Here is a 57,671-nt window from a genome sequence, read left to right on the forward strand (position 1 = left end):
GGTGTTTCATTTCGTAGTACACTATCTAACCCTTCAACGGTCCAAGCACCATAACCTTTCTTTGAACGTATAGATTCCCTTAACGTAACAACCGACGAGTGCGGGCAAAGCACCACCACATATAGAGGGCGGCTTTCGATATAAGAAATAAAATCATACAACAAAGGTCCAATGACGACATCTTGAACGACAACCGTAAACCCTGCTTCGTGATACGTCTCCGCGGATTGTGCAGCCAACCGATATCGTAGGCGTAGCTGATCCATTTCTTCACTTCCCGCGTCTGGACGAACTTCTTTACGATTATGCACAATCATTCTTCGGAAAATATCTCCCCGCAAATGCACCGATTTCTCAAATCGTTCGGAGAGTAGCTGCGCCACTGTTGATTTTCCACTTGCCATTATCCCGGTAATTAAAATAATGCTGGGAGCTTCCGACAACATAGGAGCATCCTCCTTTTCTTTTTACCTGTATTGTACAGGAAGAAATAACTGATCAAAGGGCGAATTTCACCATAATTGATTTATTCCGCTCTTCTGCCCTTTACTTCAACAAATACGGCAGCTGATTCACTGAATCAGCTGCCGAATGGTTGTTCTGAACTCCCGTTAGAGCTGAACTCCTATGAGCCAGTAGACATGAAAGATAAGTGGAATTGCCCACTCTTTCATATTATCTTGAATAGTTTGTAGAGTTAATTTGATTCCAAAACCAAAAATGAGATCCTTGTGAAACAATTAGGCGCTCAAAGAACAGTTCGAAATTTAGTTTAATATCTTCACCTTCACTATCAATCGAATCATAAATTGAACGGTCAAATAAATAGTCTTCCCTACCCTCGTTTACACGATCTCCATTAACGAAAATAACGGTTTGACCATATTTAGCTATGGGATATAGATGCTCGGGTATATGATGTTTATTCAAATATCGTTCTAGCCAGCTGCTCCAGCACTCGGCAGCCTTTATGGTCTTATTGGGAACCCCTACCAGAAGATAGGGAGGCCCTAAAGAACATTAAGCTTGTTTGTCTGCTGGTTTAACCAAAGTTTCCATCAAGCGAACGATCATCGCAACTGACTCAGCACGAGTAGCATCACCTTGAGGATTGAACTGACCGTTACCAACTCCACCAACAACTCCTGCGTTAGCAAGGGCATTGATTTCGTTTACTGCCCAGCTGTTAGCCGAATCAGCGAACTGGTTAGTTTCTGGTTTAACAAAGTTAATCATACGAGCAAGAACTGCCGCCATCTCTTCGCGAGTTATCTCTTTCTCCGGTTGGAAAGTTCCGTCAGTGTAACCTTTCAGAATTCCTTTATTAACCAACGTTTGAATAGATTCAGCTGCCCAATGACCTTGAATGTCGTCGAAACTTTGACCTTGAGTAGGTGTGATTCCAAAAGCACGCATGATCATTGTTGAGAATTCTGCCCGAGTAACTTTGCCATTAGGGTCAAAGTGCTCCGCGTCCTTACCATCAACAATACCCATTTTAGCAGCCTTATCAACTACACTCGAACTCCAAGAAGTAGCAGGTACGTCTACGAAATTAGGAGCAGTACCTGTCGCAGCCTTAGTAAGAATGTTCATAATCAGAGTATTGCTGACAATATCTTGATTTGCAACAGGATGCACAAGAGTCGGAACTGTAGGTATAGTCGCCGTAGGTGGTGCCACAACCGGAGGTGGTGTTGTTACTACTGCCGAGTTCACAGTGACCACAGAAGTTGCCGTATGTCCACTGAATGAAACAGTAATGGTAGCTGTTCCATAATGAATCGCAGTAATCACACCTGCAGTAGATACCGTAGCAACCGATGTATTGCTGGACGAATACGTGGCTTGCGAAGTTACAGTAGCTGTAGTTGTGTCACTATAAGCTGCTGTTACTGCCAAAGAACGAGTACCTCCAACGGTTGCTGTTGTAGTAGCAGGGGAAACCGTAATGCCTGTTACAGTCGGAGCAACCGGAACTACAGTAAGAACTACAGAATCAGTTTGCCCACCGTATGTTACAGTAATTGTAGTTGTACCTACGCTCAGAGTATTAACGAATCCAGTGTTATCGATTGTAGCTACGCTCGCATCCGAAGAAGTCCAAGTAGCCAAGGAACCAAGGTTCGAAATAGAAGTCATATCAGACATAAGTGCAGATGCAATTACCGGACCACTAGTTCCAACCGGAACCGAATTGTTCTGGTAGTTACCTTGGATAGTTACACTTGTAGTTGTAACAGGAACCGCAGTAATAGCAATCGGAATATTTACTACCACCGAACCGATAGTACCAGTAATCGTAACTGGACCAAGGTTAGGTGCGATTGCGGTAATCAAACCTGTGGAGCTTACAGTTGCTCTAGTTGCATCCGAAGTAGTCCAAACAACTTGGCTAGTTACATCAGCTGTCGAAGCATCCGAGAACAAACCAGATACTGTCGATTGAGCTGTTTGTCCAACAACGAGAGTATGATATCCCGGAGTTGCAGTCATAGCCAACAGAGTTGGTTGTGGCATAATTGCGGCAACAGTTACGTTGATAGTAATAGGTGGAAGATTGTTATATATCACCGTAACAACACCTGTTATTCCAGGCATCATGGCTATCGACGAAATCACACCACTCGCACTTACCTGAATGAACGGATTGTTCGAACTATAAGTAGCTTGTGTTGGGGCAATGTCAATTTGAGAATCATCGCTGTAATTTGCCTTCAAAACAATCTGATGAGTCACTGCTTGAGTAATTGTTACGTTAGTAGAATCAATCCACAAACCTGTGAAAGTAGGTGGAGCCGCGGTTACTGTAACATCAACCGTACTAGTGAAAGCACCGTTTGTCACTGTAACAGTAGCCGAGCCTATGCCCACTGCAGTGATAAGTCCTGCGCTAGAAACTGTAGCAACATCTTCGTCAGAAGAAACATATGCAGACGAATTTGTAACATCTACAAAGCTAGGAAGACCTCCAGTCAAGTAATTCCCAGTAACAGTTAATTGTTGTGTTTGTCCAACGATCAAAGAAGGAGCGGAAGGACCCGCAGTAATCCCTTGAAGAACTGGTGAACCGGAATTAATTGTTACCATTACCGATGCTTGCACATCACCAACACTTACTGTAACGACCGGTGGTAAGAAATTTGTAGACAGAGCTGTCATTACACCCGCAGGACCTACCGAAAGAGAATTCGGGAAGTTGCTGACGAAAGTCGCTTGGGAAGTCAAATCAGCAGTAGAATTATCTGAATAGTGACCTGTAACAACAAGAGTTATCGAATCTCCAACAGCCATAGTTGTCGTGTTATCGGTGTTCAACGTTATGTAATTCAACGTAGGAGCCTGAACTGGATTAACGGTTACAGGAATGTCTACCGATACATTATTGTAGACAGCATTGATCGTAGCTGTTCCAACACTAATAGGCAAGAAAGTGCTTGCGCTATCAAAATCAACTACATCAGAATTAGATATTGTCCAATCAACCAAACCCGTCACATTGGTTGTAGTGTTGTTACTCCAATTTGCAGTAATGGTGATAGGTTGAGCCGTATCATCCATATGCAATGCTAAAGAGCTTGGAGTTGCGGTAAGACTTGTGATAATTGGAAGAGCTCCCGGAACTGTGATCTCAATCGTCGCAGAATAACCTCCGTATGCCCCTGTAATCGTAGCCGTACCGCCACTAACAGCGGTGACTTGACCGTTCACGTCGACAGTTGCAACACTAGTATCATCCGATGACCAGTCTGCCAATTGCGTTACGTCATCCGTAACAGAGCCTCCGTAGTACGCGGTCAAAGTGAACATTTCGGAAGTACCAACATCAATGGTTGACGTTTCCTTGTTCGTATAGACCGACACCAATACGGCGTTAGCATACGCGATGCTGCTAAGCATGGTAAAAATAAGTGCAAAAACCATAATGCTTGCTAAGTATTTCTTAGCTGTGTTCCTTGACAACATGCCTAAACCCCCAGATGATTTTATATATAAACGCCAATAGACGAATATATCCAATGTTACCGTCGGGAGTATTGCCGGTAACATTTACCTGCGCAACACTCCGGACAAAATGTAACTTACTTGAAGAAGGTGTTTATAAGAGAAATTAATGTTAGTTGTCATGTTGTCACCCTCCTTAGTCCAATAAATAACTCCTCTCTCAATGTTTACATGTGTCTATTATACCATTCTTAAGGCCCAAAAGAACTACATTAGAGGGCTGCCTATACGTAACCTTAAGCCCATATGTTTAAATCCGATACATTCAAATAGTTCCTTTGATAAGCTTCAATTAAATCGCCTGTTAAAATCATTTCTTTTCCTCCCCTCTCAGTTGAGCAAATCTGCTCCGTTAGCTTAACGCCCGCCGCCAGTCTAGGGGTTACGCATCGACAGGGATTGTTTAGCAACGAAATGATAAACAAACATATTATAAAAATAAAAAGTCGCAGTTTATGCGACTCCCGGCGGTATGTAGATGTTCTGGTTCTCGACGGACAGCTTACTCTGTTTCCGTGAGCGTGGGAAATTCCCACTTACAAGAAGTATTAAAGAACTTTATTTTCACAGAATGTTAGTTATTCCTTATCAGTTAAAGAACTTTATTTCTCATTAAACAACTTTATTTACAATTAAAGAACTTTATTTTCCCACACCAGCTCATTGTACCTGTGAAGGGGAACTACCTTACTTGTAACCTTCCTGTAATATTCCGCTCAGGTTCCTTTCATTATCGGCTACTATAATAAGAGACAAGACCCCCCTTTATATATTCTCTATTGTTGCCTGCGGCTGATTGCCGCAGGCTTTTTGTTTGCCTAGCAAGAAGCCCCCGCAGGACTATTCCCGCGGGGGCTGAGTACATTAAAGCTCCAACACCATAACGCCGTATGCCGGCATCGCTACATCGGTTTCCAGTGCTGTCCCTGTCAGGAGGTCCGTAACGCGCTTCTTCACTTGAACCGTTACCGTCTTATCCGAATAGTTCAGCAGGAAGGCGTATGAAGCATCCTTCGAAGCGCGAATTCCGATCTCGACTTCGGCCGGCGCGGAGATCCGGTCTGCGAGAGGCGAGCTTAAACCAAGCTCATCCAAAATTCCGTCGACTACCGTCTCGCTATAAGCAGCCCCTAAGTACCAGACTTGGCCTTCCCCAACGTTCCGGCGAGTTAGAGCCGGCTCCCCTTGATAATATTCGGTCGAGTAACGGGCGACAACTTCCGCTTCCGGATTCTGAACGCTAAGCACCTCGTTGAAGCCAACCGCCTTCGTTCCCGCGGACAATCGTCCTTCCCATTGCAGCTCCGCCGCGTTCACTTTACCTTTGACAAGCGTAAAGTCCTCAACCGTAATGCCGCATAGTCCGGCAACCGGACCCGGGAATGGACGCATGTAGCATTGTCCGTTCACATCCTTGTACCCCGTACGGGCACCCAGGAACAGCTTGCCGCCCTGCTCCACATAGCGGGTCAGAAGCTCGGCGGTCTCATCGGTCATAATCGCCGAATGCGGATAGACGATGACTTTGTACTTGGCCAAATCCTCGAGAGTTGTATTGGAACGCAAGAAAATGGAGTCTGCCGGAATATGCCGGTATTGCAGCTGCTTGAACCAGGAACGCATGCTCTGCCACTGCAGAGGGCCATGCCATACATCCATTTCCCCATCCCAGTTATTGTTGTAATCCTGCATAAAAGCTACTTCCGCTTGATAGGTTGTCCCTGCAATAAGAGATCCGATCTTCGCGAACTCGCCGCCTACTTGAGCCACTTCCCTGACTCTCCGGTTCGGCTGGTTGTGGTAGTCATTGATGCCATGCCAATAAATTTCGGTACCGAACGTTGCCGTGCGCCAGCGGAAATAGACAAGCAGATCGGTTCCGTGAAGCACCGATTGATATGACCATAAGCGGATTTGACCCGGTCTTGGCGTTCCCATCTCAATCCGGTCAACCCAGCCGCCGGGGCCGGACTGCTGCTCCATGACGCAGAAGTTCTGAGAGATGGACCTGACGTTGGTCAGGTTAATGCTCCATTGACGGTCGAGCAGCGGCTTGGTTTCATTCTCGTTATAGAAAACGCTGCTGAACTGCGGATACGAATCATACGAGAAGAAATCGAGCAGCTCATCCGTCATCTTATGATTATCGAGATGGCCGAACAGTCCGTTAGTCGTTACCCAATGCTGCGGCGCCAGCTCGCGGATAATATCAGCCTGCAGCTTGGCGAACGAAATGACGTTATCCGAAATGAATCTCTTCTCATCCAATGCCAAATGCGGGTTCGGCGTATCCGTCTGCGACAGGTGCAGCTGCTCCCAATCCGTATAAGTCTGGCTCCAGAATACCGTACCCCAAGCTTTATTGAGATTGTCCAACGTCCCATACTTTTCTTTAAGCCATACCCGGAATGCGGCATGGTCGGCTTCGGCATAAAACACGTTTTTCTCGCAGTTAAATTCGTTATCGATCTGCCACCCTATAACCGCAGGATGGTCTTTGTAAGCGTTCACCATATTGCGCACGATTCGCTGGGAAAGCTCCCGGTATTTCGCGCTGGAATAATTGTAATGGCGGCGCATGCCGTGTTTGATCAATACGCCTTCCTTCGTTGCATTCAGCACCTCGGGATATTTATGCGTCAGCCAAGCCGGCGGCGTTGCGGTAGGCGTACCCAGTATGACTCTCAGACCGAAACGGTGCGCCAGATCCATCACCCGCGTGAAAAAGCTGAAGTCAAACACCCCTTCCTGCGGCTCGAGCATCGCCCACGAAAATTCCGCCATCCGGATCACCGAGATATTCATCTCCCGCATACGCCGGAAATCATCCTCCCACAACCCCTCCGGCCAATGCTCCGGATAATAACAGACTCCTAATGTTAACTCGTCCATTTGGATCGATTTTGCCATTGCGACATCCTCCTTAGCGTATCTTGCTTCTACCTCCATTTTAGTGGACGCCCGGGCAGAAGGATATGACAAAAAGATGCGAACTATATTAAAATATTGTCATCTATTTTTTTGGTAATGACTGTTTTATCTTATTATTATACCTATCGTATAAAAATATTGCGTTATTCTGAGGTGATTAAAATGAAAGAACATATCTTCCTTCCCAAGCCGATTTTCCCCCGTCACACCTGCTTTCCCGACTTCATCGGCGGCTATAGCGACTTCCCAGAGCATGCCGTCAATCGTGAATTTGCCACAACCGAAAACAACCTGGACCGTTATTACAACTTGCACATTGTGCTGGCCGGCAAAGGTTATCTGCACACGGACAACATGACCTACGAGCTGACGCAAGGGCAAGGCTTCCTATACGGCCCCGGCGTTAGACAGACGTATCATTCGGATGTCCGGGAGCCCTGGAGTATCCGGTGGGTCCATTTTTTTGGCGTAAGGCCGGAGGAGTTTTTGGACGGAAAAGGTCTCGATGAGCCTTGGCTCTTTCATTTGCCCGATCTTGCTCCTGCTCAAGCCTTGATGGAGCGACTCCTTGAGCTTGGCAGAAGCTACGAAGTAGATGACGAATACGCGGCTGCTTCTACGCTGTACGAGCTGCTCAGCAGAATTCAGACTACCGCCAGCCAGCTTAACGTGTCCGTCCATCAAGCCGCGGACAAAATCCGGGCAGCTGCCAATTACGTGCGCGCCCATTGCAATCAGCCTTTCACCCTGGAGCAGGCGGCCGCGATTGCCGGGTACAGCGCCCATTATTTCAGCCGGAAATTTAATCAAACCTTTGGCAAGTCCTTCTCCGACTTTCTGACCGAAGCACGTATACTCCGGGCGAAGCAGCTTCTTGCCTCAACCGCCCTATCGGTGAAGCTTATTGCGCTCGAAACCGGCTTTTCGCAAACCAGCTATTTCAGCAAATGCTTTCGCGATCAGGAAGGCATGACCCCGCTTCAATTCAGGGAAAGGCATAAGGCGTAAAATTATTTCTAAATACCACTTGACTTGTCGGAATTATAGGGTTAATATCAATCCATAATCCTTCAACGTTCATTCTTTTAACGTTGAACTAATTTCATAAAGCCGATTGGATAACCAAAGGCCCAACTCACGTACCCGATCACGGGACGTCTGTTGCGGTCTTTTTTGTTTTCTTCGGATTATGCTTTCGAAGCAAGAATCATCACGAGTGGCCCTGTATCAGGCACTTTAGGTGAACATTCTTTTAGGAGGTAACGCGAGAACAACATGGAAGACTTCATAACCCAAATGGAAGAAAACGATTGGCTGTTCAGGAGAATGGTCCGCAGATTCGTTAAGGAACGCGACAAAATCTCCGTGGAGGACATTGCCCTGCCCGGCTTCCTAATTCTCCGGAGCATTCAGCTGGGCGGCGCGCAGAAGCTTGGAGACCTGGCGGAGCAGCTTGATCTGACCTCCGGTGCAATCACGGCTCTATGCGACAAGCTGGAAGCGAAAGGCTTCGCTGAGCGGCAGCGCCTGCAAGGCGACCGCAGGAACGTATGGCTGGACATTACGGAGGAAGGCCGGCAGTTGCTAAATCGGTACCCTGAGCTTGGCAAGCGGGGAGTAAGTCTCCTGTTCGGCAGCTTTAACGAAGAAGAGCTGGCCTGCCAGAAGGAAATTTTCGAGCGTATTTATGCCAATCTGGAAGGCTTCTCGGAGCGCTACATGGCGATGGTCAAGGAATACGAAGAGCAAAAGGCGGAAGAGAAAACGGAAGAAAAACCAAAAAATAAGCCGGCCGCCAAACCCAATCAAAATTATTTTTTGAATTATTAATTTAACCATCACAATTCATTTAAGGAGTGTTGAGCATGGGACATCCCACTATTTATCCAACCGGAGCAACGGTATATTTGCCCGAGAAAGCATGGAGCGGATATACGATTTTCCAGGCGGCCAACGTTGGCGCCCTGCTGATTGATATGAGCGGCAAAGAGGTTCACTTGTGGAAAGGCCTGCGAGGCTTCCCGAACAAAATTTTGCCGGGCGGTTACGTGGTAGGCAGCACGAAGGAACGCGATCCGAAATACGGCTTCCAGGATGAAGCCGATCTGGTGCAAGTGGATTGGAACGGCAATATCGTATGGAAATTCAACCGCCTCGAATACATAGAGGATCCGGGCTACGAGCCGGAGTGGATGGCGCGCGCGCATCATGATTACCAGCGCGAAGGCAATCCGGTTGGCTACTATGCTCCGGGACAGGAACCGCAGACAAACGGCGGACGCACCCTCATTCTTGCTCACCGCAACGTAACCAAGCCGGAGATCTCCGATAAACTGCTGCTTGACGACGTTATTCTCGAAGTGGACTGGGAAGGCAATATCCTGTGGCAATGGGCGGTAAGCGATCATTTCGAAGAGCTTGGCTTTGACGAAGCGGCGAAAAACGTGCTGTTCCGCGATCCTAACGGACGTCACTTCGGCGGCAATACGGGCGGCGACTGGATGCATATCAACTCCGCGTCGTGGGTAGGTCCGAACAAGTTTTACGATGCCGGCGACGAGCGCTTCCACCCGGACAACATTATCTGGGATGCGAGAGAATCCAATATTATCGCCATTACGGACCGCCAAACCGGCAAAATCGTCTGGCAGCTTGGCCCGGACTACTCGAAGCCGGAAGTGAAGCATTTGGGCTGGATTATCGGTCAGCATCATGCCCATATCATTCCGCAGGGCTTGCCTGGCGAAGGCAATCTGCTTGTATTCGATAACGGCGGCTGGGGCGGCTACGGTCTTCCGAACCCTGCATCTCCTTACGGCATCAAAAATGCCGTCCGCGATCATTCCCGTATTCTCGAGATCAATCCGGTCACTCTCGAGATTGAATGGCAATATACGCCAACGGAAGCCGGCTTTATGGCTCCGCTCGATTCCTATCGTTTCTACAGCCCGTACATCAGCTCCGCGCAGCGCCTGCCTAACGGCAATACGCTGATTACCGAAGGCGCCGACGGCCGGATTTTCGAGGTGACGAGCGAGCATGAACTGGTATGGGAGTACATCTCCCCTTACAAGAATAAAATTAACGCCAACATGGTTTACCGCGCTTACCGCGTCCCTTACGAGTGGGTGCCTCAGCTCGAGAAGCCTGTTGAAGAAGCGATTGTTCCGCTTGACGTTGCCGACTACCGGGTGCCGGGCGCAGCGGCAAAAGGAACCGATTCGGTTGTGGAGGTCGTAGGCACCGGAGAGTACGGCGAAGGCGCCTTCTGCGTCGCAACCGTCGAAGAAAACCCAAGCACGGCCGAATCCGGAGAAGAAAGCTGAGGCGAAGTTAGATGAAAAAGTTCGGTATTCTCGCAACGGTTCTGGCCGTTACCTTCACCCTTGCCGCATGCGGCGGCAAGGATAATAATAAGCCGGCAGCGGCTGAAGCGAATTCGGCGAACAGCCAGCAGGCTGAAGCAGCTGCTGACCCGATTAAGATTAAAATCGCGGACACCGCAACTAACCCCGTGCTCCGCGTGGCGAAGAGCAAAGGCTTCCTCGAGAAATACGGCATTGATGCCGACATCATTACCTTCGCTACGCCTGCGGAGGGTATTAATTCCTTGTTCATCAAGCAGGCGGATATCGGCTGGGGCGCAGACTTCCCGTCGCTGAACGCGGTAAGCAAAGGCGACTTCTCGATTATTGCCGCGACTGGTACGGATACCGAGGCATCCGCTGCCCAGTGGAAGCTGTTTGTCCGGGATGAAATCCAGTCCCCTGCCGATCTAAAGGGCAAAAAGCTAAGCACCCTTCGCGGCACGTTCCTCCCTTACTTGTGGGATGTTTATTTGAAGGATAACGGCGTAGCGGTAGCCGATACGAAGGAGATCGGGCAAGGCGGCTTCGACGAGGCTTACGTTGCGCTCAAAAAGGGCGAAATCGACGCCAGCTGGGTCATAGGCGCTACGCTGATCGATAAGTTCAAGGCGATTGAAGGCGTTCACGAGCTGACCGATATGTCCAAAACATCGGTACGGATCGGCGGTACCATTATCGCCCCTAACTCCTTGATCAAGGACCATCCGCAGGCGGTCGCCAACTTCCTGAAGGCCTTGGATGAGACCTCGAAGTATATTACGGCTAATCCGGACGAAACAGCCGACATCCTATTTGCGGAAACCAAGCAGCCGAAGGAAGCAACCATCCGGGATTTGGCTACGAACAACTGGAACGTTGGCTTTACTCAGCAATCCTTCGACAGCCTTACGAATCAGAAAAATTACATGGTGGGAGCCGGCATTATTAAGAACGACTTCAACCTCGCCGATAAGCTGAGTCTGGACAGCGTGCAGCAGGCGGTACCCGATCAGTTCACCTATAAGAAATAAGGAGAGATGACAAATGGTGTTGAATACGAGTCCATCTCCAAATACGATTACGATCGAACGGCTCAACAAGAGTTACTCGGAGGTTAAGCCAGGCTCGGGCGGCTCCGTTCATTACATCATCAAAGATATTGATCTGGTCGTGAAGGGCGGGGAATTCTTCGTTCTTCTGGGTCCAAGCGGCTGCGGCAAATCCACGCTGCTCAATATGATCGCGGGCTTTGTCTCCAAAACCGGAGGCAGCCTGCGCGTCGGGAACGATGAAGTCGACAAGCCCGGCAAGGAAAGAGCGGTTGTCTTCCAGCAGGCGGACTCCTCCCTCTTCCCTTGGCTGACGGTCCGGCAAAACGTTGAGTTCGGCCTGAAAATGAAAAAGATGCCAAAGGACCAGCGCAAGGAAATATCGGACCGCTATATCCGGCTTGTCGGGTTGTACGGCCATGAGAACAAATTCCCGCGCGAATTGTCCGGCGGCATGAAGCAGCGCGTTCAGCTTGCCCGCGTATTAGCCAATGATCCGGCGATTCTGCTGATGGATGAACCGTTTGGCGCCTTGGACGCGATGACAAGACGGATCATGCAGAAGGAATTAAGCCAGATTTGGCGGGAAACGGGCAAGACGGTGATTTTCGTCACCCACGATATTCAGGAAGCGCTGCTGCTGGGACAACGGATCGCCGTTATGTCTACCGGACCTAATGCCAAGATCTCCAGCATCTATCAGGTTCCGCTCGGCTATCCGCGCGATCCGGCCTCCCCGGAGCTGAACGAGCTTCAGCGCCATATCCAGTCTCACTTTGACGCCGAGCTGGAAGGAGGCATGTACCCGTGAAGGTTTTGCAAAAGAAATGGGTAACGATTCCGCTGCTGTGGGTCATCACCTTCATCGTTTGGCAGGTTGGCGCATGGATCTATGGTCCTGAGATTATTCCGAGTCCTGCCGCTACCTGGCAAGGAGCGCGGGAGCTGCTCAGTGACGGTTCATTAATGAAATATATCGGCATCAGCTTCTACCGGGTATTCGCCGGCTGGGCGCTTGGCAGCCTTCTTGCCATTCCGATTGGACTTACCATCGGCAAAGTAACCGCCATCCGCGTCTTTGCGGAGCCGTTCCTGAACTTTGTACGGTTTATCCCTCCTATCGCGTTTATTACGCTGTTCCTCGTATGGTTCGGCATTGGCGAGCAGTCGAAGATTGCCCTCATTATGTACGCGACCCTATTTATCGTCATTATTAATACGTTAACCGGCGTTCTCGCTATTGAAGAGGACCGGATCCGCTCGGCCCGCAGCATGGGCGCTTCCGAATGGCAGATTTTGCTCCATGTCGTCATTCCCGCCACCACGCCTTATATTTTCACCGGTATCCGGCTTGCTATGGGTACCTCGTACATGGCGATCATAGGAGCCGAGATGATTGCCGCGAACGAAGGCGTAGGCTTCCTCATCTGGAACTCCAGACTTTACTTCCGTACAGACTGGATCTTTGTCGGATTGATCAGCCTTGGCCTGATGGGCTTCCTGACCGACCGCATCGTCGGCTGGCTGGGCAGCAAGCTGCTGTTCCGGTACGGCGTCATTAACACGACGGCCCTTCGCCGCCGCTAAGAAAACCTCTATGGAAGCTCTCGAAGATATGCCGTAACAAAAGAGCTGTCTCCAGGCCGGTCGTGACCGAAACCTGGAGACAGCTCTTATTCATGATCCGGCGGCACCGCAGCTCTGCCGCACGATCAGCTCCGGCGCAACCATAACCGAGCTCGACTGCAGCTGGCCGTTCATCAGGTCATACAGCATTAGAGCCGCCAGTAAACCAATCTTTTCCTTATCCTGTCTTACGGTTGTCAGCGGAGGAGTGACGTATTGGCATGCCTCGATATCGTCGCAGCCGATAACGGCAACATCCCCCGGGACGTTCAGCCCCTTCTCCCTGATTGCCCGAATCGCCCCAATCGCAAGCAGATCGGAAGCCGCGAATACCGCGCGCGGAACTTGCCCCGCTTCAATCATCCCCAGCGTCGCCTCATAACCGGAATGCTCGAAAAAGTCGCTCCCGTTCCGGAAGAACGCCTCCGTGACAGGCAAGCCGTAACGCTGCAAGGCCTCCCTGTACGATTGCTCCCGGAACTGCGAGATCCGGCTTGTCCCCGAGCAGCCGATAAAGCCAAATTCCTTGTATCCCTGCAGGTAAAAGTGCTCCACGGCCCTGTTCGAAATATGGCTGTTGTCCGACATGACGTAACCGGACCGGTTGCCGGTCAGCTCAAGATCGATTCCGATGCACGGAATTTCGCTTTGATCGAGCTCTCCGATGCCCGAGTCAATCTCGTCGCCGGAAATAATAATGCATCCGTCCACCTGATAATGCCGGCAGCGGGACAAATAGTCCCCTTCCGAATCATCCAGTCTCTCATTCGAGAAGAAGAGCAGGTCGTACCCTAACAGACCGATTCTTTTCTTGAAGGCGTTGATTACATCCACAAAGAAAAGGTGATTGAACTCGGCATTTATTTTACCCGCGTACACAACGCCGACCAGCTGCGATTTGCGTTTCGGAGCCTTCGACGCATTGGAGGCCGCATACCCGTGCTCCTCCATAATCCGCAGCACGCGCTCTCTCGTTTCGGTGCCGACATCATCGTAGTTGTTTACGATTTTAGAGACGGTCGACACGGATACCCCCGCCAGCTCGGCGATTGTCTTAATCGTTATTTTCACCGTAATCTCTCACTTCCGTGGGCAGATCTGCCCTTCTTCTCTTCTTTTATCCATCCTATCATACCTGTCATTTTTCGGAAATACCATAGTTTTGTGTTTGTGATATTACGAAAACTTTCGTTAATAAATCAGGATCTAAGCCCTATTTTTGTAAAATTACCCACTTTCCTCTTTACAAATGAACGGATCGCGACCATAATCAAGATGCAATCACGAAAATTTTTCGAAAATCGCATCACCACACTCCTCTTTGTTTCGCTTCGCACACACATCAATCGCAATCACTTCCGTACTGCCCTCATCTTAGACATCTAAACACAGAATCTATCTCATGCTGTAAACGACAGAAGACGGTTCCGCAATCACTGGATTATGGAGAATTGGTCTTCTTTTTTTGTCGTCCTTAACCTACGAAGGGAGGTGATGCTGCCTGACCGGGGAGTCGGGTACGGATTCATGGCAGCGGTGAAGAATGCAGAACACACAGACCTTTTTTTGAGGAGGAGCTTGATGAAGAAGGATATGCAATGGACCAAATGGATGGTATTAACCGCATTATTTGCATTTACTATACTAGGCTCGTTTACTTCTCCGGCAGCGGCCGCCACGATCGCGGTAGGCGCGGGAAGCTATACGAACAGCCTGCCTGCAGGACAGACGGGACCTCCCGCAACGATCTACAAAACCTCTAATGTGACTGGGGCCATGCCAACCAATGACTGGTGGAGCTCCCTCGCCTGGAAGGCCTACTCGGACGTGATGTTCCCTCACCCGCTTGCCGTTCAGGCGAAAGCAGACGGGCTTGGCATCGGCTATCCGGTGCAATCCGGCAGTGCGGACGCCATGTTTGGCGCGTACGTCAACGATTTCACCCTTGGCCATTCCGCCCAGTCGAACTTCCCGGATGCCAAGGTAGACGCCTTTTCCGACTGGACGGTATCGATGCTGTTCAGCAGCGGTGGAACGATGCGGATTACAACCGGACACGGCCTGCCGTTTATCTACTGTACATACGCCGGCGGCCTGCCTAAGCTCACTTTCCCGTCCGCCCCAACCGTCTGGTCCGGCAGCGCTTCGAGCAGCGTTCTGGGCGTAACGATTAACGGCCATCACTACGGTTTATTTGGACCTACCGGCTCCACCTGGTCCGGCATTGGAACCACTACGCTTACCAACTCGTTGAACGGCAAAAGCTACTTCTCGGTCGCCGTTCTTCCGGACAATACGGCGGCTACTCTAAATGCCTATAAGCAATACGCCTACTCCTTCGTAACCAATACAACTTCGAACTACTCCTACAACTCTTCGACCAGCAAGGTGTCAACTACCTACTCTGTCACAACGCAAGCTATGGAAGGCACGCAGACCGGCACGATTATGGCGCTTTATCCCAGCCAGTGGAAAAACACATCAACCTCGCTGCTCCCGTACACCTACGACAGCGTCAGAGGAACGATGAAGACGGTAGCCGGGTCCTCTTTTACAACATCGCTTACTTATCAGGGCATTCTCCCTTACCTGCCTGCCGTTGGCAGCTATAACAACGCAACCTTGAACAACTATATCGAGTCCGTCCGGACCGAAGCCAACCATACTGTTGGGGCTACCGATACGTATTGGCTTGGCAAATATTTGGGCCGGATCGCCAACCTGCTCCCGATCGCCCAGCAGGCCGGCAACACGGCAGCCGTTGCGAATTTCGAGAACTATCTCGAGACAACGCTGAGCAGCAATTTGACTGCGGGGACAAAATCCAACAACCTGTTCTACTACAACAGCAATTGGGGTACCCTTATCGGCTACCCGGCCAGCTATGGTTCGAATGATTCCTTGAATGACCATCACTTCCATTACGGCTATTGGGTTCGCGCAGCGGCTGAAGTGGCCCGCAACAATCCAAGCTGGGCTTCAACCGCTAACTACGGCGGCATGGTGAATATGCTGATCAAAGATTTCGCCAACTGGGACCGCTCCGACACCAGCTTCCCTTACATGCGCAACTTCGATCCTTATGCCGGCCATTCCTGGGCGTCGGGCAACTCCGAATTTGCGGACGGCAATAACCAGGAATCGTCATCGGAGGCGATTAATGCTTGGTCCGCGATGATCCTGTGGGGGCAGGCTACGGGCAATACGGCTATCCGCGATGCGGGGATCTACCTGTACACGACCGAGGTCAACGCGGTAAACGAATATTGGTTTAATATCGATGGAACCAACTTCAAAAGCGGCTATAACCACAACTACTCCTCGATGATCTGGGGCGGCAAGTCCGTCTATGCAACCTGGTTCTCGGCGGACGTACAGGCGATCCGCGGCATTAATATTTTGCCGGTAACCGCAGCTTCCGCGTATCTTGGCTACAAGCCTTCCTATTCCGCAGCCTTCCTGGCGCAGACAGCCTCCGAACGCGGGGGCAATGCCTGGAACATGTGGCCGGATATATTCTGGGAGTACCAAGCTTTGTATGATGCGGACGGTGCGATCAGCCTGTTTAACGCGAATCCGAGCTACACGCCGGAGGACGGCGAGACCAAAGCGCACACGTACAGCTTCCTGTATAACATGCAGGCGCTTGGTCAGGTGGATACTTCCGTAACGGCTAACGTGCCGACCTACGGCGTATTCAAAAAAGGCTCTACCCGCAACTACGTCGCATACAATCCGGGAACTTCGGCCATTACGGTTACGTTCTCGGACGGAGCTACCTTGAGCGTGCCTGCCGGCTCGGTCGCTTCCTCGCTTGGAACGGTTGTTACGCCTAGCGGACCGTCAATTACCAGCTTGAGCCCCTCTTCGGGTTCAGCGGGAAGCACGGTTACCGTAACAGGCAGCGGATTCGGAGCTTCGCAGGGTACATCGTCTATTAAATTCGGCTCTGCGGCCGCTGCCGTAACAAGCTGGTCGAACACTTCCATTACGGCGACCGTTCCTTCAAGTCTTGCGGCAGGAAGCTATAATGTAACCGTAACGACATCTGCCGGAACCAGCAATGCAGCGAGTTACACCGTTGCGGGGGCATCCCTCTCAAGCAATGTGCTTTATGCGAGATCGGGTTCCAGCTTAAGCTTTACGGCAGGAACGGCGGCAGCAAGCGATACGATTGCTAGTGCGGGCGGAGCAAACTATGACGGTAATCCGCATAGCCCAACTACGTATACCATTACAGGCATTACTGGCACATACGACGCAACCAAAGCAACCGCCTTCCACCTGTTCCTGGACTCCGGGACTAGCGTCGGCAACGGCGTTCAGGTACAGGTCACGTATGATTTTAATGGCAACGGAAGCGCGACGAGGGTGGAAACCTACGGTTACTTCGCCACCAATGACGTAACCGGCTGGGAGGATTATACGCAAGGCGGCGGACCAACCTCGGCTGCCGGCTCCTTCGCGAACATGAACAACGGCACCATTACGATTAAGGTGTGGAGCGCGATTGGCAACGGGGCATCCTCGCTTCGCGTCAATGCGAGCAGCGCCAACGGCCAGCAGTCTACCGTGACCATTCCGTATAAATAAAGAAAAGACCGCTTCGCTTCGGGTATTTTGTACCCGGCCGCGAAGCGGTCTTTCTCTGTTTGGTGCTGCTCAACTAAATCATATACTTCCGAAAATCTGTTCTTCTATATACTTGCTGTTTTTGATGCACTTAACGATGCGCCGCATCGTTAAGGTGCCCGGATTGAGCAGCTGCGCTGGGCTTAACGATGCGGCCGCATCGTTAAGGTTCCGAAAAACAGCCCCACGGGCTCGTTTTTCACTGTTTTTGATGCGCTTAACGATGTGCGGCATCGTTAAGGTGCCCGGATTTGCAAGCTGCGCTTGGCTTAACGATGCGGCGCATCGTTAAGGTTCCGAGAAACAGCCCTAGAGGCTGGTTTTTCGCTGTTTTTGGTGCGCTTAACGATGTGCGGCATCGTTAAGGTGCTCGGGCTGGCCAGTTGCACTGGTCTTAACGATGCCGAGCATCGTTAAGACCAATGATAAGACGGGACTCTAGTTAGTTAGGGGTCGGATCTGGAGACACTGCGTCGATGTAGAGGGAATTTCGTGCTGCGAGCGGCTTTGCAAGATCGGTACGATCAGAGAGGAACCGGCTTTACTAGCCTTCCAGGCTCTGAGCCAGATCAGAGATCAGATCCTCACGGTCCTCGATGCCAACCGAGATGCGGATCAAACCGTCCGTGATGCCAAGCAGCTCTCTCCGTTCCTTCGGGATGGACGCATGTGTCATCCGGGCCGGAACGGAGATGAGGCTTTCCACGGCGCCGAGGCTTTCGGCTAGCGTAAAGTACCGGACCTTCCGCAGCACCTCGGCTGCTTTCTCGTTGCTTCCCACATCAAACGAGATCATCCCGCCGAAGCCAAGCGCCTGCCGCTTCGCCAGCTCATGCTGCGGATGGTCCGGCAGCCCGGGATAGTAGACCTTCCGGACAGCCGGATGCTCTGCAAGAAACGCCGCGATCTCGCGGGCATTGGCCTCATGCGCTTCCATGCGAAGACCTAGCGTCTTCATGCCGCGGATTAGCAGCCAGGAATCATGCGGGCCAAGCACGCCGCCAACGGCATTCTGAATATAATGCAGCTCTTCGCCAAGCTTCTCGTCCGCCGTAACGACCAGCCCCGCAACAACGTCGCTATGTCCGCCCAAATATTTGGTCGCCGAATGGACCACGACATCCGCGCCTAACGCAAGCGGCGTCTGCCAATACGGCGTGCCAAACGTATTATCTACAATAAACAACAACCCGCGCGACTTCGTCCACGCGGAAACCGCCGCGATATCCGTCAGCTTCAGCAGCGGATTGGTTGGCGTCTCGACAAGCAAAGCTTTTGTGTTTGGTCGCACTGCCTCGCCTAATGCATCCAGATCAGCCGTGTCCACAAAGGTGGCCTCAATGCCAAGGCGCGCCAGCACCCGGGTAACGATCCGGAACGTCCCGCCGTACACATCGTCGGTCACAAGCAGATGGTCCCCGCTGTCGAGGCGTGACAACACCGTATGAATCGCCGCCATGCCAGAGCTGAACGCCAGTCCGCGCGCACCTCCCTCGAGCTCCTTGATGAGCTCCTCCAGTGCATGCCTTGTCGGATTGCCCGTGCGGGAATACTCGTAACCGCGGTGTACGCCAATATCATCCTGCTTATACGTACTCGTCTGGTAGATCGGTACGTTAACGGCGCCGGTATGCGGATCAACCGGCGTTCCTCCGTGAATCAGCTTCGTTAATCGCTTCAACGTCAAGCCGCCTCCTCTATCCCCCGTAAATCTGCTTGCTTAGATAACGCTCGCTTCCGTCCGGGAATATCGTCACAATGCGGCTTCCCGATGGCGCAAGCTCCGCTTCCCGGAGTGCAGCTTCAAGCGCCGCGCCGGAAGAGCTGCCGACAAGCAGGCCTTCCAGTCTTGCCAGCTCCTTCACCCGGGCAAACGCAATATCGTCGGTAATGGTGTGAATCGCATCGAAATAGGAAGGATCCATAAACGGAGCCAGCTTCTCCACGCCGATGCCTTCGGTCCGGTGCGGTCCGGACTTGCCGCCAGCCAATATCGAGCCCTCCGGCTCGACGATTGCCGTCTTTACGACCGGATTCTTCTCCCTCAAATACCGCGCCGTTCCCATAAACGTTCCGCCCGTTCCCGCTCCCGCCACAAAGACATCCACTCTCCCGTCCAGCTCCTGCCACAGCTCCGGACCAAGCGTGTCATAATAAGCCAAAGGGTTCGCCGGATTCGAGAATTGCGCCGGTGAATACGCTCCCGGAATCGACGACACCAGCTCCTCCGCTTTGCGGATAGCCCCGAGCATTCCGTCCTCTGTAGGCGTATTGACAACCTGCGCTCCAAGCGCGCGCATCAGCGTCTGCTTTTCGATGCTGAATTTTTCAGGCACGACAAATATGACTTTATAGTCCGTTCCAACCGCGGCAAGCGCGAGACCAATCCCCGTATTGCCTGCCGTTGGTTCGATAATGGTTCCTCCGGGCTGCAGCTCGCCCCGCTCTGCCGCATCGCGCAGAAGCGCCAGACCTAGGCGGTCCTTGACGCTCCCTCCGGGATTCATCAGCTCCAGCTTGGCAAATAACCGGACCCCTCCGGGTAGCGGAAAACGAGTCAATTCAACGATAGGCGTATTTCCGATCAGCTCACGGACATTGCGATAAATAGCCATGCAAGCATCTCTCCTCTGCTGTTCCCGTCTAGAGGTGCAATCAGTTCAGGCCAGCTTGACCGCTTCCAGCAGCCAGACATAACGGTTGAGCCGGGTGAAGCTGACCGTAAAACCGTGATTCGTAAACAGCTTATTCAAGACATCGAGAGAGGTATAATACTCCGTGCGCAAATCCTGATATAAATTTAGAAAGCCCGCTTCAAGGGCAGTTTGCTCAATTTGATGACGCTCTTCCGCGCTCGCAAAGGACGTATCCGCAAACACCACGCGCCCGCCCGGCGCAAGCAATTGGCTATACAAAGCAATTGCTTGATCCTTCTCCGTATCCGTCAAATGGTGAAAAGCATAGGTGCTGACAATCGCGTCCATCCGCTCCGGCAGCTCGGGAAAGTCCAGGAAATCGCCGTCCAGAAGCCGGATCGGCAGTTCGCGCTTGGATACCTCCCGGCGCATGCCTTCCGAGGGCTCAATGCCGTACACCTTATCGCTCCGCTTAAGCAATTTCTCCGTCAAATTGCCCGTGCCTACCCCAAACTCCACAATCGTGCCGCTAACCCTCTCTGCTACCGCTTCAAGGATGCGGTCATATCCCGCGAATACTTCCCGATACTCCACATCTTCCCCGGCAACCGTCCGATCATAAGATTCCGACCATTCGTCAAACAGCGCTGTAAACTCTCTGCCCATCTGTACGCATGCCCCTCTCGTGCTGCCACAATGTGTTGCTTGCTATCAGCATATGTAGCCGGGCTCAACTTGTTCTCCTTTTTCCAACCTTATTAATCGGAATTATGCAAAAAAAGAAACAGCCCTGCTCAACGAAAGAGCAAAGCTGTTCATCCTCCCACCGTTACCGGTTATATCGGGGAGCAATCCGGTCAATCCTGTTTGTCCAGATGACACCGGAATATCCCTCAGGCAAGCGGTTCAAATCTTCCACCGTGTCAAAGCCGCTCGAAAATTCGCTGCCGTCGCCGCCAACGATCACGACGCGATTATCCGCTTTGGCCATGCGATCCAAAAACTTGTCCGGCCATCCCCACAAGAAAGGGGCGAGCTTCTCGGGTATATGTACTTCCGTATGGCTGCATGCCGAAGGCACATACCCTGTCCATCCAACGGCGAGGTAAGGGATCAAGCATTTCTTCAGGGTGGCCTTCGACATCACCCTCATGTCCGGGAGCTCTTCCTTCAAAGCGGCAATCGGTTCATCTCCTCCATAGACGGCCAGATCACTTCTTCTCTGTTCCGGAAGCTGAGACAAATATTGCGCCAGTAGCCTTCCTTCCTCGGGATCATTGCTTTTAACGTCAATAAGAAGGGATTGAGTCGGAAAATGCTCCAGTACCTCCGTTAACGAAGGCATTTGACCAACCCCTTTTCCACGGAAAGGATACGTTTTTCCGCCGTCAGCCGTATAGCCGTAACCGATATCGAGCTGCTTTAACTGTTCCATCGTATAGTCCCGGGTAACGCCCGTGGCGTTAGTACGGCAATCCAGAGTCCAATCATGAAACACGGCAAACTGGTCATCCTTCGTGATATGCACGTCGAACTCGACGATATCCGCACCGGCTTCGAAAGCGGCTTCCATCGAGGCAATCGTATTTTCCAGGTACGGGTATTCCGGTTCGTAGATCCTCTCCGCGGTGCAAGTATCGTTCTGAATGCCTTCCATCGTAAAGGTCTGCGCCATTCCGCGATGAGCAAGCAGCAAAGGCTCGCCACCAAGCGGTTTGGCGAAATACGTTGTATTGTTTAGAAAAACGAGCACGATAACAAGCGCAATGACAATAAATGCTTTACTCTTCCATATCCTGATCAATCTCTTCATGAAAGACGCCTTCTTCCCTAACGCAATTAACGTCATTGTGCCAAGGAGGTCGTTTATTTGCAATGATGGCTTGGTTATATTTGAATGACTTGCCCAAGAGCCGCCCTCCCCGATTACGTCCGGGCTTCCTGCAGGCTGCGTTTTCTTTCACTCAACGTCAAAACGAAGCATAGAAGCAGAACGACGCAAGCAAGCGTATAAGGGTAATTAATATCCGCATCGAACAGGAATCCGGCGATAATTGGTCCGGCAATATTGCCAAGGCTCGTAAAGGCCGAGTTCAAACCCGCCACGTAGCCCTGCTGGTCCTTCGCCACCATCGACATTTGCGTACTGATTGCCGGGCGCAATATATCGATCGCCAAGAAGATAATAAACGTCACGGCAAACACCAGCCAGAACTTATGAACAAAGAGCGTCAATGCGATAAACAAGCCGGCAAACAGAAGACAAATGGATATGACCCTCCGCTCGCCGAACGTCCTCAGAATCCAACTGAAGATCGTAACCTGAACGACCGCGCCGGCAATGGAGCCAAACGTAATAATAAAGGCGATATCCTTCGGCTCATAGCCGAATTTGTGATCGACGAACAATCCGAATACCGTCTCGAAGTTGGCCAGCCCGAACGACATGACAAAAACGATAATCAAGGCCAGGAAATACGGCTCGCGATACGAATAACGGAGCTGCGTGAGAAAGCCGCGTTGTTCCTTCCCTGCTGCTGCCGCGGTCTCAACCGCGTCTTCCTGCGCAGGCTTCGACTCCGGAAGAATAATCAGATTGATCACGGCTGCAAGGACACCCGCTGCGCCGGCAGCGTAAAACGGCGCCCGAATGCCGAACTCGGCAATGTAACCGCCAATGCCGGGACCGATAATAAAGCCGGTCGTAATGGCCGCATTAATAAAGCCCATGCCCGAAGCCCGCTCTTCCTTCGTCGTAATATCGGCCGCGTAAGCCATAACGGCCGGCATAATCATAGCGGCGCTAATCCCGCCAAGCAGCCTGGATACGAATAATAGGACCGAGGATTCCGCGAATCCGAACATCGCCTCGGATACGGCGAACACAAGCATGCCGATAACGATCATCCTCTTCCTGCCGAATTTGTCGGACAACCGCCCGGCAAGAGGCGAGAATAGGAGCTGCGTCAGCGAGAACGCCGCCACGAGCAAGCCGACAATCCCTCCCGTAATGCCAAGCGTCTCCATAAATTTCGGCATAATCGGGATAACAAGCCCGATCCCCGTGAACACTAGCAACAAATTAAACATCAGGATAAGCAGCGCACCCCGATTTTTAAGCAATAAAGTCATTTTATGATTCCCCCGATTTCCTAGCTGTTCGAATACTGAATATTCATTCTAGATTATTGCAGAAAAAAAGGCCTAGCGGGCCGGTGTGGCAATGCCGTGCAAAAACACGTCCATAGCCAGCCGGTAAGCCGCCAGAGCTTCCTCCCGTTCCATTCTTCGCGTGTGCTGATTCAGGCCGTACATCAGACTGTCCAATATAATCGCAAGGCCGGTCACATTCGAGGATTGGAATTCGCCGCTATCGATTCCCCGCTGCAGCAAATCCCGATTAAAGTCAATATAACCTTTAACCATCTCGTTAATGCGCTCCTCGACTTCCGGATTTTTCTCGGCGTTGTTAAAGAACTCGTCAACGGCTTTGGTAAGCGGATGATTCAGCTGGTCATGCGCCAGATGCTCGGCCATGCCGTACAGTTTTTCGATGGTGGTCTTGTACTGCGGCTCCTTCGCCAGCCAAGTTTCCTCCCACTCCGTATTCCAATCGTCAATAAGATGCAGGAACAGCCCTTCCTTGCTCTTGAAATGATAATAGATATTGCCGGCGCTGCAGCCTGTCGCTTTGACGATATCTTCGATGGAGGTTGCTTTATAGCCCTTCTGCACGAACAAATTCCGCGCCGCATCCGCTATCTTTCTCTTTGTATGCTCGGTTTGCTGCTGCTTCTTGTTCACACCCGACTCACCTCGCTTAAACTACCGATTTTCGATACTGAACATTTATTCAGTATTGTAATGGATAAAGAATATAAAGGCAACTCCAACATAAAAAAGCTTGGCACGGACGGCTCCATGCCAAGCTTCCCTCTTATTGTCCGGGCGTGCCCCAGACTGCCGCCAAGGCCTCGTATTCGGCTCCGGTCAGATTCAGGAACGATCCATGCCTCTTCTTCGCAGCCCCCAGGTTATACTCTTCCGCATTCAGAATACGGAACTGTCCGCTGGACAAGTCTTCCGTAACAAGCGGCAGATACCCCTTGCCGGCGGCATACTGATCGACCATCAGGCACCATTCGTTCCGGTCGTTGAACTTGAATACTTCCGGCCCTTCCACTCCGAACAGTCCTTCCAATACAGGCGAATGCAGCTCCCTGAACGAAGAAGCGGATAAGGAATCGCTGCTCTCGACCGTTATGCATTTGGTTGTCTCGTCCTTCGAATAACGGTAATACGCGCTGCCTTCCCGGATAATCGTCGTATCGATTACGTGATTGCCGCGTTCGATATATTTTTCCGGCTTCGTGAAGGAAATAAAGTCTTTCGTCCGGGAGCTGTAAATAATCTGCTTAGGCTCCTGATCTCCTTCCTTGGTCATCGAAGCCCAGAAAATCAGATGCTCTCCCGCTTCCTCGTCAAAGATCGACTCCGGCGCCCAGACGCAGCCCGCATCCGGAAGATCCATCTCCACGCTTCTCTCCTTCGACCAGTTCACCAGATCCGGAGACTCCCAGACAATAATCGAGCGGCTGCCGCGATGCTGCGCCGTATCCCAGCCTTTGTTATTCGCAATGCGGAGATCCGTCGCAATGATATAAAACTTGTTATCCAGCGGAGAGCGGATAATAAACGGGTCCCGCACACCCTTCTCGCCGATGCCGGATTGCAATATCGGCTGGCTGTCATTCAGATCATTCCAATGGAGTCCGTCCCGGCTGACCGAAAAATAAACCTGCTCGCCATTCTCATGCTCGCCGGTAAAATGCACAAACAGATAAGCCTCGTAAGGCTGATTTTTTCCTTGTCCTACTGACATGAGCTAGTCCCCCTCTAAGAATTGCTGCGTATCATGCTCTTGCTTCAATTATCCGGTACTAGAGGCGGCTTGATAAGCCCTTATCATGCTATGAACTGACCTATTGTGCTTTATTTCGGACTGCCATAACGATCAGGAATTATCCCTCTTGCTGACTGCCAATTAACTTTTTAAACGGAAAAATACAATCCACTTAAATTATCAAACTTAGATAAGACAAAAACTTTATATTGTTAATCCCATATTCTTCTGCTATACTCAGTCTCACTAACATGTTAGGAAAACTTACACAAAAGAAAACAAAAGGGAGACATGAGTATGAGAAACCGATTTTCATGGAAGGTTTGCACAGCTTTATCTGCTTTGATGGTGTTTAGCTCGCCTCTTTATGTTGCAAATGCTGACGCGAAGCCCAAGACGCATTACCTTACCGCAAATTCAGAGAATGTACGCTGGGGCAATATCGGGAAAGGGGATCCGGTCCTTACCGTGAATTCGGGGGATATCGTAACGGTCGAGGCTATTACCCATCATTCCGGCGATGATTACGAGAGAATGATTGAAGGCGATGCGGGCGTAGAGGATATTTTCCACTGGGATCATGTCGAGAAGAACGAAGCGCTGCGCGGACCCGGCGTACATATTATGACCGGACCCATCGCGGTTGAAGGAGCGGAACCGGGCGACGTGCTGGAAGTGAAAATACTGGATATGAAGCTCCGGCCGAACGGGAACGAGAAATACGCAGGCAAAACCTTTGGCGTCAACGCTGCCGCCAACTGGGGCTACTTGTACGGAGATATGGCGGAGGAACCAAAGAAACGGGAAGTCGTCACGATCTATGAGATGAGTTCGGACGGCGTTACCGATTACGCTACGGCGCTGTACAGCTTCAAGTGGACGCCGCAGACCGATCCCGACGGTAAGGTGCATCCAACGATCGATTATCCGGGCGTTATTGTCGACCACGATACCGTCGAAGAGAACTTCAACGTACTGGAAGGCGTCAAGGTTCCGGTCAGGCTCCATTTCGGCACGATGGGCGTTGCTCCAAAGGAAGCAGACGTTGTTGACTCCGTCCCTCCGTCCTACTTCGGCGGCAATGTCGACGACTGGCGCGTAACGGAAGGCGCTACGATGTATTACCCGGTATCCGTACCCGGCGCGCTGCTGCAGGTTGGCGATCCGCATGCCGGCCAAGGGGATGCGGAAATTAACGGAACGGCCATCGAGACATCCGTGACCGGCGACATTCAAGTGATTTTGCACAAGAAAGCGGATTTGAACAAGAAGCTGAACAATCTCAGCTACCCGCTCCTTGAGAACGAGAATGAATGGGTCGTACACGGCTTCAGCTACGCAAACTACCTGGCAGAGCTTGGAGCAAATGCCCAGAAGGATATCTACAACAATTCCTCGATCGACAAGGCCATGAAGGACGCCGCGTTTAAAACAAAGGATTTTCTGATGAAAGGAATGGATCTGACGGAGGATGAAGCCTACTCCCTAATGTCAGTCTCCACCGACTTTGGGATTACGCAGGTCGTTGACGGCAACTGGGGCGTTCACGCCGTCATTACGAAAGGCCAGTTCGGCGAAGCGGAGCAGAAGACTGTAGGACTGCGAAGCGCCTTTGAAAGCTTTGGCGCCAAGGTACGCTGGAATACGCCAACGCAAACCGTAACGATCAGCTATAACGGCAACACACTTGCCATGACGATCGGCCAGACAACCGCAACCTATAACGGGGAAAAGATTAAGCTGACCGCTCCCGTGCAGCTGTCAGGCGGAACAGCGGTCATCAGCGATTATTCCGCAAGCTTCTATCAATCCAAGCTGTCCAAAACCAATTAAGCCATCATCCTATTCTACTCAGAAAAAAAGAAACGCCGGGCTGCCACCCGGCGTTTCTTCCTGTCACGGCAGCTTAAATATTAAGGCCGTCCTGATTCTTATGGCGCTTGAGCAGAATCTGATTCTCAACGCGCAGTATCCCTTTTAGCGAATAGATCGACTCGTGCATGAACCGGTCCACTTCGTCCATATCCTCCACCAGATAGTGAACGTGAAGCAGGCAGGGACCGGTCATCTCGTAAAGAACAACCACGCGCTCGTTGGCCTTGAGCGATTCCAGAATCTCGTCCAGATGGACGGGCTCGACCTCAAGCTCCAGATAGGCGGATATCTTTTTGCCCAGTCTTTCCGCGTTGATAACAATCGAGAACTGCTCGATAATGCCCTGATTCACAAGCCTGTCGATCCGCTCCTTCACCGCAACCCCCGACAACCCTACTTCTTTGGCTAGATCGGTATATGAAATCCGGCTGTTCTGCGACAGCCTCTGCAAAATATGATTATCGATGGAATCCAGCATGCCTTCACCTCTTTGAGGTTATTGTAACAGATCGAACTTACCTATCTCCAGAGAGGAGTAAAGAAAAAGACGCTGCCCCCGGGACAGCGCCTTCCATTGTTTATACGCCAGCCTCTTGCGGCTGCCAGTTGCGGACTCCGTTATCTTCGATAATGCCTATCGTAACGTCTGCGATCGCCGGATCAAGCAAAAGCGTGTCTCTCACCTTAAACTTGATATCATCGGCTTCCGCAAGCGTCATCCCCGGCTTCAGCTCGATTAGACCTTCAACGTGGTAATAGCGGCCTTCCTGCAAAATTCGCATCGAATAAATATCGGTTACTTCCCCATGGGAGAAAATCAACTGCGCAACCTTCTCTTCGACTTCGCGCGGCGCAGCCACGCCAATCAGGCCAACCATGTTATCGTAGCCTACGCGGAATGCCACCGCCACCATAAGAAGCCCGATCAATATGGTCGACACGCCATCCAGCAGCGTGAAGCTGGTAAGCGAGGTGACAACGACGGCAATCAGCGCAAGAAACGCACCGGTCGTGGCAACCAGATCTTCATAAAATACGAGGCGCGTCGGAGGTGCAGCCCGTCCGACATTCTTGAACGCCGCCCCAACAATGGCAAGACCTTTCGCCTCCGAACGCGATTCATGAACAATTTCTTTCATTGCTTTATGTAAAACAAAGCCGTCAACGCCGATGGAGATAAGCAGGATAATAAAGTTTATCCAGAAGCCATGCGATTCCGACGGGTGGGCCAGCAAGTGAAAGCCCTCTCTGATCGTTTCGTAAGCCATAACCGTAACGACAATAACCGCAATCATGCAAAACAGGTTAATTACACGGCCGAATCCGGTCGGAAATCTTTGCGTCGGCTTTTTCTCGGCAAGCACGCTGCCCGCGAATACGAAGCCTTGGTTCACCGCATCCGCAATGGAGTGCATGGTGGAGGCAAACATCGCGCCGCTTCCCGTCATCACCGCAGCTACGCCTTTTACGATGGCCACTGCCGTATTCCCGACTGCCGCCGTTGCCGAAGACGTATTCCCTTTTTTCAATAAACTCCAAAAACTGTCCTTATTCCTGTCCGATTCCACTTTACAAAGTTCCCTCCATTATGTGCTTATCTTCCTAGTATAGGTAAAATTACTTTACTACAATACGATCTTGTAAAAAAGTGGTTTCAATGTATTCGCTAAAAAAAATGCTTGGCATGATCAATCTCATGCCAAGCACTTTTAATTCTACCGGAAAGGCAAAGCCTTCTTCTCCTCGCTGCTTTGAATGGCCAGCTCAATAATCTTAATCGTGTTTCTGGCATCTTCCGCCGCAACGGGTACTGGTTTATTCGCCGTAATCGCCTGAACCATTCCCTCGTAAAAGCGTTCATAGCTCCCCTGCAGCGTCTTCACCTTGCCGGTCTCCGTCTTGCCATCAACCGTTACCGTCAGCTCGCCGTACCGCTCTTCCCGATCCATGCCCCACTCCGGCTGACCCGGCAAGCCGCCCTTGCGCAGCATGTCCTCCTGCGAATCCAGGCCGTATTTGATAAAGCTGCCCTTGCTGCCATGCACCTGGAATTTGGGACCATGCTGCAACACAAGCGAACCGCTGTGCAGGATAACTCTTTTCGTGCCGTAGCTCAGAATCAGGTGGAAATAATCCGTCACCTCGGAGCCTGCCCTTTGCGCCATAAGATCGGCATATACGGTATCCGGCTTCCCGAACAGATGCAGGGCCTGGTCGATCAAATGCGAGCCTAAGTCATACAGCATGCCGGAGCCCGGACCCGCCGTTTCTCTCCATCTATTGGATACTTCCGGACGGTAACGGTCATAATGCGCTTCGTAGGATGCGATCTCTCCCAGCTCCCCGGCCTCGATAAGGCCCTTGACGGTAAGAAAGTCGTTATCCCATCTCCGGTTCTGATAGACGCTAAGCAGCTTGTCTTGCTGCCGTGCCGTCTCGATCAAATCATCGGCTTCTTCCGACGAAATAACAAACGGCTTCTCCACAACAACATGCTTGCCCGCAAGCAAGGCTTGCTTCGCAAAGGTATAATGCGTCTGGTTAGGCGATGTAATCACAACCAGATCGATGCTTTCGTCGGCGAGAAGCTCTGCAAGCGAGACGATAACCTCCGTGTCCGGCAAGTATTGTCCTACCTTTTCGGGATTGCTGGACACTACCTTTGCGATTTCCATTCCTTCAATCGATTGTATAAGTGGAGCGTGGAAAACTTGCCCCGATAATCCGAAGCCAACCAATCCAACCTTAACCTTACTCATGCTCTGCACTCCCTCTCCGTTCTCTGTCCTGTCTCAACCAGTATAAAAGATGACATGCGGCAATTCAATGCCAATTTAATTATTTCACTTATAAATATAATTATTAAAATTATATAAACCAATTTTAAGCAAGTGAAACATGCACATTCTCCGTATTTTGCTTGTCATTAAAAAGTACCGTTGCTTATAATGGAAGAAGAATGGACAAATAAGGTGGGCAAAAGATGACGCAAGAGGAACGGATTAACTCAATCGTTGATTATATGAAGCTGAACCGGAAAATTAGCATGGAGGATATCTGCACCTTATACGAAGTATCCTACGATACCGCAAGGCGCGATCTGGTCAAGATGGAAGCCGGTGGCCTGATTGTCCGCGTGAGGGGCGGAGCGATTCTCTCGACCATGACCAAATCGGTGAGCAGCTACAAAGACCGATTAACTGAAGCAGGAAGCAAGCGTACCATCGCGATGACGGCCGCCTCCCTTATCCGGGACGGAGAGCATGTCATGCTGGATACCGGAACCACAACGCAATATGTCGCCGAATTTATGTCCACAACGGAAAATGTGGTTGTCACGAACTCGATCGACGTTGCCGGCGTGCTCTGCGACAAGCCGCAAATCGCCATCCATTTGCTTGGCGGCATGCTTAATGCCTGGCACCGGTACGCCTTTGGGCCGCGTACGGTCGAGATGCTGAACGACATCCGGGTAGACAAGCTTTTTCTCGGCACATGCGGCCTTACGGCCGAAGGGTTGTTCACCCCAACGGAGGAAGAAGCATACCTCAAGCGGGAAATGATTAAACGAGCGAATCAGGTCATCATGCTGGCCGATTCGGCCAAATTCGATAAAAGCCTGTATCACCGCGTATGCTCGTTTGACGCTATCGATCTGCTTATTACGGACGTTAATCCGCCTGCTCCTTTCGATAAGCTTCTGCAAGACCACAATATAGAAGTGATTATCGCTTCCCCATTGCCAAAATGAACGAACAAAGGGATCGTCACTTTATCGTGACGATCCCGTTCGAAATGCCGCAGCATCGGATACTCACCGTTGTTCCCCGCGTCGTACTATTTATACAGGTTGCCGTAACTGATCGCCAGACTTTCAAGCGGATCTCTGCGGCACAAATCCTGCTCAACCACAAGCCACTTTGTCCCGATCTCCTCGGCCGCTCGGAAGATGGCTTCAAAATCCAATACGCCCTCGCCAATCTCCGCAAAAAACGCTTCTTCACCAGCCTCCGCATCCTTGATATGCAGCAACGGACAACGCCCGCGAAGCTTAAGCAGATATTCCGCCGGATTCAAGCCCCCGCGATGAACCCAATACGTATCGAGCTCCATTTTCACATAGGAAGGATCGGTCTCCCGCAGCAAAATATCCAGTATGTATTCGCCGTCGAATTTCCTGAATTCCCAATCATGATTATGGTATAGAAGCTGTACGCCGCTTTGCCCCAATCGTTCGCCTATCTCATTCAGCCTGCCGGCCTTCGCGAGCAAATCTTCCTTAGATTCGAAGCCGAGGGACAACGCTGCATACTTTTCTGCATTTACCTCTTCCAAATATTGAACTACGCTGTCCGGATCCGATTCAAGCTGCTCCAGCGAGGAGTGGAAACCGATCACTTTTAACCCAAGCTGGTCCAGAAGCAATTTTTGCTCGGCAACGGTAATTCCCACTGGAGGCGGCCCAAGCTCAATCGCTTTGTAGCCAATCTCCGCTATTTTTGTTAACGCCCCCCTGTAATCCTTGTCCAGTTGATCACGGACGGTGTAAGGCTGTACGGCGACCGGAAGATTAGGCATCGTTATCAAACCTCCTATCCTTTTTAGGACCAATCGAATAATACCCCGTGATAATGATCTTTGTCGTTTCTAAGCCCTTCATAGGCTTGAACGGCTTGTTCCGGCTTTAGTATATGACTGATTAACGGCTCTATTGCCAGTTTTTTGCGTTTCATAAGCTCAAATACGATTTGGGAATTCCGGGTTAAGGAATGCTTCACAAACGCGTCAGGCTCAACGGGGAATCTCCATTCGTGAGCGCCTTTAAACGTTAAGCAGCCTTGTCCGTCCAAATGAATATAGTTCAGCAGCTCCGTAATATTCCCTTGATATTCGCCCCGTGGACTTCCGAGCAGCACAACCTCTCCGTATTTCGCAACCCATGGCAGCCCTTCCGTTACGACCTTTGGAATTCCTGTGGCATCTATTAGCGTCGATACCCCTTTTCCGCCTGTAATTTCGTTTATATGCTCATGAACCTTGGGGTCTGACGGCAATGCATGCCCGATTCCGGATGCTGTCGCCGCCTCCAGTCGCGGTCCCGATAAATCGATTCCGATCACGGAAGCGCCTTGCAGAGAGGCTAATTGCGCGGCCATATTCCCGACTAGACCTAAACCGGTTACGGCCACATAGTCGCCAAGCTCAATCTCGGATACCCGAATAGACGTTATCGCTACGGAAGCCATTCGGGTGAACGGCACCCAGTGAAGGGGCAGGTCTGACGGCGCTTTCAAAAGTATTCCGCCTGACGGAATGACCGAGTACAAGCTATGGTCTCCATAGTGAAACACATAGTCGCCCGGCTTAAAACCCTGCACCTCTTCGCCAATCCCGATGACTTCGCTTACGGAAGAATAACCGGGAATTCCCGGCATGGCAAACCATCCCTCATTACCCGATAGACAGGCCAGCTCCGTTCCCGGACTGATTAAAGTAAATCTTTTCTTCACCAATAACTCGCGCTCCCCCAGCTTTGCTATATGGAAGGCATCCTCATGAAACTCGACCTGCCATGGGGCGGTAAAGACGACTTTCTTGTTATTCATTATTAATCTCCTCCTTGGACATTGCCCTGCCGCTTGTCGAATATGCCTCAATAAACTGACTGGCTGTCAAACCGGCAATAGCTTTGAATGTTCTGCTGAATGCATGGATGGATGCAAAGCCAGCCGTTTCCGATATTTGAGTAATAGAGAGGTTACCCTCAAGCAGCTTGCTTTTTGCTTCCTCGATCCGAACATAAGTCACGTATTTATGAATAGTAACTCCAAGCTGCTCCTTAAAGAGATACGATAAGTGATTGGTCGATACCCCGGCCTGCAGGCTGATTTGTTCCAGATCTAACCGGGGATTGGCAAACTCCTGTTGAATATAAAGAACGGCTTTTTCGATAGATGCCCAGCCTTTTGTCTTCTTGCCTTTCCCTTCGTAGGACATGTGCTGATTTCTTAAGAAGTAAATGAGCAGCTCCAGCGCCAGCGACTTCATAAACAGCTGATGGTAAGGGCGTTTGCTCAGAAACTCCTGATGAAGGATATGAAATCTTTTGTGCACCTCTAGTCTATGGGCCGGATGAATGAACGAGATAGGATACAGCGACGATAACAGCTCTTCTTCCGGCTTTATCTCGACTTGCTGCCCTTTGGAAACACCGGTCTCCTGCCACTTGCTCTGATCCTCCCAATGGAATAAATCGAAATGAAAGATGTACTGAACCAAAGGCTCGCTGGACGCGGACCGGATAAAATGAAGCTTCATCGGCGGAAAAAGGATAGCTTCCCCTGCCTTTAACCGATACTGGACGCCGTCCAGCAGGATCTCGGCTTCTCCTTGTTCGATATAGGTATACACGTGATCGTAATCTACCCATTCGCCCACAAGGTAGTCCGATCTCGTTATTTTTACAGAGCGGACAAAGGGCGATAGCCGCTCCATTCCGGCGATGATGCGTTCCATAATAGCCTCCGTTTGAAAAGGGGATTTAACTATTTCCGAGTACTCGTTACACCTATCTTATTGAATTTTTAACGCGAAGTCTTTAAATAAGAAAACGTTTTTTTAACCGTAACACCGACTATTGCGGATGTGTCCGTTAAGAACGCAAAAAAAGCCGCGATGCGATGCACGCGGCTTTTTGAACCTCTATTCTCTTATCCGGAGCGGATCTGCTTCAGCAAACTTTCATAATCGAACCCTGCCGCCGTATCAATCTCAACGACCGTCCCGCCAATAGACAATGGCACAAGCGTCTCGTTCAACAGCCGTTCCTTGTTGCCCTGCTGTTCGATCCATTCCTTGTCATTATGGCCCTTGTGCCGATCCGCTGATCCCATACGCGCATAATAGCGCTCCAAGAGTACCCGTCCATCGGCTCTGCACATGATTTGGAAGGGCTCGAAGTCATACTCCCGCTTCAGCTTTAGAAACTCCGCGCTTCTTAGTTCCGGACGGCCAAAAAAGCCTTCGATAATAATCGATTGTCCGGCAGCCAGCACCTTACCCGCGAAGGAATAAAGAAAAGTAAAAGCGGCCGGCGCCAAGAGCGGCGGAGAGCCGTGCGTCTTGCAATCCAAAGCGTCAAACAGAGTCTCGTAGATCCCGTCCCGGGACAGCAAGGGAAGCTTCAAATCCTTGGACAGCCGCTCTGCGAGCGTTGTTTTTCCGGCTCCAGGGAATCCGTTCACTATAATAACCGTTGGTTTATTCATCCGCCGAAGGGCCATAGAGGCCGGGAACCGGAATATCCAGGAGCCGCAAATATACCCCAAGCTGGGCACGGTGATGAATCATGTGGCTTAATCCGAAGGTGCGAAGCGCCATTGCACGCGGCTGCCGCAGAATAATATAATCACCGTTTCGCAGCGTCCATTCTTCGCTAAGCTTGTTCTCGTCGCATTCGGTTATCAACCCGATAACCTTGGCCGCATTGGCATCGTATTCCGACAGCACGTCTTCGCGCTTTTGCAAAGCCTCCCGCCGCCCCGATACAGTGGACATGTCAAGCTCCAGGGAATGTAAAATAGCAGCCTGCCAGTTCAACAGGTTGATCAAATGCGTGGCAAGTCCGCCTAATGTCATTGATTTTTCATGCGGCTTCCACGCCATATGCTCATCAGGCAAGCGCTCCAGAATACGCCGCGTAATCGTCAGTTCATGCTCGGCATCCCCAACAATAAGTTGTTTCATCATCACTCGGGTCTCCTTCCGCTTTAAGATAGTCCTTTTTCATACTAGCATATTTTGTAAAAGTTTATCTATCTACCAACATCGGATTATTAATTAACTATAACATTAATAAATTAACCTTTGTATTGACATAAGAACGAACCTTCCACATAATATGAACTAGAATCATCTTAATTTCATTATTAAATTAACCTAACGGTTAACTAAAAGGAGAGAAAAGAAGATTATGGCTAGTACGCACAAGTATGTGAAGGATTATCCGCGTCCGCAGTGGGTACGCGACGAATGGCAATTGTTAAACGGCGAATGGGGCTTCCGCTTCGATGATTCGTTTGAAGGCGAACGCAGCAAATGGTACAGCAAGCTGGATGCGGACCGTACGATTCAAGTCCCGTTTACATATGAGACCAAAGCCAGCGGTATCGGCGAGGAAACCTTCCATCCATGCGTATGGTATGAGCGGAATGTTGCAATCCCGGCCGAAACGGGAGACAAACGCGTTATCCTCCATTTCCAGGCCGTTGATTATTTGGCTAAGCTGTGGGTAAACGGCGTGTATATCGGCTCGCATGAAGGCGGTTATGCGGCATTCTCCTTTGATATTACTGATGCCGTGCAGATTGGCGGGGAAAACCGCATCACGCTCCGCGTGGAAGACAGCAACAGCACGATGCAGCCGCGCGGCAAGCAGCGCTGGATCGAGAAGAACTACGGCTGCTGGTACGTGCAGACAACCGGCATCTGGCAGTCCGTCTGGCTGGAATATGTCGACGGCAACCATGTGAACAGAGCTAAAATTACGCCAAAGCTGGAAGAAGCAGCGGTTACGTTCGAATACGAGCTTGGCAGCACGGTACGTTCCTTCGACGGCTTGACGCTCCAGACCGTTATTCGTTACGACGGGAAACTGATCCGCTCCTCGGAAACCAATGTTGACCGCAAGTTCTTGAAAGTGGAGCTAAGCGTCATGAACGACGTCAACGAATGGAAAATTCATTCCTGGCATCCGAATCATCCGAACCTGTACGATGTGGAAGTTGTTCTGAAGAAAGACGGCCAGCCGGTAGACACCGTATACTCCTACTTCGGCATGCGCCGCATTCAGATTAAAGGCGACCGCATCCTGCTCAACAAGCAGCCGCTCTACCAACGCCTTCTGCTCGATCAAGGCTATTGGGAAGATACGCATCTGACTCCGCCTTCCGAAGAAGCCATTATCGAGGATATCGATAAAACCTTGGCGCTTGGCTTCAACGGCGTGCGCAAGCACCAGAAGCTCGAGGATCCGAGATACCTGTACTGGGCGGACCGCAAGGGCCTTCTCGTCTGGTCGGAGATTGCCGCCACTTACGAATTCGGAGACGACGCCGTAGACCGGTTCACGAAGGAATGGATGGAGGTTGTCCGCCAGCATTACAACCACCCTTCCATTGTGACGTGGGTTCCGTTTAACGAATCATGGGGAATCGGACAAATCTTCACCGACCGGAAGCAGCAGCAATTCACCGAATCGATCTATCATTTAACCAAGTCCTACGATCAGATGAGGCCTGTAGTCGTGAACGACGGCTGGGAGCATACGATTTCGGATATTATTACGCTTCATGACTACGAGGAGCTGGGCTCCGTGCTCGAAGCCAGATACAAGGACAAGGACGCCTTGCTCAGCAATGATTTCGCGCATGACAAACACCGCTATCCGTTCGCTAACGGATACAGCTACAAAGGCCAGCCGGTGATCATCAGTGAGTACGGCGGCATCGCATTTACGAGCGAATCCGGCTGGGGTTACGGCAACCAAGTAAAAAATGAAGAAGAATTTTTGGCCCGTTATGAAGGAATTACCCAAGCAATCAAGAATCTCGATTATGTAAGCGGATTCTGCTATACGCAAATTACGGACGTGCAGCAGGAGGTTAACGGCTTGCTTACGATTAACCGGGAGCCTAAGATTGCTATGGAGAAGATCAGAAAAATCAATCTGCAGTAATATCAGGCTTCCGATACACAGTTCATGAGAAGGCAGGGATTGGATTCATGTCAAAAATGCAACGTATTGGAATTATCGGCAGCGGCGGTATCGCTTCTGCTCACGTAAGAGCCTACAAACAGCTTCACGACGTTGAGATTGTCGCCGTTGCCGATGTCATTCCGGGCAAAGCAGATCAATTCGTTACGCGCGAGCAATTGCCGGGAGCCATCGGCTTCGACGATCACCGCAGGCTCCTTGAGCTTGATCTGGACGGGGTCAGCATCTGCACGCCAAATGCCTCCCATCACGTAACCACCGTTGACGCGCTGCGCGCAGGCAAAAATGTTCTGCTCGAAAAGCCGATGTCCGTTACCTTGGAAGAAGCGATCGATATGGTTCAAGTCGCGAACGAAACGGGTAATATGCTGACAATCGGTTTTCAGCCCCGTTACGACCCTAACATGAAGGTCGTTAACGAAATCGTCCAATCCGGCAAGCTCGGCAAGGTCTATTACGTGGAGACCGGCGGCGGCCGCAGACGCGGCATGCCGGGAGGCACGTTTATCAGCAAGCAGCTCGCCGGAGCCGGCGCTATGGCGGATATCGGCTGCTACTCGCTCGATATGGCGCTTAATGCGCTTGGTTATCCGAAGCCGCTTACGGTATCGGCTTATACGTCCAATTATTTCGGCACGAATCCCGTTCATCATCCGGAAGCGAGCAAATTCGAGGTTGAGGATTTTGGAGTAGCGCTTGTACGCTTCGAGAATGATCTGGTGCTTCAATTCAAGATCTCTTGGGCTATGCATATGGATACGCTTGGCTCCACCATGTTCCTCGGAACGGAAGGCGGACTGAAAGTGAATCCTTACGGAACGGGCAATTGGTCCGGCGTATGGGATGGCCGCGTCGGCGAGATGAAGCTGTTCCATGACTTTATGGGCAAACAGACTGAAACGCCGATTCCGGTTACGAATACCGACCTTAACCTCTTCAACGAGAAGGTGAGGGATTTCTCCGAAGCCGTGCGCGAAGGACGTCCCGCCCCTATTCCGGGCTCGCAGATCGTCATTCAGCAAGCCATTATTGACGGAGTACTCCGCTCCTCCGCCGCCAAACGCGAGGTTGCCATCGAGCTTCCTTTCTAACGTTAAATCGAATAGCCTTGGCCTTTATCCGGCCGAGGCTATTTTTTATAGACAAACGAATCCCCGTGCACTACGATCTTAACAGCGCAATACTATAGGGCGGTGAGTATGTTTTGAAGCTGGAAAGATTGATATCGATCATCTATATGCTGCTTAATAATGAAGTCGTGTCCGCTTCGGAATTGTCGTGCAAATACGGCGTTTCGCAAAGAACCATCTACAGGGACATCGAAGCGATCTGCGCGGCGGGCATTCCCGTTGTCTCCTATCAAGGCGTTAACGGCGGATACGGCATTATGAAGGAATACAAGATGGACAAAAGCCTGCTCAGCTCCGATGATATCGCCTCGCTAATTACTCTTCTCAAGAGCACGACTACCATATTCGAGGATGAGCGGGCCCATGAGACGATTCATCGGCTGAAGACTGTTCAGACCGATAACGGCAGAGCTCCAAGCCTGACGATGGATCTTGGCAGCTGGCGATCGTACACGGCCCATCTTCGCGCGCTCCACTCCGCCATAAACGGCCGACAGCTCGTCCAATTCCATTATACGAATGCGAAGGATGAACGTCAGGACCGCGTCGTCGAGCCTGTTAGTCTCCTGTTTAAATATGGCGCCTGGTATTTGTACGGCTACTGCCGCTCCAGGGATGACTATCGGGTGTTTAAGCTAACTAGAATGTCGGAGCTGCTGACCTTGCCGGAAGGCTTCCAGCGTGAGCATAACATCCACACCGAAGATGTTCTCACCGGCGGCGGCGGCCAGGAGCAGGAGCAGATAAGCCATGCCATCATTCATTTCACGGGCGGTTCGCTTGCAAGGGTGCTGGATGAGTTTTATTTGGACGAGAAGCAGTTTAACGATGACGGCACGCTTACGCTGACGATTACTCAGGCAATCGACACGGACTGGCTGATCGAGAAGCTGCTTGGTTTTGGCGAGGACGCCCTTGTACTGGAACCGCCTGCGCTTAGGCAACGGATCAAAGAAAAAATTGGAAAAATGTTAAACCGTTATAAAGAAGTGTGACAGGATGCTGTCATACTTCTTTTTTTATAATGGAAACATTCGTTCGATCAACTTAATCGTAAAGGGAAGTGACTGAGTTGTTAGACCATCCTTTTTTCTTTGAAGAGCAGATGAAGCATAAAAGCTGGGAGCTCAAACAAATCGATAAGCATGCTTGGAAGTACGCGCACATGAAACGGAAAAATCCGCGGCTGCCTCTATTCCTGCTGCTTCGCGTCCTCGGAAGAATTAAACATTGACAACGCTTGGGATCTGTTTTTATACTGGTAACCGAAACGTCAATACTAAAACTCATTAGGGAAGCTGTGGACTTTTCTGGAGAGCAATCTCTATTTTCGCCACACAAAGGCCCGTACTGCCGGTACGCGTCATTTGTGTGGTTTTTTGCGTTCAAAAAAGGAGGATCATCATGAAATTATGGCATTACGCGTTAATCGTATGTTTGGGAGGCTGCTGTTACGGGGTCTTGTCCACTTTTGTAAAACTGGCGTATGCGGCAGGCTTTTCCGTCTCCGCGGTAACCGGCGGCCAGTATCTTTTCGGGGCGGTCCTGAGCTGGCTGATCGTACTGCTCGTTAACAGGAAAGCGCCAACCCGCAAACAAACCTTTAAACTAATGTTATCCGGAATACCTTTTGGATTAACGGGCATTTTTTATTATCAAGCCTTGCAGACGCTTAATGCTTCGCTTGCTATCGTCATTTTATTTCAATTCGTCTGGATCGGAACGTTGCTGGAGTGGCTGCTGCTTAAGAAAAAACCGACGAAAAACAAGCTGATGTCCATAACGCTCACGCTGCTCGGTTCCATTCTAGCCGCCAATATTCTGTTTCAGGAGAACATGTCGCTGTCATGGACGGGATGCCTGTGGGGATTGCTTGCCGCGTTGACCTTTTCAGCTTTTGTGTTTCTCAGCAGCACGGTCGAAAGATCAACGCCTCCCCTCTTAAAAAGCGCGCTTCTTTCCACGGGCGGCGTTATCACGATATTTATCGTATTGCCGCCGACCTTTTTATTGGATTGGCATATCGTCACGGGGCTATTCCCTTACGGATTAGCGCTAGGCGTATTCGGGGTCGTGCTTCCTCCCCTTTTGTTCTCGATTGGCATGCCGCATGTCGGTTCGGGGTTAGGAACGATTCTGACCGCATCCGAACTGCCGGTTGTCGTTATTCTTTCCGCTTTCGTGCTCGCGGAACCGATTAGCTTGCCGCAGTGGATTGGCGTTCTCATTATTTTGAGCGGGATTGTCGGCAGCAACCTCCGGTTAAGGAAAACGGATCGTCCATCCTTAGCCGTTTAGAAAATGAAAGAACTATATTTCCAAATGAAAGAAATCTATTTTTTCTTGGCCCTGTCTGAGTAAATGCTCATAGAGTCACGGCATTGTAATGTTCTTGTAACACTGCACTCAGACTCCTTTCATTTACGCAATCTATACTAATAGACATGACCCCCCTTTATTATATTTCTCTCTTGCAGCCTGCGGCCCCGTGCCGCAGGCACTTTGTTTTTATAGGGAGAGCATGGTAGTCTAATGAGGTGAGCTTACATAAGAACGGGGGCAGTAAAAGAATGAGCGGCACTAATCATAAGCTAGTCCGTCTTGCCGGCGTCGACTGTCTGCAGGTCGATACCATCGGGCAATCGGGCGGAACCGTCCTTTTATATCATGGATGGGGCTCCACGCAGGAGAGCTATTTATTTTTCGCATCCATCGTTTCGGGCTGGGGTTATACGGTCATCGTTCCGGAGCTCCTCCATCACGGCTATCGGGGCACTCTGAATTACGCGGATCCCGCCGTACTCGAACAGACCTTCCTGGAGATTGTTCTGCAAGGCTCCAAGGAAGCCGTGGAAATGACTGAACAGCTTGGCGGGCCAAGCGGCGGCAAAATCGGCATTATCGGCCATTCGGCTGGAGGTTTCGTGGCAGCGGGAGCATTCGCGAAAAATACGGATATTGCGGCAGCCGTCGTCATTAACGGCTCCTGCGCGTGGACGGAATTTTACGAATCGTATCTGAAATACGCCGGAAAGCCGGCCTTAAGCGAAGAAGAACGTGCCGCTCTCGCGAAGCATGATCCGATCTCTTTATTAACCTTTGAGGATGAGAGAGGATTGTTGCTGCTGCACGGAAAAGAGGATACAACGGTACCGATTCACAGCCAGCGTTATTTTATGGATAAAAAGGCCTGCGCCGCTCCCGAGCGTCTCCGTATGGTCGAGTACGGTGGAGTCAACCATCAGATCACGCTCAAGATGCTGGAGCAGGCCAAGCTATGGCTGGACAGCCATCTTCGGGCAAACTAATATTCGGCAACGGCTACAGCTTCCTTACGGCCTCAACAAACTGGCGCGCGCGACCCGTTATCAGATCGAATCTGCCCTCGCGCACCCAGTCGAGATTAAGCAGCTTGCCGCCCATTCCGACGGCATTGGCACCCGCGGCGAAATAATCGGCGATATTATGCAGATCTACGCCGCCGGTGGCCATAATCGGTATGGAATCAAGCGGTCCGCGGATTTCCGATAAGTATTTGGTACCAAGCGTTCCCATCGGGAACAGCTTTACCGCTTCGGCGCCGGCCTTCCAAGCTTTTACGATTTCCGTAGGGGTCATAACGCCCGGCCAGACCGAAACTCCTCTTTCTTGTCCGTAGGCGATGACTTCTTCATCGAGATTCGGCGAGATCAGGAATTGCGCGCCGGCGGCAACGGCCGTCTTCGCCATCTCCGCATCCAGCACGGTACCCGCCCCTACAGCAGCCTGTCCGTCAAAGCGGCTGCGCCAGCGCTCGATCATCACGGCCGCGCCGGGCGTGTTCATCGTAATTTCCATCAGACGAATGCCGCCGTCAATCATGGCTTGTCCGGCAGCGTCAGCTTGATGGTCTTCAATGCCTCTCAAAATCGCCACAATCTTGTGCTCAAGCAGCAAATCCAGCATCTTACTCATCTCAACCGTCCCCTTTACGTCCAATATTCCCGCAATATGCGAATGAATAAATTCGGAAAAGCCAATGTGTCCATATCCTCAGGACCAATCCACCGGTATTCGCCTTGCTTGCCGCCTGCTTCGTAAGCGGCTGCAGTCTCCGCAGCCAGGCTTGAACCGGCAGCTGCTGCTGCCGCCCCCGCTAGTGCACCAAGGTCAGCCAGGTAAATTCTCATTTTCCAGTGAATATGGCTGAATACATGATCCGCATCCATAAACCAGCGCTCCGGTCGGATCAAGAGACCCGTTTCTTCTTCCATTGACCGCGTCAGCCACTCGCCCGCAGCCGCCGTACTGCCGTCTGTCTCGGGAGCGGCATCAACGATTTTTTCCTGTTCCTTCGGCACAAGCAAATGAGGAAGCTCCCACATCTGCGCGAGCAATCCGGTCTCCGGACGCTGACGCACCAGAATCTTGCCTTCATTCGCGCCCGTACCGGCGATAATCGCGGCAACCCGCTTCTCCGGACGAGGAGGCTTCGCCTTCGTCTTGATCGGCAGCTCCGTTTCGCGGCCGGCAAGACGCGCCTCGCAATGCTCCATTACCGGACATGGCAGGCAGCTTGGCGCTTTTGGCGTACAGACAAGCGCCCCAAGCTCCATAAGCGCCTGGTTGAAATCCCCGGCAGCCCCTTCCGGAATGAGCGATCCCGCAAGCTTTTCGATACTAACGCGTGTCGCAGGCTTCGCAATATCGTCCTCCAGGCAGAAGTACCTCGACAGAACCCGCATGACGTTGCCGTCTACCGCAGGCTCCGGCCGGTTAAAGGCAATGCTCATAATCGCGCCGGTTGTATAAGGGCCGACGCCTTTAAGTCCCGCCACCGCCGCTTTGTCATCCGGCACAACTCCGCCGTACCGTTCGACGACCTCTCGTGCGCCGGCCTGCAAATTGCGGGCGCGCGAATAATAACCGAGTCCTTCCCAACACTTCAGCACTTCCGGCTCCGGCGCTTCGGCAAGGGCGCGTACCGTAGGGAATTTATTCATAAACCGCTCGTAGTAAGGAATTACCGTGTCCACCCTGGTCTGCTGCAGCATAATTTCCGATACCCATACGCGGTATGGATCCTGATTCATCCGCCACGGCAGGTCCCTCTTGATTCTCCGGTACCAGGTAAGCAGCTCGCGGCTGAAGTAAGCCTTTGCCTCTTCCTTATAAATCGCTTCCATTTGTCTAGTTGTTCACCTCTTTGTGTTCGGCAGCCCCCAGAGCTTTCGGAAGCTCCAGCTTCATAAACCGGCGGTATTGCTTAGGCGTTATTCCGGTATGGCGCTTAAGCAGCCTTGGCAAGTAATGATTCAGCATCCCTACCTTGCCGGCAATTTCGGATATCGGCAAATCCGTCTCCTTAAGCAGCTTTTTGGCCAGCTCAAGACGCCGCTCGGTCACGTATTGAATCGGCGAGCAGCCCATTATCGATTTGAAGGAGGTAATCAAATAATTGGGATGAAGATAGGCGACTTTAGCCAAATCCTCGATTTGAATGTTATGATGCAAATTTTGTTCGATGTATAAGAGAACATCATCCCATTTTTCTTTTCCAACCTCATTGCCTATAAAATAAGCATCGTTCAAATCATCCCAGGAGCTATGATCCAATAGATACGCTATCAGCTCCAATATGCCGGAATGCAGCCTGAGATTGGTCGATACGGTCGGAAACTCTTGCGCTTGAATCATTTTTTGCATAATTCCAACCACATGACACTCGTCCTGAATCGCAACGGATGAAGAAAAAGGAAGCTTCGGAAGCTTCATAAACTTCATATCGTCGGCATTCCGAATACGGAAATGGCACCAATAGGCTTTAATCGTTTGCTTGATAGCAATATTATAACTAACTTTCTGCTTTGGGCGAAGCACGTAAATTCTGCCCGGTATCAGATCGTAGCCTACTCCCTTTGTCTCGAGAACGGCATGTCCCTCCATTAAATAGAAAACCCTGTAATAATCGATTTCATCATTGTTGTTCAACCAGCCGGCTTCCCTCTCCGAATAAGCAGCCATAATAACGTCGATCTTCAAATGATCGAATTGTCTTTGTAATATCTGTATTTTCGTATCCATGACTACCCCTGTTGTCTGGCTTTCGCAAATTATTTACTCTATTATATAAGCAATAAAGATAAAATCATATTGGAAGTTCTATCATTATGTTGGATTCATTATAGCCAAGTTACAAGAAAGAAGGAAAAACATGCTAGCAAAAGGATTAATTGTATCCGCCGTTCTCGCCGTACTTCTCGCTGCCTGCGGCAGTGGCGGTTCCGGTTCCGGCTCCGCGATCTCAACCAGCCATATGGATGCTCCCGGGAAGACCGGAGCTGTATATAAAGCGAACTGCGTCAGCTGTCACGGCTCCGATCTGCAGGGGCGGATGGGAACGCAAACGAATCTTCAACAGGTAGGCGCACGCATGACCGAGCCCGAAATCGTCGAGCAGATCAAGAAGGGGGGATCCTCGATGCCGCCTTTCGAGGATCGTTTGACGGACGAGCAGATTGCGGGACTCGCAGCCTGGCTGGCAGGCAAGAAAAAAGAGTAAATCATGCAGACGAAAAGGCTGAACCGGTATCCAGCTTAAACAGCCACTTACCGATCAGCCTTTTCTATTCATTCCTCTATGCCGTCTGTTCCACAATCGCCACCGCAGACGCAATCGCGCGATCGTGAGTAATCGTAATATGAATGCGATGCCTCTCCGGCGTCAGTTCAAGCCTCTCCCAAGCACTGCCGGACAACGTACACTCCGGCTTCCCTTCGGGTCCGCGCAAAATATCGATATCGGTAAACCCGACTTTGGCTCCGATCCCGCAGCCCAAAGCCTTCACTACGGCTTCCTTCGCCGCGAATCTCCCCGCCGCAAATTGCGCCAGACGCTTGCCCTCGTAGCTGCCGGCCAGATCCCGCTCCCGACTCGTCAATATCCGGTCTAGGAACCGGGCTCCGGCTTTGCTCGCAAGCAGCGCCTCGATCCGGTCCATATCCGTAACATCATGTCCGACCCCTGCTATCATCGCTTGGATCAGATCCCCGGAATCGGGGAACGCTTATGCTCGGTACGCAAATATTGCTTCTCGAGCTTCGCTTTCGCTTCCGCTCCGATCTCTTTGCCTTCGAGATAAGCGCTGTTCTCGTCATACAGAATGCCAAGCTCCGATTCGTCGGTCTGCCCTTCCCAAAGTCCGGCGGTTGGCGCTTTATCCAGAATGCTCTGAGGCACGCCAAGCACGCCTGCAAGCTGGCGGACCTGGCGCTTGTTCAGCGAGCTGAGCGGCGTAATGTCAACCGCGCCGTCGCCCCATTTCGTAAAGAAGCCGGTGATGGCTTCAGACGCATGGTCCGTGCCAACAACAAGCAGGTTGAGATCAAAAGCAAGCGCGTATTGGACAACCATCCGCGTTCTTGCTTTTACGTTTCCTTTGCCGCCGCGACTCAGATGGCGGTGAATCCCGATCGCTTTAAGCGCATGCTCGGTTTCCAGCGCGATTTCGTCCACCGCTTCGCCGATATTCGTCTCCACCTTATGCTTCAGCTGGAACGCTTCCGCCGTCGCATAACTGTCCTCTATATCGACCTGCTCCCCGTAAGGCTGAAACACGCCAAGCGTCATATACTCCCGGCCGGTCTCGGCAGACAATTCGTCCGTTGCCATCTTGCAGAGGCCAGTCGTAACCGCGCTGTCGATCCCGCCGCTAATCGCAATCAAAAGGCCCGTTGTACCGGACTTCTTCACGTACTCCTTCAAGAAGTCGACGCGCTTGCGGATCTCCGCAGCGGGATCAATCTCCGGCTGTACGCCGAAACGCTCGATTATTTCCTGTTGTAAACTCATAGCCCAGGCTCCCCCTACTCCACCTGCCGATTAACGGCAGTAACGGTCAAAAGCTTCAGTCAGATCAGCCGCGATTTCAGCAGCGGAACGATTCTCGATTTGATGGCGTTCGATGAAATGAACCAGCTCGCCGTCTTTCATCAGAGCGATAGAAGGCGAAGACGGCGGATACGGAGCAAAGTACTCGCGCGCTTTCGCCGTTGCTTCTTTATCTTGACCGGCAAACACGGTATACAGGTGATCCGGCGTAATATCGTGCTGCAGCGCTTCGGCTACGCCCGGACGGCATTGACCAGCCGCACAGCCGCAAACCGAGTTAACAACGACAAGCGTAGTTCCTTTTGCATCTGGAATCGCATCCGCAACTTCCTCAGGCGTGCGAAGCTCTTTAATCCCGATCCGGGTCAGATCATCGCGCATAGGTTGAACCATATCCAGCATATATCTCTCAAATGACATAGACATTTGAAAACACTCTCCTTTGTAATAACCTAAATTTAGTTACTATTATACCGCCGGCCATGAAAATAAAGCAACCGAAGCAATGTCACTCCGGTTGCTTTTGCGGCGCTTCCTCCGAGTCTGGAACAGGTTCCCCCGCACGGTAGGCGCTGTTTTTGTCCTGATGCATAAAGATCCCCGACTGGGGCGCGATTCCCCGTTCGAAATAGTCCCGGTTCTCGGCGGTTAGAAACCCGATATCCTTAAAAGGATGGACCCACTGATCGCCGGCCATAACGGCCGGATCCGTATCGGTGCTCCATTCATTAAGCGGCGAATTCGGCGAATCGTAATCATGATCGCCAATCACTACGCCATGCTCATTGACGAACGGCTCGCGCGGGCCTCTTCCCTCGCGGAATTCCGGAAGAAAGGAGATTTCGAACGGATCAAGCGACGGATCGTCCCCTTTGCCCTTGCCCATCGCCCGTTCCTTTAGATCGAAGGGCGGTTCGGCCCGTCCAGCTTCTTATCGTAGCCGGCTTCGCCTGGTTCGGCTGCTCCGGCTTTATTTTTGCTTGCTTGCTGAGTTTGTTCTATCGAGTTGCCTTGTTTATTTTTCGCCATCGTAGTCGTCCTCCCGTATATAGCTGATTGTACGAACTACGATAGTATGCGCGTCCGGCACAAGCTTTATGTTTCCTCTTCCCTTAGGCCGAATGCTTGAAAAACGAAACGATAAACGTCGTTCCGACGCCCTGCTCGGATTCAACGTCGATGCGTCCGTTATGACGCTCCGCAATGCTGACGCATAAAGGAAGACCAAGGCCCGTTCCCTGCGTCTTGGTCGAGAAGAAAGGATCGAAGATGCGCTGCTTCTGCTCGTCGGAGATACCCACGCCTTGATCCTGAATGCGAAGGACGATCTCCTCTTTTTCTTCTATGTATGCCGTATGGATGGACAAGCGGCCTTTCTCGCTCATCGCCTCCATCCCGTTGCGGGCCAGATTCAGTAGCAGCTGCTTGATCTCCTTCTCGTTCAGTTGAATGGCAGGCACAAAATCGCACAGCTCAACCTCGATCGTCTGCCCCCGCAGATTGGCATCGGCATTTAATAACGGAATCATTTCCCGGATAATATCATGCAGCGAACCCGCTTCCATCGTAAGCGCCCGGTTCTGGGCCAAGGACAGGAAATCGCTGATGATCGTATTCGCCCGGTCCAGCTCGTCCATCACGATACCGTAATAAGCCTGCTGATTATCCGGGCTCCGTTCCCGCATCAGTTGCACAAAGCCGCGGATAACCGCCATGGGATTACGGATCTCGTGCGTAATGCTCGCCGCCATCTGCCCGATCAGGCTAAGCCGTTCCATCCTGCCAACCTCGCTGCGCAGCAGCGCCAGCTCCGTTATGTCATGCGCGGTGAGGACCGCCCCCGTTATGGAATCCGTTTGCAGGTTCCGGATACAAAAGGCGGTCTTCAGCAGCGTTCTTCCATTCTCCACCTGCGGATACTCATGAACAAGACTTTGCCCGTTTAGCGCCTCGCGCAGCAGCTTCGCATTGGAGTTCTCAAGCCCGTCATCAAAAAACTCGTAGAAATATTGGCCGACGATATGTTGTCCGCCAGCGAGCATCTGAACCCCCATCTCGTTCAGATGCGTGATTTTGCCGTATTGGTTAACCAGAACAACCGCAATCTTCGTCTGATTGATAAATTGCTCAAGCTTCTCCACTTCCTGCCGGTAGCTCTGCGACACCCGCTTCACATCGTAATGCAATTGAGCGTTTTCTTTAAACGTCTCAATCGTATACACCGAAATCCAAGAGGAAAACACCGTCATCGCTAGAGTAAGAAGTGCCAGAAGCACAAATTCAAGATCGACCGGCATCCCCGTCGTAATGACGGCAACCGTGAAGGACAAAATAACAAACGCGCACATCCCCACGATAAGCTTCATGACGATGCTGATCTTGCGCCGCCGGTCCGACCGGTGGAACGCTTTTATAATGGACGGCATAAAGACAACGTAGACAAGCATGAAGGAGAGAAACACAACCGTCTCTCCCATACTGTCGAGTGATTCAATCCTTAGTGCCGTATATACGCCGCTCAGCAGCAATAAAAAGTATGGTCCGCCGTATAAAGAACCGATTAACAAAGGCATTAGCCGAAAATTAAGTTCGCAGCCGTAATAGTCCTTCGTAAACAACATGCACAATGCCATCGCAATACAGCTGGACAGCCCTATAATAACGGGAATTCTCCGCCAATGGCGGCTAGAATTATGCCATAACTGAAAGGCAAAGGCAGGTACTAGCGTAATAAAGAATTGTAACAGCAATTCTTTCAACACGAACGATCAGTCTCCCAACGAAAACACGTCATGTTATAAAAAATACCCTGTCTTCACCTATTCACCTGATAGTCCGATTAAATCACAACTCTCATTATTTTACAATCGCCTTCCCAGCCAATTGGAAATAATATTTAACAAATGAACGGCGTAAATATCGTTATGCAATTCATGGTATCCGCCCTCGTATTTAACGAATTTGCAGCGGTCTCCGAGGCGCTCGGCAACCTCTTTGCTTGCCTCGAACGAGGTCACTTTATCTCCCGTCCCGTGCACCAGCAAAACCGGAACCTGAAGCTCGTTACTATGCATGATAGCCCATTCACCGGCATCCGTCATGATGTGAAAGGTCCTGATTGTAATGGAGCTGTGGCATAAAGGGTCTCCGAGGAACGTTATCGCCTGATCATAACCGGGGCGGTACAGATCATCGGGACTGATCCCCGTTGACAGCGACAGCTTGGGCATAATGCTTACAAGCAGTCTGGCCAGTGCCTTCATAACGGCATTGGGGCCTTTCGCAAGACGCAGCCACGGACTGCTCAAAATGAGACCTTCAATAGAAGGTTTTAGGCGCAGAGCGGAATTGAGCGCTACATTGCCGCCCATGCTGTGGCCGTAAAGAAAGCAAGGAAGCAACGGGTGCCGTTCTTTCGCCTGCTCAAGCAGCAGTTCCGTGTTACGAACCGCCGTTTCTATTGAAGAGAGATGTCCGCGCTTCCCCGCGGAACGGCCATGGCCCTCCTGGTCGTGAGCCAGCACGGCATAACCATCGCTTGTCAGCCGCTCCGCAACTGCCGAATACCGTTCCCCATGCTCTCCCATGCCGTGTACAATGCAAACCGCGGCTTTTGGCTCCCGGTTATCCGGCAGCCATTCTCTTGCGTAAATTTCGATCCCGTTAGCCCCGCTGAACCGCCAATCCGTCCGCTCCATGCGTTATTCGCTCCTTTATGGCTTTAAAGTTGTCTTCATTATATTTCAATAAATAAGAAAAAGAATGTTACAATACGTAAAAGAAGAAAACGCATGAGTCAGGAGCAATGTAACGATGTTTGATGTAATTATTATCGGCGGCGGACCGTCCGGTCTGATGGCTGCCGTTGCCGCCAGCGGCGCTGGCGCGTCTACCCTGCTTATCGATAAAGGGGACAAGCTTGGACGCAAGCTGGGTATTTCCGGCGGAGGCCGCTGCAACGTAACCAACGCGAATGAAATGGATGAACTGATCCGTAATATTCCCGGAAACGGGCGGTTCCTGTTCAGCGCTCTAAATCAATTCGGCAACCGGGAGATCATCGCCTTCTTTGAAGGGATGGGTATTGCCTTGAAGGAAGAGGACCGCGGACGGATGTTCCCGGTATCGGACAAGGCGAAGACGGTTGTGGATGCTCTGATCCGGAAGGTGAAGGAGCAAGGCGTCGAGATCCGAACGAACATGCCGGTGAAGGAAGTGCTGTACGAGAACGGCGCCGTTACCGGCATCAGACTCGCTTCCAACGAGATTATCCATTCCAAGTCCGTGGTTGTCGCTACCGGCGGAAAATCCGTTCCGCATACGGGTTCTACGGGCGACGGCTACCCATGGGCGAAAAAAGCCGGGCATACGATTACCGATCTATACCCGACGGAGGTGCCTCTCACCTCGGCCGAGCCGTGGATTCGCAGCAAGGAGCTGCAAGGCCTGTCGCTCCGCGATGTTACGCTGACCGTATGGAATGCCAAGAACAAAAAGCTTGTTTCCCATGAAGGAGATATGATCTTTACGCATTTCGGTCTATCCGGACCGGCGGCGCTGCGCTGCAGCCAGTTTGTCGTTAAAGAGCTTAAGAAAGCTTCGGAAGCCGAGAACGGCAGACAGACGGCCCTCGTTACCATCGATCTGTTTCCGGGTCGTACGGAGGCTGAAATCTTCGACGAGACGCTGAAGCTTGCCAAGCTTGATCCCAAGAAGGCTGTCAAAAACGTGCTGAAGGGCTATGTGCAGGAAAGGCTGCTGGAGCTCCTTCTGCGCCAATGCGAGATTAACGGCGATGTCACGTACGACAACATTCCGAAGGAACCATGGCGCGAGCTGGCCAAGCGGATGAAGCAATTCCCTGTTGCGGTTAACGGAACTTTGTCAATTGAAGAGGCATTCGTTACTGGCGGCGGGGTGCATCTGAAGGAGATCGATCCAAAAACGATGCAGTCGAAGCTCGCCCAGGGGCTTTACTTCTGCGGGGAAGTGCTCGATATTCACGGCTACACGGGAGGCTACAATATTACGGCCGCATTTACTACGGGCCACAGCGCAGGAACAAGCGCGGCATCGGCTGCTTTAAGCAGCTGACGCCGCGCTTTTCCTTTTTCTCCTCTATTACGTGTGCACATCCCCGGAGAAATGACTGTACTCCCCGGGATCCGGGAGAAACTCATTGGTCGTATCCGCATCGTCATCCCGGTTGTGCAGGTCTGTTGCCTCCTCTGCCCCAATCCAATCCTCGTTCACGATATGAGCCGGAATCGTAATGGCATTCAGGGAATAAGCCGTATCCGTGACAGCCTCGTTCTGAATCGCAGACTGATCCACCAACTGGCCGCCATGAGACATGGCAATTTCCAGCGCCGAGGTCAAGTCGCTTCCGTCCACGTGAATATGCAGTCGGTTTCCCTCGTGCATTAACGGCTCGTATCCAAGCTCCTGCAGGGTATCCCGCGCAAGCGCAGCGCTAAAGGAGTCAGCGAAATCAAATAAAATAGCCGAACTCATCATCTCATCTCCTTCGATAGGCTTCCAATATATTAAGATTCCCTAACATTCCCCACTTTTATGAATGAAAGGTGTTGTCATTTCAACAAAACTTTATATAATTTAAGTTATACTCTTATACGTTAGGTTTATTTACACCATACGTCACATTGAAACGATATTCACATAATAACTCCCAGGAAGGTGACAAAATAATGGAGAACGTGTTTTATTTGCTGGCTGATCCGATGTTTATCGTCGAGCTTGAGCATAACCGATGGTATATACGTGACATTAATTATGCCTTTACCAAATTGACCGGATACAAAAAAGCGGAGCTGACCGATGCAGACCCTGACGGGCTGTTAAGAAGAGGCTTTACCTTCGGCGGACTTATGACCCAGCTTAGCGAGGATAACGAACAGTCGCTCGAACAGGAGTTAATCTCCAAATCGACCGCCCCCATTCCCGTACGCTTTACCAGCCGCCGACTGCCCTCAAGCGAACAGACTTGCTTCATTATAATCTGCAAGGATTTGTCGGAGGAAAAATACATCGAAGAATACGCGATGGATAACCAGGTTCTGATGAGCGTTGGAATATCCGAGCAGTTCCGAATCACAAACGCAATCCGCTATTATTCGCCATTCAAACCAATCAACCTGGTGAATCAGTCCGTATTTGACCATATCGCGGACGAAAGCCGCAAACCTCTCCGCCGCATCATGGAATACGCGCGTGCTCACGGCACTACCGAGCAGACCGATGTGAGGCTGTATCTCGGCGATCAGCTCCGGATGACAACCGTTATTATCAAACCCTTCTTCCACGGAAACAAAGAGTTCAAGGGTTATGTCGTTCTGCTGACCGGCACGCTTCAGTCGGTACGGGAAGAGGATGCCGCATACAAGCTCCGCATGCTGATGCTGAGCAAAAACATTACGGCTACCTCATTGGCGCAATCAACCTTAATTTCGCTTACGACCATCTCCAAAATCCGCAATGGCAAAATCAAAAAGCCCCAGCGTCTTACGGCCGAATTGATAGCCGGAGAGCTGGGGGTGAAGCCGGAATCGATATGGAGCGGCTTTAAACGTTATTAGACGATCGTTAGAAACGGAACTTCATAACCAAGTCGTTCAAGTCTTGAGCGATACCGGTCAAACCGCCTGCGGCAGATGCAATTTCTTCAGCCGAGGCGGTTTGTTTGTCCGCGCTTTGCGCGACTTCCCTGGCAATATCGTAGGTACGGCGCGCGATTTCGGTCAGTTGATCGATAGAGGCGGACACCTCCTCCGAGCTTGCGGCAAGCTGCATGGCAGCGCTCGCAACCTCGCCGATTTTGCCGGACACCTCCCCTGCCGCGGTCGTAATTTGACGGAAGGAGCGGCCCGCCGCGTTTACTTTTTCCAAACCCTTTATCGTTTCCGCTCGGCTCGCGCTCATTTTTTGAACGGTGAGGATCATATCTTCCTTGATCATGCCTATTGCACCGGCAATATCGGAAACGGAGGCCGCCGTCTGGACTGACAGCTTGCGAACCTCTTCCGCGACAACAGCAAAACCTTTTCCCGCTTCACCCGCTCTTGACGCTTCGATTGCCGCATTAAGCGCGAGCAGATTAGTCTGCTTGGATATAGAGCCGATAAAATCGGTGATCCTGCCAATGTTGTTCATGCGGCTCTCGAGCAGCGCGACATGCTCGGATGCTGACTGAACGGTGTCATCGATGTCCGTCATCGTCCGGACAGCTTCTCCTATTGCCTCCGCCCCTTCCTTCGCCTGCAGCTCCGCATTTGCCGAGAGCTTCGTCGCGACAGAACTGCTTTCCGCAATACGCTGCGTTCCACGAGCCATCTCTTCCGTTGAGCGGGAAATTTCCTCGAAGCTGTGGAGCTGCTCCTGCGAGCCCGATGCCGCTTCCCGGAACATAGCGGAAGCTTGCTCGACCGTGCCGGCATTTAGTTCGGAGGCCGCTAGCATCTCTTCCGAAGCCGCGGATATGCTGGTTGAAGCCGTCTGCACGCTTTGCATCGTGGTCCGCAGAGAGTCAACCATCCCTTGCAGCGCTTGCACCATAACCCCTATCTCGTCTCTGTTCCTTACCTTCGGAATAGCAACCGAAAGCGAGCCCGCGGCCACTTCGGCTATAACATCCGAGGAGCGTTTGATTGGCAGGGAGATCGTCCGGCGCACGTAATAGAGCAGGGCGAGAACCAGAACAAGCGCGGCACCAAGACTCATGGCAATGGTCACTACCGCCTCGCGGTTAATCTTTTGGCTGGATTGCTCGGCAGCCTTCGCCCCTTCCTCATTAATCCGGATAAGCGTATTTATGTAAGACTGCATCGTACTGAAAGACTGCTCCGATGACATCAGGGAATCGCCGACCTGCTTCTCCTCCTCCATATTGGAGTAACGGATGACATTCCGGTATAACGCCAGATAGGCCTTCCACTCCCCCTCCAGATTACGGGACAAATTCATGTCATCGCCCGATTTCGGAAGCGACATAAATTCCTGCAGCTTCTTTTGCAGAACTACGATCGTATATTCGCCGTCTTCCTCCAGCAGCTTGCGCTTCAGCGGATTGCCTTCCCACGCCATCTTGTATTGGATGGTCAGCATATGCTCGTTCAGATAATTGATTTCGTTAATGCTTTTGATATTAGCCAGCCACACCTGCGAGATTTCCTGCGCGTTGCTTGTCAGCTTGCCCATCCGGTTAAAGCTGAGCGCGCCGTTCGCCGCCAAAATAATAACGATTGCAAGGAAGGATAACGTCAGCCTCTGGCTTACCGAGATTTTCCACTTCCATTTGTTTGTGAATGTTTGCGGCATATAAAGCCCTCCTCTGGACTTGCTCGATTATGATGTTAGTATATCTTACATGTAAATAACAACCAACTTCATAAGCATGCAGGAAATCCATGATTTTGCCGTATTTGCTCGCTTTTTGTCTGCGGCAGTTCAATTAGCGGATAAAAAGCAAAAGCTTTTAATCTTTTCCGCACAAGGTAAGATTCTAAGCCATGTCCATAAAAACCTATAAGCTCTTAGAAATTAAAAACAGCCTTGGCTATAAGCCAAGGCTGTTAACAGTAGAATAAACTTTACGCTCCGGAAACTTCCGCAAGGGCCGCGGCCTTTCTTTTTCCGTATACGATTCGTGACAAGAGAACGCTAATCTCGTACAAAACCACAAGAGGAACAAATACCAGCAGATGGGAAATCAGCTCCGGCGGAGATATCAAGCTGGCTACGACGACTAGCACCAGATACGCGTATCTTCTCATTTTATGAAGAGCTTTAGGCGTCAGGATTCCAATCTTGGTCAGAAACATAACGATAACCGGCAGTTCGAACGCAATCGCGAGCGGCAGCACAATATTGAACATAAACCCGAAATATTGAGCAACCCCATACGTCTCTACAAGCTCCATGCTTTTTGTTATTTTGGAAGTGAAGGAGAAGCTCATCGGGAAAACCACAAAGTAACCGAAGGCCAGCCCTGTAAAGAAGCAGATCACGCTGTACGGCACATACCGCAAAGCGGCGTTCCGCTCCCCGGGATGGAGCCCCTGCTTCACAAAGCCCCACAGCTGGTACAAAATATACGGCAGCGATACCGCCAAGGCGATTACGAGCGCAACCGACATATACATGCGGATGCCGTCCCATGGCGAGAAAACGTTCCATGTCATTTCCGAGCCAGGCGGCACGCTTTTCAAATAACGAAGCACCTTCGGCGATAGATATAGTCCCCCTCCAAGCGACAGCAGCACCACGATAAGAATCTTCCAGATCCGGCTGCGCAGCTCCGTTAAATGCCCAAGCAGCGTCATAGTCTCCTCAATCCTCTTCATTCGCTGCACAACCTTCCGGGTTTTCTCAGCTCAAAGGTATGGAAGCCGTCCCTCAGCTTGTCGTTAATCTCCTTCAGGCGGTCAACGTCGTCAAAGGAATATTTGCGTGCCCCGCCTTTGGTCCTCACCGGAAAAACCAGCTGCTTCTCCTCGTAATATCGAATTTGTCTTTCCGTCAAACCAGTTAAGTCGCTAACGATTCCAATACTCATCACTTTGTCCTTCATCGTCACACGCCTCCCTAACGGTTATGTAATGTTTTCTAACATAAACTTCTTTGATTCGAAATATATCAGCGGTCTGTTTCTTCGTCAATGGGACCGATAGCCCTGGTATGCTTGTTCGAATTAGATGAACCCAAACGAACAAAACGAACATTCTTTGTGTTCAAATGCTGGAGTAGCCTGCGTTTTTATGAGATATGGAGTCTCTGCTCGCACCTATAAATGGTTATAATTACCTAATAATCTATTTTTGATCGATTATTTTTATCTTAGTAATAAATTTTATTTATGTAAGAGTTTCTAACAAAATGTTGGCGAAGGCTTGAAAAACCGTGCTACATTTCTTTCCGAGACGAGCAAATCGATCAAGCGAAGGAGTTGACGGGCATGGAAACAAAAGAGACGCCAAATGAACTGTCGCGCAGACAATTTCTGACGACGGTCGGCAAAATCGGTGGTGCCGCCGCCGTGTTTAGCGTAATGGGGACGATGGGGTTATTTTCGCCAGAGACGCTGAAAGCAGCGGAGTATGAGCCTCCATCCAGCTGGGATCTGAAAGGCACTAACCGATCGGGCAAAAAAGTCGTTATCCTCGGCGCTGGCGTCGCCGGCCTGACAGCAGCTTATGAGCTCGGCAAAGCCGGCTATAATTGTACGATTCTTGAAGCCCGCGCCCGTTCCGGTGGCCGTAACTGGTCGGTACGCCGCGGTACGACGGTAACTGAGCTTGGCGGACAAAAGCAGGTTGCGCGGTTTGATGACGGTATGTACCTGAATGCGGGTCCGATGCGTATCCCGCAGTTCCACGTCACGATGGATTACTGCCGCGAGTTCGGCATTGCGATGGAGCCGTTCAACAACGTCAACGAAAGTGCCTACTATTACAATGAAAACGTCGGAGCTTTGTCCGGTACCCGCGTCCGCAAGCGGGCGGCAAAGGCCGATGTAAGAGGCTACGTTAACGAGCTGCTCGCCAAATCCATCAATCAGCCTGGACTGGACCTTCCGGTTTCCGCGGAGGAAAAGGAGAAAATCGTCGCTTATCTCCGCTCCGAAGGCAATCTCGACGCCGATCTTTTCTACAAGGGATCGTCCCGCGGCGGCTATAAGGATGAACCGGGTTCAAGGCTTGATGCCGGCGTTATCCGCGATCCGTTCGAGATGAAGGCGATCATTAATTCCGGCTTCGGCAATTTCTTCGCAAGCGAGTACAGCTATGATCAGCAAATGATGATGTTCCATCCTGTCGGCGGCATTGACGCGATTCCGAAGGCTTTTGAGAAAAGGCTTGGCAACCGGATTAAGTTCCACTCCGAAGTAACCGAGTTCAAGCATGTCGGAGATAAGGTGCAGGTGACCTATACCGACCTCTTGAACGGCGAAGCCAAGCAAATCGAAGGCGATTTCCTGATCTGTACGATCCCGCTCTCCGTTCTGAAGAACATCAAGCATGATTTGTCTCCGGAGATGACCAAGGCCATCAACAATACGAAATACGCGAACGCGGGTAAAATCGGTCTGCAGTTCAAACGGCGGTTCTGGGAGGAAGACGACCAAATCTACGGCGGCAATACGCTGACGAATATGGATATCTCGTCGATCTATTATCCGCCAACGAATTATTTTGCGAAGAAGGGCCTGCTGCTTGGCTACTATGCCCAAGGCGCCAACGCGGACAAGATCGGCGCGTTATCCTTCAAAGAACGCGAAGCGCATGCGCTTGAACAAGGCGGCAAAATTCACCCGCAATACTATAACGAATTTGAATCTTCGTTCTCCGTGAACTGGAAAACGATCAAATACAACGAAGGCAGCTGGGTCTCCTACTCGGAAGACGACCGCAAAACCAACTATCCGGTGCTCTGCAAGCCTGACCGCCGCGTCTATCTGGCAGGCGAGCATATCAGCTACATTACGGCCTGGATGGCAGGCGGCATTGAATCCGCGCGTTCGGTTGTTACCGACATTCACGAGCGCGTCATGAAGGAATAGACAAGGAGGAGCCTATAATGAAGATGACTGGAAAAATGAAAGTACTCGCCGGGGCGATTGTAATCTCCTGCCTCGCCGCAACGGCCAGCGTATACGCGGCGGTTACGCCCAATAAATACCCGCTCGCCCCTATTCATGAGCCTGAATTTTACGGCAATCCCTCTTCCGCGATCTCTAGCGCTGTAGCGATGCCGGCAGGCACGGCAACGTTCGAAACAAGCGGCACGGTCCCTTCCGTCGTGAACAAGGAAGGCAAAACGATCTACGATCGTTACGGCGATACCGAAAAGCAAGGCCTCAGCGTCCTTAAAAATATC

General features: G+C 51.2%; 52 protein-coding genes (2 of these 52 running past the window's edge). 19 read left to right on the forward strand and 33 right to left on the reverse strand.

What is annotated here, in order from left to right; genetic code table 11:
• The 3 genes from ACR9FF_RS24700 to ACR9FF_RS24710 form a co-directional block, all read right to left on the reverse strand.
• Positions 1-446 carry the 5' portion of an AAA family ATPase gene (locus tag ACR9FF_RS24700; RefSeq protein WP_435165825.1) on the reverse strand. 97 nt of this gene lie to the left of the window's left edge, so only the first 446 of its 543 coding nucleotides appear in the window; its start codon is at positions 444-446; the stop codon falls past the left edge of the window.
• A 574-nt stretch (positions 447-1,020) separates the two neighbouring features.
• Positions 1,021-3,966 carry an S-layer homology domain-containing protein gene (locus tag ACR9FF_RS24705; RefSeq protein WP_435165828.1) on the reverse strand — a complete coding sequence of 982 codons (2,946 nt, stop codon included), beginning with the start codon at positions 3,964-3,966 and terminating at the stop codon, positions 1,021-1,023.
• 903 nt (positions 3,967-4,869) lie between these two features.
• Positions 4,870-6,915, reverse strand: a complete 2,046-nt coding sequence (locus tag ACR9FF_RS24710) for a beta-galactosidase (RefSeq protein ID WP_435165831.1) — start codon at positions 6,913-6,915, stop codon at positions 4,870-4,872.
• A gap of 183 nt (positions 6,916-7,098) precedes the next feature.
• On the opposite strand from ACR9FF_RS24710, the gene ACR9FF_RS24715 reads away from it, so the two are divergent.
• From ACR9FF_RS24715 to ACR9FF_RS24740, 6 genes are all read left to right on the forward strand, one after another.
• Positions 7,099-7,944, forward strand: a complete 846-nt coding sequence (locus ACR9FF_RS24715) for a helix-turn-helix domain-containing protein (RefSeq protein ID WP_435165834.1) — start codon at positions 7,099-7,101, stop codon at positions 7,942-7,944.
• A 267-nt stretch (positions 7,945-8,211) separates the two neighbouring features.
• On the forward strand, positions 8,212-8,766 hold the full coding sequence (locus ACR9FF_RS24720; RefSeq protein ID WP_435165837.1) for a MarR family winged helix-turn-helix transcriptional regulator: 555 nt from the start codon (positions 8,212-8,214) through the stop codon (positions 8,764-8,766).
• Between the two features lie 35 nt (positions 8,767-8,801).
• Entirely contained in the window at positions 8,802-10,262 is a 1,461-nt protein-coding gene (locus tag ACR9FF_RS24725) for an aryl-sulfate sulfotransferase (RefSeq protein WP_127491736.1), read from the forward strand.
• Between the two features lie 11 nt (positions 10,263-10,273).
• Entirely contained in the window at positions 10,274-11,314 is a 1,041-nt protein-coding gene (locus tag ACR9FF_RS24730; protein ID WP_317979682.1) for an ABC transporter substrate-binding protein, read from the forward strand.
• Between the two features lie 13 nt (positions 11,315-11,327).
• Positions 11,328-12,143, forward strand: coding sequence for an ABC transporter ATP-binding protein (locus ACR9FF_RS24735; RefSeq protein WP_127491740.1), 816 nt, complete (start codon positions 11,328-11,330; stop codon positions 12,141-12,143).
• On the forward strand, positions 12,140-12,919 hold the full coding sequence (locus tag ACR9FF_RS24740; RefSeq protein ID WP_127491742.1) for an ABC transporter permease: 780 nt from the start codon (positions 12,140-12,142) through the stop codon (positions 12,917-12,919). Before ACR9FF_RS24735 ends, ACR9FF_RS24740 begins: the two co-directional genes overlap by 4 nt.
• 90 nt (positions 12,920-13,009) lie before the next feature.
• Here ACR9FF_RS24740 and ACR9FF_RS24745 read toward each other — a convergent pair whose 3' ends face one another.
• On the reverse strand, positions 13,010-14,023 hold the full coding sequence (locus ACR9FF_RS24745; RefSeq protein WP_435172207.1) for a LacI family DNA-binding transcriptional regulator: 1,014 nt from the start codon (positions 14,021-14,023) through the stop codon (positions 13,010-13,012).
• Between the two features lie 516 nt (positions 14,024-14,539).
• Here ACR9FF_RS24745 and ACR9FF_RS24750 point away from each other — a divergent pair.
• Entirely contained in the window at positions 14,540-17,551 is a 3,012-nt protein-coding gene (locus ACR9FF_RS24750; RefSeq protein ID WP_435165842.1) for a glycosyl hydrolase, read from the forward strand.
• Between the two features lie 583 nt (positions 17,552-18,134).
• On the opposite strand, the gene ACR9FF_RS24755 is transcribed toward ACR9FF_RS24750, so the two are convergent.
• From ACR9FF_RS24755 to ACR9FF_RS24785, 7 genes are all read right to left on the reverse strand, one after another.
• Positions 18,135-19,271 carry a bifunctional cystathionine gamma-lyase/homocysteine desulfhydrase gene (locus tag ACR9FF_RS24755; RefSeq protein WP_435165845.1) on the reverse strand — a complete coding sequence of 379 codons (1,137 nt, stop codon included), beginning with the start codon at positions 19,269-19,271 and terminating at the stop codon, positions 18,135-18,137.
• Positions 19,272-19,287: 16 nt separating this feature from the next.
• Positions 19,288-20,205: a PLP-dependent cysteine synthase family protein gene (locus ACR9FF_RS24760; RefSeq protein WP_435165848.1), complete on the reverse strand. Its 918-nt coding sequence runs from the start codon at positions 20,203-20,205 to the stop codon at positions 19,288-19,290.
• Positions 20,206-20,250: 45 nt separating this feature from the next.
• The gene (locus tag ACR9FF_RS24765; RefSeq protein ID WP_127491762.1) at positions 20,251-20,892 is read right to left on the reverse strand and encodes a class I SAM-dependent DNA methyltransferase; all 642 of its coding nucleotides are present in this window, start codon (positions 20,890-20,892) and stop codon (positions 20,251-20,253) included.
• Positions 20,893-21,055: 163 nt separating this feature from the next.
• Entirely contained in the window at positions 21,056-22,039 is a 984-nt protein-coding gene (locus ACR9FF_RS24770; RefSeq protein WP_435165852.1) for a glycerophosphodiester phosphodiesterase family protein, read from the reverse strand.
• A 113-nt stretch (positions 22,040-22,152) separates the two neighbouring features.
• Positions 22,153-23,358 (reverse strand): MFS transporter, encoded by a 1,206-nt coding sequence (locus ACR9FF_RS24775; protein ID WP_435165855.1) that lies wholly within the window; start codon positions 23,356-23,358, stop codon positions 22,153-22,155.
• 72 nt (positions 23,359-23,430) lie between these two features.
• Positions 23,431-24,030: a TetR/AcrR family transcriptional regulator gene (locus ACR9FF_RS24780; protein ID WP_127491779.1), complete on the reverse strand. Its 600-nt coding sequence runs from the start codon at positions 24,028-24,030 to the stop codon at positions 23,431-23,433.
• Positions 24,031-24,163: 133 nt separating this feature from the next.
• A complete protein-coding gene (locus tag ACR9FF_RS24785) occupies positions 24,164-25,108 on the reverse strand; it encodes a glycoside hydrolase family 43 protein (protein ID WP_435165859.1) in 945 nt (314 codons plus the stop codon).
• A 318-nt stretch (positions 25,109-25,426) separates the two neighbouring features.
• Here ACR9FF_RS24785 and ACR9FF_RS24790 point away from each other — a divergent pair, with 318 nt between their 5' ends.
• Positions 25,427-26,962 (forward strand): acetamidase/formamidase family protein, encoded by a 1,536-nt coding sequence (locus ACR9FF_RS24790; protein WP_435165862.1) that lies wholly within the window; start codon positions 25,427-25,429, stop codon positions 26,960-26,962.
• A 73-nt stretch (positions 26,963-27,035) separates the two neighbouring features.
• Here ACR9FF_RS24790 and ACR9FF_RS24795 read toward each other — a convergent pair whose 3' ends face one another.
• The 3 genes from ACR9FF_RS24795 to ACR9FF_RS24805 form a co-directional block, all read right to left on the reverse strand.
• Positions 27,036-27,482: an Lrp/AsnC family transcriptional regulator gene (locus tag ACR9FF_RS24795; protein ID WP_127491785.1), complete on the reverse strand. Its 447-nt coding sequence runs from the start codon at positions 27,480-27,482 to the stop codon at positions 27,036-27,038.
• A gap of 100 nt (positions 27,483-27,582) precedes the next feature.
• Positions 27,583-28,572, reverse strand: a complete 990-nt coding sequence (locus ACR9FF_RS24800; protein ID WP_201008859.1) for a cation diffusion facilitator family transporter — start codon at positions 28,570-28,572, stop codon at positions 27,583-27,585.
• Positions 28,573-28,719: 147 nt separating this feature from the next.
• Positions 28,720-29,763 carry an oxidoreductase gene (locus ACR9FF_RS24805; protein WP_435165865.1) on the reverse strand — a complete coding sequence of 348 codons (1,044 nt, stop codon included), beginning with the start codon at positions 29,761-29,763 and terminating at the stop codon, positions 28,720-28,722.
• A 224-nt stretch (positions 29,764-29,987) separates the two neighbouring features.
• Here ACR9FF_RS24805 and ACR9FF_RS24810 point away from each other — a divergent pair, with 224 nt between their 5' ends.
• Positions 29,988-30,755, forward strand: coding sequence for a DeoR/GlpR family DNA-binding transcription regulator (locus tag ACR9FF_RS24810; protein WP_435165868.1), 768 nt, complete (start codon positions 29,988-29,990; stop codon positions 30,753-30,755).
• Positions 30,756-30,841: 86 nt separating this feature from the next.
• Here the strand turns inward: ACR9FF_RS24810 and ACR9FF_RS24815 are convergent, their stop codons facing one another.
• The 5 genes from ACR9FF_RS24815 to ACR9FF_RS24835 all read right to left on the reverse strand — a co-directional run bounded on the left by ACR9FF_RS24815 (position 30,842) and on the right by ACR9FF_RS24835 (position 34,753).
• Positions 30,842-31,582, reverse strand: a complete 741-nt coding sequence (locus tag ACR9FF_RS24815; RefSeq protein WP_435165871.1) for a sugar phosphate isomerase/epimerase family protein — start codon at positions 31,580-31,582, stop codon at positions 30,842-30,844.
• 23 nt (positions 31,583-31,605) lie between these two features.
• Positions 31,606-32,610: a zinc-dependent alcohol dehydrogenase gene (locus ACR9FF_RS24820; RefSeq protein ID WP_435165874.1), complete on the reverse strand. Its 1,005-nt coding sequence runs from the start codon at positions 32,608-32,610 to the stop codon at positions 31,606-31,608.
• Positions 32,603-33,520, reverse strand: a complete 918-nt coding sequence (locus tag ACR9FF_RS24825) for a helix-turn-helix domain-containing protein (RefSeq protein WP_435165877.1) — start codon at positions 33,518-33,520, stop codon at positions 32,603-32,605. Before ACR9FF_RS24825 ends, ACR9FF_RS24820 begins: the two co-directional genes overlap by 8 nt.
• Before the next feature lie 194 nt (positions 33,521-33,714).
• Entirely contained in the window at positions 33,715-34,272 is a 558-nt protein-coding gene (locus tag ACR9FF_RS24830; RefSeq protein ID WP_435165880.1) for an AAA family ATPase, read from the reverse strand.
• The gene (locus ACR9FF_RS24835) at positions 34,265-34,753 is read right to left on the reverse strand and encodes a DinB family protein (protein ID WP_435165883.1); all 489 of its coding nucleotides are present in this window, start codon (positions 34,751-34,753) and stop codon (positions 34,265-34,267) included. Before ACR9FF_RS24835 ends, ACR9FF_RS24830 begins: the two co-directional genes overlap by 8 nt.
• A 223-nt stretch (positions 34,754-34,976) precedes the next feature.
• Between ACR9FF_RS24835 and ACR9FF_RS24840 the strand changes: the two genes are divergently transcribed.
• From ACR9FF_RS24840 to ACR9FF_RS24860, 5 genes are all read left to right on the forward strand, one after another.
• Entirely contained in the window at positions 34,977-36,740 is a 1,764-nt protein-coding gene (locus ACR9FF_RS24840; RefSeq protein ID WP_317980031.1) for a glycoside hydrolase family 2 protein, read from the forward strand.
• A gap of 47 nt (positions 36,741-36,787) precedes the next feature.
• Complete coding sequence (locus tag ACR9FF_RS24845) at positions 36,788-37,870, forward strand: Gfo/Idh/MocA family protein (protein ID WP_435165887.1); 1,083 nt, start codon at positions 36,788-36,790, stop codon at positions 37,868-37,870.
• Positions 37,871-37,983: 113 nt separating this feature from the next.
• Positions 37,984-38,904: a helix-turn-helix transcriptional regulator gene (locus ACR9FF_RS24850; RefSeq protein WP_435165889.1), complete on the forward strand. Its 921-nt coding sequence runs from the start codon at positions 37,984-37,986 to the stop codon at positions 38,902-38,904.
• A 409-nt stretch (positions 38,905-39,313) separates the two neighbouring features.
• Positions 39,314-40,207, forward strand: coding sequence for an EamA family transporter (locus tag ACR9FF_RS24855; protein ID WP_435165892.1), 894 nt, complete (start codon positions 39,314-39,316; stop codon positions 40,205-40,207).
• Positions 40,208-40,479: 272 nt separating this feature from the next.
• A complete protein-coding gene (locus tag ACR9FF_RS24860; RefSeq protein WP_435165895.1) occupies positions 40,480-41,217 on the forward strand; it encodes an alpha/beta hydrolase family protein in 738 nt (245 codons plus the stop codon).
• 13 nt (positions 41,218-41,230) lie between these two features.
• On the opposite strand, the gene ACR9FF_RS24865 is transcribed toward ACR9FF_RS24860, so the two are convergent.
• The 3 genes from ACR9FF_RS24865 to ACR9FF_RS24875 are packed head-to-tail and all read right to left on the reverse strand — an operon-like array spanning position 41,231 to position 43,972.
• On the reverse strand, positions 41,231-41,863 hold the full coding sequence (locus ACR9FF_RS24865) for a bifunctional 4-hydroxy-2-oxoglutarate aldolase/2-dehydro-3-deoxy-phosphogluconate aldolase (protein ID WP_435165898.1): 633 nt from the start codon (positions 41,861-41,863) through the stop codon (positions 41,231-41,233).
• A gap of 14 nt (positions 41,864-41,877) precedes the next feature.
• Positions 41,878-43,074, reverse strand: a complete 1,197-nt coding sequence (mutY, locus tag ACR9FF_RS24870; protein WP_435165901.1) for an A/G-specific adenine glycosylase — start codon at positions 43,072-43,074, stop codon at positions 41,878-41,880.
• Between the two features lie 4 nt (positions 43,075-43,078).
• On the reverse strand, positions 43,079-43,972 hold the full coding sequence (locus ACR9FF_RS24875; RefSeq protein WP_127491816.1) for a helix-turn-helix transcriptional regulator: 894 nt from the start codon (positions 43,970-43,972) through the stop codon (positions 43,079-43,081).
• Positions 43,973-44,102: 130 nt separating this feature from the next.
• On the opposite strand from ACR9FF_RS24875, the gene ACR9FF_RS24880 reads away from it, so the two are divergent.
• Complete coding sequence (locus tag ACR9FF_RS24880) at positions 44,103-44,450, forward strand: c-type cytochrome (protein ID WP_127491818.1); 348 nt, start codon at positions 44,103-44,105, stop codon at positions 44,448-44,450.
• Between the two features lie 76 nt (positions 44,451-44,526).
• Here ACR9FF_RS24880 and acpS read toward each other — a convergent pair whose 3' ends face one another.
• The 7 genes from acpS to ACR9FF_RS24915 all read right to left on the reverse strand — a co-directional run bounded on the left by acpS (position 44,527) and on the right by ACR9FF_RS24915 (position 49,477).
• Positions 44,527-44,922, reverse strand: a complete 396-nt coding sequence (gene acpS / locus ACR9FF_RS24885) for a holo-ACP synthase (RefSeq protein WP_201008161.1) — start codon at positions 44,920-44,922, stop codon at positions 44,527-44,529.
• An 8-nt stretch (positions 44,923-44,930) separates the two neighbouring features.
• Positions 44,931-45,740: an ammonia-dependent NAD(+) synthetase gene (nadE, locus tag ACR9FF_RS24890; protein WP_127491822.1), complete on the reverse strand. Its 810-nt coding sequence runs from the start codon at positions 45,738-45,740 to the stop codon at positions 44,931-44,933.
• A gap of 30 nt (positions 45,741-45,770) precedes the next feature.
• Positions 45,771-46,205, reverse strand: coding sequence for a BrxA/BrxB family bacilliredoxin (locus ACR9FF_RS24895; RefSeq protein ID WP_127491824.1), 435 nt, complete (start codon positions 46,203-46,205; stop codon positions 45,771-45,773).
• Between the two features lie 82 nt (positions 46,206-46,287).
• Positions 46,288-46,665, reverse strand: coding sequence for a DUF3905 domain-containing protein (locus tag ACR9FF_RS24900; RefSeq protein ID WP_127491826.1), 378 nt, complete (start codon positions 46,663-46,665; stop codon positions 46,288-46,290).
• Between the two features lie 11 nt (positions 46,666-46,676).
• Positions 46,677-46,808 (reverse strand): hypothetical protein, encoded by a 132-nt coding sequence (locus tag ACR9FF_RS24905; RefSeq protein ID WP_268960376.1) that lies wholly within the window; start codon positions 46,806-46,808, stop codon positions 46,677-46,679.
• Between the two features lie 83 nt (positions 46,809-46,891).
• Complete coding sequence (locus ACR9FF_RS24910) at positions 46,892-48,541, reverse strand: ATP-binding protein (RefSeq protein WP_435165909.1); 1,650 nt, start codon at positions 48,539-48,541, stop codon at positions 46,892-46,894.
• 99 nt (positions 48,542-48,640) lie between these two features.
• On the reverse strand, positions 48,641-49,477 hold the full coding sequence (locus tag ACR9FF_RS24915) for an alpha/beta hydrolase (RefSeq protein ID WP_435165912.1): 837 nt from the start codon (positions 49,475-49,477) through the stop codon (positions 48,641-48,643).
• A 115-nt stretch (positions 49,478-49,592) separates the two neighbouring features.
• On the opposite strand from ACR9FF_RS24915, the gene ACR9FF_RS24920 reads away from it, so the two are divergent.
• Positions 49,593-50,873, forward strand: a complete 1,281-nt coding sequence (locus ACR9FF_RS24920; protein WP_435165915.1) for an NAD(P)/FAD-dependent oxidoreductase — start codon at positions 49,593-49,595, stop codon at positions 50,871-50,873.
• A gap of 27 nt (positions 50,874-50,900) precedes the next feature.
• Here ACR9FF_RS24920 and ACR9FF_RS24925 read toward each other — a convergent pair whose 3' ends face one another.
• Positions 50,901-51,293 carry a hypothetical protein gene (locus ACR9FF_RS24925; RefSeq protein ID WP_236013510.1) on the reverse strand — a complete coding sequence of 131 codons (393 nt, stop codon included), beginning with the start codon at positions 51,291-51,293 and terminating at the stop codon, positions 50,901-50,903.
• A 194-nt stretch (positions 51,294-51,487) separates the two neighbouring features.
• Between ACR9FF_RS24925 and ACR9FF_RS24930 the strand changes: the two genes are divergently transcribed.
• On the forward strand, positions 51,488-52,375 hold the full coding sequence (locus tag ACR9FF_RS24930; protein WP_435165918.1) for a helix-turn-helix domain-containing protein: 888 nt from the start codon (positions 51,488-51,490) through the stop codon (positions 52,373-52,375).
• Between the two features lie 7 nt (positions 52,376-52,382).
• On the opposite strand, the gene ACR9FF_RS24935 is transcribed toward ACR9FF_RS24930, so the two are convergent.
• The 3 genes from ACR9FF_RS24935 to ACR9FF_RS24945 form a co-directional block, all read right to left on the reverse strand.
• Positions 52,383-54,113 carry a methyl-accepting chemotaxis protein gene (locus ACR9FF_RS24935; RefSeq protein ID WP_435165921.1) on the reverse strand — a complete coding sequence of 577 codons (1,731 nt, stop codon included), beginning with the start codon at positions 54,111-54,113 and terminating at the stop codon, positions 52,383-52,385.
• A 272-nt stretch (positions 54,114-54,385) separates the two neighbouring features.
• Positions 54,386-55,138, reverse strand: coding sequence for a twin-arginine translocase subunit TatC (gene tatC, locus ACR9FF_RS24940; protein WP_435165924.1), 753 nt, complete (start codon positions 55,136-55,138; stop codon positions 54,386-54,388).
• The gene (locus ACR9FF_RS24945) at positions 55,135-55,365 is read right to left on the reverse strand and encodes a MerR family transcriptional regulator (RefSeq protein WP_201008170.1); all 231 of its coding nucleotides are present in this window, start codon (positions 55,363-55,365) and stop codon (positions 55,135-55,137) included. The genes tatC and ACR9FF_RS24945 overlap by 4 nt, the downstream gene beginning before the upstream one ends.
• A gap of 384 nt (positions 55,366-55,749) precedes the next feature.
• Here ACR9FF_RS24945 and ACR9FF_RS24950 point away from each other — a divergent pair, with 384 nt between their 5' ends.
• Positions 55,750-57,354: a flavin monoamine oxidase family protein gene (locus ACR9FF_RS24950; RefSeq protein ID WP_201008171.1), complete on the forward strand. Its 1,605-nt coding sequence runs from the start codon at positions 55,750-55,752 to the stop codon at positions 57,352-57,354.
• A 17-nt stretch (positions 57,355-57,371) separates the two neighbouring features.
• A protein-coding gene (locus tag ACR9FF_RS24955; protein ID WP_127491845.1) for a RidA family protein crosses the window boundary here: on the forward strand, positions 57,372-57,671 show its 5' portion. The gene runs 258 nt beyond the window's last position; the window shows 300 of its 558 coding nt (coding positions 1-300); its start codon is at positions 57,372-57,374; the stop codon falls past the right edge of the window.

The sequence above is a fragment of the Paenibacillus glycanilyticus genome (assembly GCF_051200795.1).
In the GTDB taxonomy this organism is placed as follows: domain Bacteria; phylum Bacillota; class Bacilli; order Paenibacillales; family Paenibacillaceae; genus Pristimantibacillus; species Pristimantibacillus glycanilyticus.

Bases quoted from the DNA above. Each gene is read 5' to 3' on its own strand.
- ACR9FF_RS24945 (WP_201008170.1), bottom strand. From the start codon at position 55,365: ATGAAGGACAAAGTGATGAGTATTGGAATCGTTAGCGACTTAACTGGT.
- ACR9FF_RS24920 (WP_435165915.1), top strand. From the start codon at position 49,593: ATGTTTGATGTAATTATTATCGGCGGCGGACCGTCCGGTCTGATGGCT.
- ACR9FF_RS24865 (WP_435165898.1), bottom strand. From the start codon at position 41,863: ATGAGTAAGATGCTGGATTTGCTGCTTGAGCACAAGATTGTGGCGATT.
- ACR9FF_RS24845 (WP_435165887.1), top strand. From the start codon at position 36,788: ATGTCAAAAATGCAACGTATTGGAATTATCGGCAGCGGCGGTATCGCT.
- tatC (WP_435165924.1), bottom strand. From the start codon at position 55,138: ATGAAGAGGATTGAGGAGACTATGACGCTGCTTGGGCATTTAACGGAG.
- ACR9FF_RS24825 (WP_435165877.1), bottom strand. From the start codon at position 33,520: ATGGAACGCATCATCGCCGGAATGGAGCGGCTATCGCCCTTTGTCCGC.
- ACR9FF_RS24750 (WP_435165842.1), top strand. From the start codon at position 14,540: ATGAAGAAGGATATGCAATGGACCAAATGGATGGTATTAACCGCATTA.
- ACR9FF_RS24790 (WP_435165862.1), top strand. From the start codon at position 25,427: ATGAGAAACCGATTTTCATGGAAGGTTTGCACAGCTTTATCTGCTTTG.
- ACR9FF_RS24775 (WP_435165855.1), bottom strand. From the start codon at position 23,358: ATGACTTTATTGCTTAAAAATCGGGGTGCGCTGCTTATCCTGATGTTT.
- ACR9FF_RS24835 (WP_435165883.1), bottom strand. From the start codon at position 34,753: ATGATGAAACAACTTATTGTTGGGGATGCCGAGCATGAACTGACGATT.
- ACR9FF_RS24925 (WP_236013510.1), bottom strand. From the start codon at position 51,293: ATGAGTTCGGCTATTTTATTTGATTTCGCTGACTCCTTTAGCGCTGCG.
- ACR9FF_RS24905 (WP_268960376.1), bottom strand. From the start codon at position 46,808: ATGGCGAAAAATAAACAAGGCAACTCGATAGAACAAACTCAGCAAGCA.
- ACR9FF_RS24900 (WP_127491826.1), bottom strand. From the start codon at position 46,665: ATGGGCAAGGGCAAAGGGGACGATCCGTCGCTTGATCCGTTCGAAATC.
- ACR9FF_RS24880 (WP_127491818.1), top strand. From the start codon at position 44,103: ATGCTAGCAAAAGGATTAATTGTATCCGCCGTTCTCGCCGTACTTCTC.
- ACR9FF_RS24935 (WP_435165921.1), bottom strand. From the start codon at position 54,113: ATGCCGCAAACATTCACAAACAAATGGAAGTGGAAAATCTCGGTAAGC.
- ACR9FF_RS24735 (WP_127491740.1), top strand. From the start codon at position 11,328: ATGGTGTTGAATACGAGTCCATCTCCAAATACGATTACGATCGAACGG.
- ACR9FF_RS24715 (WP_435165834.1), top strand. From the start codon at position 7,099: ATGAAAGAACATATCTTCCTTCCCAAGCCGATTTTCCCCCGTCACACC.
- ACR9FF_RS24915 (WP_435165912.1), bottom strand. From the start codon at position 49,477: ATGGAGCGGACGGATTGGCGGTTCAGCGGGGCTAACGGGATCGAAATT.
- ACR9FF_RS24730 (WP_317979682.1), top strand. From the start codon at position 10,274: ATGAAAAAGTTCGGTATTCTCGCAACGGTTCTGGCCGTTACCTTCACC.
- ACR9FF_RS24895 (WP_127491824.1), bottom strand. From the start codon at position 46,205: ATGTCTATGTCATTTGAGAGATATATGCTGGATATGGTTCAACCTATG.
- ACR9FF_RS24770 (WP_435165852.1), bottom strand. From the start codon at position 22,039: ATGAAGAGATTGATCAGGATATGGAAGAGTAAAGCATTTATTGTCATT.
- ACR9FF_RS24950 (WP_201008171.1), top strand. From the start codon at position 55,750: ATGGAAACAAAAGAGACGCCAAATGAACTGTCGCGCAGACAATTTCTG.
- ACR9FF_RS24725 (WP_127491736.1), top strand. From the start codon at position 8,802: ATGGGACATCCCACTATTTATCCAACCGGAGCAACGGTATATTTGCCC.
- nadE (WP_127491822.1), bottom strand. From the start codon at position 45,740: ATGAGTTTACAACAGGAAATAATCGAGCGTTTCGGCGTACAGCCGGAG.
- ACR9FF_RS24765 (WP_127491762.1), bottom strand. From the start codon at position 20,892: ATGGGCAGAGAGTTTACAGCGCTGTTTGACGAATGGTCGGAATCTTAT.
- ACR9FF_RS24710 (WP_435165831.1), bottom strand. From the start codon at position 6,915: ATGGCAAAATCGATCCAAATGGACGAGTTAACATTAGGAGTCTGTTAT.
- ACR9FF_RS24860 (WP_435165895.1), top strand. From the start codon at position 40,480: ATGAGCGGCACTAATCATAAGCTAGTCCGTCTTGCCGGCGTCGACTGT.
- ACR9FF_RS24840 (WP_317980031.1), top strand. From the start codon at position 34,977: ATGGCTAGTACGCACAAGTATGTGAAGGATTATCCGCGTCCGCAGTGG.
- ACR9FF_RS24855 (WP_435165892.1), top strand. From the start codon at position 39,314: ATGAAATTATGGCATTACGCGTTAATCGTATGTTTGGGAGGCTGCTGT.
- ACR9FF_RS24705 (WP_435165828.1), bottom strand. From the start codon at position 3,966: ATGTTGTCAAGGAACACAGCTAAGAAATACTTAGCAAGCATTATGGTT.
- mutY (WP_435165901.1), bottom strand. From the start codon at position 43,074: ATGGAAGCGATTTATAAGGAAGAGGCAAAGGCTTACTTCAGCCGCGAG.
- acpS (WP_201008161.1), bottom strand. From the start codon at position 44,922: ATGATAGCAGGGGTCGGACATGATGTTACGGATATGGACCGGATCGAG.
- ACR9FF_RS24795 (WP_127491785.1), bottom strand. From the start codon at position 27,482: ATGCTGGATTCCATCGATAATCATATTTTGCAGAGGCTGTCGCAGAAC.
- ACR9FF_RS24760 (WP_435165848.1), bottom strand. From the start codon at position 20,205: ATGGCTATTTATCGCAATGTCCGTGAGCTGATCGGAAATACGCCTATC.
- ACR9FF_RS24785 (WP_435165859.1), bottom strand. From the start codon at position 25,108: ATGTCAGTAGGACAAGGAAAAAATCAGCCTTACGAGGCTTATCTGTTT.
- ACR9FF_RS24830 (WP_435165880.1), bottom strand. From the start codon at position 34,272: ATGAATAAACCAACGGTTATTATAGTGAACGGATTCCCTGGAGCCGGA.
- ACR9FF_RS24810 (WP_435165868.1), top strand. From the start codon at position 29,988: ATGACGCAAGAGGAACGGATTAACTCAATCGTTGATTATATGAAGCTG.
- ACR9FF_RS24930 (WP_435165918.1), top strand. From the start codon at position 51,488: ATGGAGAACGTGTTTTATTTGCTGGCTGATCCGATGTTTATCGTCGAG.
- ACR9FF_RS24720 (WP_435165837.1), top strand. From the start codon at position 8,212: ATGGAAGACTTCATAACCCAAATGGAAGAAAACGATTGGCTGTTCAGG.
- ACR9FF_RS24820 (WP_435165874.1), bottom strand. From the start codon at position 32,610: ATGAATAACAAGAAAGTCGTCTTTACCGCCCCATGGCAGGTCGAGTTT.
- ACR9FF_RS24805 (WP_435165865.1), bottom strand. From the start codon at position 29,763: ATGAGTAAGGTTAAGGTTGGATTGGTTGGCTTCGGATTATCGGGGCAA.
- ACR9FF_RS24815 (WP_435165871.1), bottom strand. From the start codon at position 31,582: ATGCCTAATCTTCCGGTCGCCGTACAGCCTTACACCGTCCGTGATCAA.
- ACR9FF_RS24875 (WP_127491816.1), bottom strand. From the start codon at position 43,972: ATGGATACGAAAATACAGATATTACAAAGACAATTCGATCATTTGAAG.